69 protein-coding genes and 1 tRNA gene (2 of these 70 running past the window's edge) are annotated in these 53,644 nt (G+C 68.3%); 18 read left to right on the top strand and 52 right to left on the bottom strand.

Translation table 11 applies throughout. From position 1 onward, the window contains the following. From K2R93_12665 to K2R93_12655, 3 genes are all read left to right on the top strand, one after another. Positions 1-907, top strand: partial view of a hypothetical protein gene (locus tag K2R93_12665; protein MBY0490686.1) — the 3' portion only. It extends 467 nt beyond the left edge of the window; only the last 907 of its 1,374 coding nucleotides appear in the window; its start codon lies beyond the left edge, outside the window; it ends in the stop codon at positions 905-907. A gap of 81 nt (positions 908-988) precedes the next feature. Continuing rightward, positions 989-1,408, top strand: a complete 420-nt coding sequence (locus K2R93_12660; protein MBY0490685.1) for a hypothetical protein — start codon at positions 989-991, stop codon at positions 1,406-1,408. Next, entirely contained in the window at positions 1,405-1,938 is a 534-nt protein-coding gene (locus K2R93_12655) for a hypothetical protein (GenBank protein ID MBY0490684.1), read from the top strand. Before K2R93_12660 ends, K2R93_12655 begins: the two co-directional genes overlap by 4 nt. A 26-nt stretch (positions 1,939-1,964) precedes the next feature. On the opposite strand, the gene K2R93_12650 is transcribed toward K2R93_12655, so the two are convergent. Together K2R93_12650 and K2R93_12645 are read right to left on the bottom strand one after the other, a co-directional pair. Beyond that, positions 1,965-3,329 (bottom strand): MATE family efflux transporter, encoded by a 1,365-nt coding sequence (locus K2R93_12650; GenBank protein MBY0490683.1) that lies wholly within the window; start codon positions 3,327-3,329, stop codon positions 1,965-1,967. Between the two features lie 290 nt (positions 3,330-3,619). Next, positions 3,620-4,771: a DUF4097 domain-containing protein gene (locus K2R93_12645; GenBank protein ID MBY0490682.1), complete on the bottom strand. Its 1,152-nt coding sequence runs from the start codon at positions 4,769-4,771 to the stop codon at positions 3,620-3,622. A gap of 150 nt (positions 4,772-4,921) precedes the next feature. Here K2R93_12645 and K2R93_12640 point away from each other — a divergent pair, with 150 nt between their 5' ends. Further along, on the top strand, positions 4,922-6,169 hold the full coding sequence (locus K2R93_12640; protein ID MBY0490681.1) for a Zn-dependent exopeptidase M28: 1,248 nt from the start codon (positions 4,922-4,924) through the stop codon (positions 6,167-6,169). Here the strand turns inward: K2R93_12640 and K2R93_12635 are convergent. Then, the gene (locus K2R93_12635; protein MBY0490680.1) at positions 6,159-7,661 is read right to left on the bottom strand and encodes an amidase; all 1,503 of its coding nucleotides are present in this window, start codon (positions 7,659-7,661) and stop codon (positions 6,159-6,161) included. The genes K2R93_12640 and K2R93_12635 overlap by 11 nt on opposite strands. A gap of 42 nt (positions 7,662-7,703) precedes the next feature. Continuing rightward, positions 7,704-8,057, bottom strand: coding sequence for a DCC1-like thiol-disulfide oxidoreductase family protein (locus K2R93_12630; protein MBY0490679.1), 354 nt, complete (start codon positions 8,055-8,057; stop codon positions 7,704-7,706). A 173-nt stretch (positions 8,058-8,230) separates the two neighbouring features. Here K2R93_12630 and K2R93_12625 point away from each other — a divergent pair, with 173 nt between their 5' ends. Genes K2R93_12625 through K2R93_12615 form a run of 3 tightly spaced genes read left to right on the top strand, consistent with a single transcriptional unit; the run spans position 8,231 to position 13,750 of the window. Then, positions 8,231-9,814, top strand: coding sequence for a family 10 glycosylhydrolase (locus tag K2R93_12625; protein ID MBY0490678.1), 1,584 nt, complete (start codon positions 8,231-8,233; stop codon positions 9,812-9,814). After that, the gene (locus K2R93_12620) at positions 9,814-11,718 is read left to right on the top strand and encodes an ATP-binding cassette domain-containing protein (GenBank protein ID MBY0490677.1); all 1,905 of its coding nucleotides are present in this window, start codon (positions 9,814-9,816) and stop codon (positions 11,716-11,718) included. The genes K2R93_12625 and K2R93_12620 overlap by 1 nt, the downstream gene beginning before the upstream one ends. 37 nt (positions 11,719-11,755) lie before the next feature. Further along, positions 11,756-13,750: a DUF885 domain-containing protein gene (locus K2R93_12615; GenBank protein MBY0490676.1), complete on the top strand. Its 1,995-nt coding sequence runs from the start codon at positions 11,756-11,758 to the stop codon at positions 13,748-13,750. A 211-nt stretch (positions 13,751-13,961) separates the two neighbouring features. Here K2R93_12615 and K2R93_12610 read toward each other — a convergent pair whose 3' ends face one another. Then, positions 13,962-16,046, bottom strand: a complete 2,085-nt coding sequence (locus K2R93_12610; protein MBY0490675.1) for a prolyl oligopeptidase family serine peptidase — start codon at positions 16,044-16,046, stop codon at positions 13,962-13,964. Positions 16,047-16,345: 299 nt separating this feature from the next. Between K2R93_12610 and rplS the strand changes: the two genes are divergently transcribed. The 5 genes from rplS (at position 16,346) to K2R93_12585 (ending at position 19,355) form a co-directional block, all read left to right on the top strand. Then, entirely contained in the window at positions 16,346-16,708 is a 363-nt protein-coding gene (gene rplS, locus K2R93_12605) for a 50S ribosomal protein L19 (protein MBY0490674.1), read from the top strand. Between the two features lie 34 nt (positions 16,709-16,742). Beyond that, complete coding sequence (locus K2R93_12600) at positions 16,743-17,414, top strand: ribonuclease HII (GenBank protein ID MBY0490673.1); 672 nt, start codon at positions 16,743-16,745, stop codon at positions 17,412-17,414. Then, positions 17,411-18,247, top strand: coding sequence for an SDR family oxidoreductase (locus K2R93_12595; protein MBY0490672.1), 837 nt, complete (start codon positions 17,411-17,413; stop codon positions 18,245-18,247). Before K2R93_12600 ends, K2R93_12595 begins: the two co-directional genes overlap by 4 nt. 277 nt (positions 18,248-18,524) lie before the next feature. Then, positions 18,525-19,151, top strand: coding sequence for an OmpA family protein (locus K2R93_12590; GenBank protein MBY0490671.1), 627 nt, complete (start codon positions 18,525-18,527; stop codon positions 19,149-19,151). A 131-nt stretch (positions 19,152-19,282) separates the two neighbouring features. Further along, positions 19,283-19,355: transfer RNA gene (locus K2R93_12585), tRNA-Lys, on the top strand. A gap of 45 nt (positions 19,356-19,400) precedes the next feature. Here K2R93_12585 and K2R93_12580 read toward each other — a convergent pair. From K2R93_12580 to K2R93_12540, 9 genes are all read right to left on the bottom strand, one after another. Next, complete coding sequence (locus tag K2R93_12580) at positions 19,401-20,462, bottom strand: tyrosine-type recombinase/integrase (GenBank protein ID MBY0490670.1); 1,062 nt, start codon at positions 20,460-20,462, stop codon at positions 19,401-19,403. Between the two features lie 274 nt (positions 20,463-20,736). Then, on the bottom strand, positions 20,737-20,943 hold the full coding sequence (locus K2R93_12575; protein ID MBY0490669.1) for a hypothetical protein: 207 nt from the start codon (positions 20,941-20,943) through the stop codon (positions 20,737-20,739). After that, the gene (locus K2R93_12570; GenBank protein MBY0490668.1) at positions 20,940-21,965 is read right to left on the bottom strand and encodes a hypothetical protein; all 1,026 of its coding nucleotides are present in this window, start codon (positions 21,963-21,965) and stop codon (positions 20,940-20,942) included. The genes K2R93_12575 and K2R93_12570 overlap by 4 nt, the downstream gene beginning before the upstream one ends. A gap of 2 nt (positions 21,966-21,967) precedes the next feature. Further along, entirely contained in the window at positions 21,968-22,459 is a 492-nt protein-coding gene (locus K2R93_12565; GenBank protein MBY0490667.1) for a DUF669 domain-containing protein, read from the bottom strand. Between the two features lie 2 nt (positions 22,460-22,461). After that, positions 22,462-23,265: an ATP-binding protein gene (locus tag K2R93_12560; protein MBY0490666.1), complete on the bottom strand. Its 804-nt coding sequence runs from the start codon at positions 23,263-23,265 to the stop codon at positions 22,462-22,464. Continuing rightward, the gene (locus K2R93_12555; protein MBY0490665.1) at positions 23,265-23,774 is read right to left on the bottom strand and encodes a siphovirus Gp157 family protein; all 510 of its coding nucleotides are present in this window, start codon (positions 23,772-23,774) and stop codon (positions 23,265-23,267) included. Before K2R93_12555 ends, K2R93_12560 begins: the two co-directional genes overlap by 1 nt. Further along, on the bottom strand, positions 23,771-24,169 hold the full coding sequence (locus tag K2R93_12550) for a hypothetical protein (protein ID MBY0490664.1): 399 nt from the start codon (positions 24,167-24,169) through the stop codon (positions 23,771-23,773). The genes K2R93_12555 and K2R93_12550 overlap by 4 nt, the downstream gene beginning before the upstream one ends. Positions 24,170-24,325: 156 nt before the next feature. Next, positions 24,326-24,613 (bottom strand): hypothetical protein, encoded by a 288-nt coding sequence (locus K2R93_12545; GenBank protein MBY0490663.1) that lies wholly within the window; start codon positions 24,611-24,613, stop codon positions 24,326-24,328. A gap of 109 nt (positions 24,614-24,722) precedes the next feature. After that, positions 24,723-24,887 (bottom strand): hypothetical protein, encoded by a 165-nt coding sequence (locus K2R93_12540; protein MBY0490662.1) that lies wholly within the window; start codon positions 24,885-24,887, stop codon positions 24,723-24,725. Positions 24,888-25,037: 150 nt separating this feature from the next. Between K2R93_12540 and K2R93_12535 the strand changes: the two genes are divergently transcribed. The 5 genes from K2R93_12535 (at position 25,038) to K2R93_12515 (ending at position 27,338) form a co-directional block, all read left to right on the top strand. Then, a complete protein-coding gene (locus K2R93_12535) occupies positions 25,038-25,592 on the top strand; it encodes a hypothetical protein (GenBank protein MBY0490661.1) in 555 nt (184 codons plus the stop codon). A 351-nt stretch (positions 25,593-25,943) separates the two neighbouring features. After that, positions 25,944-26,447 carry a hypothetical protein gene (locus K2R93_12530; GenBank protein MBY0490660.1) on the top strand — a complete coding sequence of 168 codons (504 nt, stop codon included), beginning with the start codon at positions 25,944-25,946 and terminating at the stop codon, positions 26,445-26,447. Positions 26,448-26,512: 65 nt separating this feature from the next. After that, complete coding sequence (locus K2R93_12525) at positions 26,513-26,755, top strand: hypothetical protein (GenBank protein MBY0490659.1); 243 nt, start codon at positions 26,513-26,515, stop codon at positions 26,753-26,755. Then, positions 26,752-27,111, top strand: coding sequence for a hypothetical protein (locus K2R93_12520; protein ID MBY0490658.1), 360 nt, complete (start codon positions 26,752-26,754; stop codon positions 27,109-27,111). Before K2R93_12525 ends, K2R93_12520 begins: the two co-directional genes overlap by 4 nt. Beyond that, positions 27,108-27,338 (top strand): hypothetical protein, encoded by a 231-nt coding sequence (locus tag K2R93_12515; protein MBY0490657.1) that lies wholly within the window; start codon positions 27,108-27,110, stop codon positions 27,336-27,338. Before K2R93_12520 ends, K2R93_12515 begins: the two co-directional genes overlap by 4 nt. Here the strand turns inward: K2R93_12515 and K2R93_12510 are convergent. Further along, the gene (locus K2R93_12510; protein MBY0490656.1) at positions 27,301-27,612 is read right to left on the bottom strand and encodes a hypothetical protein; all 312 of its coding nucleotides are present in this window, start codon (positions 27,610-27,612) and stop codon (positions 27,301-27,303) included. The two genes, K2R93_12515 and K2R93_12510, sit on opposite strands and share 38 nt — an antisense overlap. 32 nt (positions 27,613-27,644) lie before the next feature. On the opposite strand from K2R93_12510, the gene K2R93_12505 reads away from it, so the two are divergent. Continuing rightward, entirely contained in the window at positions 27,645-27,947 is a 303-nt protein-coding gene (locus tag K2R93_12505) for a hypothetical protein (GenBank protein MBY0490655.1), read from the top strand. 133 nt (positions 27,948-28,080) lie between these two features. Here K2R93_12505 and K2R93_12500 read toward each other — a convergent pair whose 3' ends face one another. The 37 genes from K2R93_12500 to K2R93_12320 all read right to left on the bottom strand — a co-directional run. After that, positions 28,081-28,278: a hypothetical protein gene (locus tag K2R93_12500; protein ID MBY0490654.1), complete on the bottom strand. Its 198-nt coding sequence runs from the start codon at positions 28,276-28,278 to the stop codon at positions 28,081-28,083. Between the two features lie 53 nt (positions 28,279-28,331). Continuing rightward, entirely contained in the window at positions 28,332-28,637 is a 306-nt protein-coding gene (locus K2R93_12495) for a hypothetical protein (protein MBY0490653.1), read from the bottom strand. After that, entirely contained in the window at positions 28,634-29,020 is a 387-nt protein-coding gene (locus K2R93_12490; GenBank protein MBY0490652.1) for a hypothetical protein, read from the bottom strand. Before K2R93_12490 ends, K2R93_12495 begins: the two co-directional genes overlap by 4 nt. A gap of 2 nt (positions 29,021-29,022) precedes the next feature. Continuing rightward, positions 29,023-30,474 carry a hypothetical protein gene (locus K2R93_12485; GenBank protein MBY0490651.1) on the bottom strand — a complete coding sequence of 484 codons (1,452 nt, stop codon included), beginning with the start codon at positions 30,472-30,474 and terminating at the stop codon, positions 29,023-29,025. A 1-nt stretch (position 30,475) separates the two neighbouring features. Beyond that, on the bottom strand, positions 30,476-31,078 hold the full coding sequence (locus K2R93_12480; GenBank protein ID MBY0490650.1) for a hypothetical protein: 603 nt from the start codon (positions 31,076-31,078) through the stop codon (positions 30,476-30,478). 12 nt (positions 31,079-31,090) lie between these two features. After that, positions 31,091-31,639 (bottom strand): hypothetical protein, encoded by a 549-nt coding sequence (locus K2R93_12475; protein ID MBY0490649.1) that lies wholly within the window; start codon positions 31,637-31,639, stop codon positions 31,091-31,093. A 24-nt stretch (positions 31,640-31,663) separates the two neighbouring features. Next, positions 31,664-32,557 carry a hypothetical protein gene (locus K2R93_12470; protein ID MBY0490648.1) on the bottom strand — a complete coding sequence of 298 codons (894 nt, stop codon included), beginning with the start codon at positions 32,555-32,557 and terminating at the stop codon, positions 31,664-31,666. Next, positions 32,554-33,441: a hypothetical protein gene (locus tag K2R93_12465; GenBank protein MBY0490647.1), complete on the bottom strand. Its 888-nt coding sequence runs from the start codon at positions 33,439-33,441 to the stop codon at positions 32,554-32,556. The genes K2R93_12470 and K2R93_12465 overlap by 4 nt, the downstream gene beginning before the upstream one ends. Before the next feature lies 1 nt (position 33,442). Then, on the bottom strand, positions 33,443-33,946 hold the full coding sequence (locus K2R93_12460; protein MBY0490646.1) for a hypothetical protein: 504 nt from the start codon (positions 33,944-33,946) through the stop codon (positions 33,443-33,445). Then, positions 33,946-34,389 (bottom strand): hypothetical protein, encoded by a 444-nt coding sequence (locus K2R93_12455; protein MBY0490645.1) that lies wholly within the window; start codon positions 34,387-34,389, stop codon positions 33,946-33,948. Before K2R93_12455 ends, K2R93_12460 begins: the two co-directional genes overlap by 1 nt. A gap of 9 nt (positions 34,390-34,398) precedes the next feature. After that, entirely contained in the window at positions 34,399-34,830 is a 432-nt protein-coding gene (locus K2R93_12450) for a hypothetical protein (protein ID MBY0490644.1), read from the bottom strand. Between the two features lie 3 nt (positions 34,831-34,833). Then, the gene (locus K2R93_12445) at positions 34,834-35,328 is read right to left on the bottom strand and encodes a hypothetical protein (GenBank protein MBY0490643.1); all 495 of its coding nucleotides are present in this window, start codon (positions 35,326-35,328) and stop codon (positions 34,834-34,836) included. Further along, positions 35,325-35,627 (bottom strand): hypothetical protein, encoded by a 303-nt coding sequence (locus tag K2R93_12440; protein MBY0490642.1) that lies wholly within the window; start codon positions 35,625-35,627, stop codon positions 35,325-35,327. The genes K2R93_12445 and K2R93_12440 overlap by 4 nt, the downstream gene beginning before the upstream one ends. Beyond that, positions 35,624-35,809, bottom strand: coding sequence for a hypothetical protein (locus K2R93_12435; protein MBY0490641.1), 186 nt, complete (start codon positions 35,807-35,809; stop codon positions 35,624-35,626). Before K2R93_12435 ends, K2R93_12440 begins: the two co-directional genes overlap by 4 nt. Next, entirely contained in the window at positions 35,806-36,534 is a 729-nt protein-coding gene (locus tag K2R93_12430) for a sigma-70 family RNA polymerase sigma factor (protein ID MBY0490640.1), read from the bottom strand. Before K2R93_12430 ends, K2R93_12435 begins: the two co-directional genes overlap by 4 nt. 1 nt (position 36,535) lies before the next feature. Then, complete coding sequence (locus tag K2R93_12425) at positions 36,536-37,363, bottom strand: hypothetical protein (GenBank protein ID MBY0490639.1); 828 nt, start codon at positions 37,361-37,363, stop codon at positions 36,536-36,538. Beyond that, a complete protein-coding gene (locus tag K2R93_12420) occupies positions 37,360-37,881 on the bottom strand; it encodes a hypothetical protein (protein ID MBY0490638.1) in 522 nt (173 codons plus the stop codon). Before K2R93_12420 ends, K2R93_12425 begins: the two co-directional genes overlap by 4 nt. Continuing rightward, positions 37,878-38,396 (bottom strand): M15 family metallopeptidase, encoded by a 519-nt coding sequence (locus K2R93_12415; GenBank protein ID MBY0490637.1) that lies wholly within the window; start codon positions 38,394-38,396, stop codon positions 37,878-37,880. The genes K2R93_12420 and K2R93_12415 overlap by 4 nt, the downstream gene beginning before the upstream one ends. Before the next feature lies 1 nt (position 38,397). Next, on the bottom strand, positions 38,398-38,643 hold the full coding sequence (locus tag K2R93_12410; GenBank protein ID MBY0490636.1) for a hypothetical protein: 246 nt from the start codon (positions 38,641-38,643) through the stop codon (positions 38,398-38,400). Between the two features lie 3 nt (positions 38,644-38,646). Next, positions 38,647-38,895 carry a hypothetical protein gene (locus K2R93_12405; GenBank protein MBY0490635.1) on the bottom strand — a complete coding sequence of 83 codons (249 nt, stop codon included), beginning with the start codon at positions 38,893-38,895 and terminating at the stop codon, positions 38,647-38,649. A 93-nt stretch (positions 38,896-38,988) separates the two neighbouring features. Then, entirely contained in the window at positions 38,989-39,342 is a 354-nt protein-coding gene (locus tag K2R93_12400; protein MBY0490634.1) for a hypothetical protein, read from the bottom strand. Further along, a complete protein-coding gene (locus K2R93_12395; protein MBY0490633.1) occupies positions 39,339-39,821 on the bottom strand; it encodes a hypothetical protein in 483 nt (160 codons plus the stop codon). The genes K2R93_12400 and K2R93_12395 overlap by 4 nt, the downstream gene beginning before the upstream one ends. Next, positions 39,821-40,579: a hypothetical protein gene (locus K2R93_12390; GenBank protein ID MBY0490632.1), complete on the bottom strand. Its 759-nt coding sequence runs from the start codon at positions 40,577-40,579 to the stop codon at positions 39,821-39,823. Before K2R93_12390 ends, K2R93_12395 begins: the two co-directional genes overlap by 1 nt. A gap of 9 nt (positions 40,580-40,588) precedes the next feature. Then, positions 40,589-41,395 carry a hypothetical protein gene (locus K2R93_12385; GenBank protein MBY0490631.1) on the bottom strand — a complete coding sequence of 269 codons (807 nt, stop codon included), beginning with the start codon at positions 41,393-41,395 and terminating at the stop codon, positions 40,589-40,591. Position 41,396: 1 nt separating this feature from the next. Beyond that, positions 41,397-43,655 (bottom strand): phage tail protein, encoded by a 2,259-nt coding sequence (locus K2R93_12380; GenBank protein MBY0490630.1) that lies wholly within the window; start codon positions 43,653-43,655, stop codon positions 41,397-41,399. Position 43,656: 1 nt separating this feature from the next. Continuing rightward, on the bottom strand, positions 43,657-47,406 hold the full coding sequence (locus K2R93_12375) for a hypothetical protein (protein MBY0490629.1): 3,750 nt from the start codon (positions 47,404-47,406) through the stop codon (positions 43,657-43,659). Then, positions 47,406-47,732, bottom strand: a complete 327-nt coding sequence (locus K2R93_12370) for a hypothetical protein (GenBank protein ID MBY0490628.1) — start codon at positions 47,730-47,732, stop codon at positions 47,406-47,408. The genes K2R93_12375 and K2R93_12370 overlap by 1 nt, the downstream gene beginning before the upstream one ends. A gap of 8 nt (positions 47,733-47,740) precedes the next feature. Beyond that, positions 47,741-48,241 (bottom strand): hypothetical protein, encoded by a 501-nt coding sequence (locus K2R93_12365; GenBank protein MBY0490627.1) that lies wholly within the window; start codon positions 48,239-48,241, stop codon positions 47,741-47,743. 66 nt (positions 48,242-48,307) lie between these two features. Continuing rightward, on the bottom strand, positions 48,308-49,240 hold the full coding sequence (locus tag K2R93_12360) for a hypothetical protein (protein ID MBY0490626.1): 933 nt from the start codon (positions 49,238-49,240) through the stop codon (positions 48,308-48,310). 23 nt (positions 49,241-49,263) lie between these two features. Beyond that, positions 49,264-49,692 (bottom strand): hypothetical protein, encoded by a 429-nt coding sequence (locus K2R93_12355; GenBank protein ID MBY0490625.1) that lies wholly within the window; start codon positions 49,690-49,692, stop codon positions 49,264-49,266. Beyond that, complete coding sequence (locus K2R93_12350) at positions 49,692-50,186, bottom strand: hypothetical protein (GenBank protein MBY0490624.1); 495 nt, start codon at positions 50,184-50,186, stop codon at positions 49,692-49,694. The genes K2R93_12355 and K2R93_12350 overlap by 1 nt, the downstream gene beginning before the upstream one ends. Next, complete coding sequence (locus tag K2R93_12345) at positions 50,183-50,551, bottom strand: hypothetical protein (protein MBY0490623.1); 369 nt, start codon at positions 50,549-50,551, stop codon at positions 50,183-50,185. Before K2R93_12345 ends, K2R93_12350 begins: the two co-directional genes overlap by 4 nt. Further along, positions 50,551-51,045 carry a hypothetical protein gene (locus tag K2R93_12340; protein MBY0490622.1) on the bottom strand — a complete coding sequence of 165 codons (495 nt, stop codon included), beginning with the start codon at positions 51,043-51,045 and terminating at the stop codon, positions 50,551-50,553. The genes K2R93_12345 and K2R93_12340 overlap by 1 nt, the downstream gene beginning before the upstream one ends. Before the next feature lie 6 nt (positions 51,046-51,051). After that, positions 51,052-51,225: a hypothetical protein gene (locus tag K2R93_12335; protein MBY0490621.1), complete on the bottom strand. Its 174-nt coding sequence runs from the start codon at positions 51,223-51,225 to the stop codon at positions 51,052-51,054. A gap of 100 nt (positions 51,226-51,325) precedes the next feature. Then, on the bottom strand, positions 51,326-52,486 hold the full coding sequence (locus K2R93_12330) for a hypothetical protein (GenBank protein MBY0490620.1): 1,161 nt from the start codon (positions 52,484-52,486) through the stop codon (positions 51,326-51,328). 162 nt (positions 52,487-52,648) lie between these two features. Next, entirely contained in the window at positions 52,649-53,380 is a 732-nt protein-coding gene (locus K2R93_12325; GenBank protein ID MBY0490619.1) for a hypothetical protein, read from the bottom strand. Between the two features lie 119 nt (positions 53,381-53,499). Further along, on the bottom strand, positions 53,500-53,644 hold the 3' portion of the coding sequence (locus K2R93_12320; GenBank protein MBY0490618.1) for a hypothetical protein. The gene runs 59 nt beyond the window's last position; 145 of the gene's 204 nt are visible here — the last part of the coding sequence; its start codon lies off the right edge, out of view; the stop codon is at positions 53,500-53,502.

Raw genomic sequence — 53,644 nt, 5'->3', positions numbered from 1 at the left:
CAATGCCCCCGGCGCCGATGGCCGTCGCGCGTTCGATGGCGTGCTGCTCACCAGCGGCGTCTTGGGAGGGGCGACGTACTCCTACGACTTCCGCATGGATCTGCGGGTCGTGTACCAGGCGGTGTGCGGCGATCATCCGCGCGCCGATGAGCCCGCGTATCCGCTGTGGATGGGGCTTCCGCCGGGCGCTACGCTCACGCGCGCACAACTCGCCGATCGCGTGGATGCGTGCACCGGAGTACGGCAGCCGGCCGGCGCGCGCACGCCGCAACAGGCTGAGCGTCTCGCCACGATTCTAACGGCGGTGAAGGTGCCGGAGCGCACGCTCATCGCGCATCTCAACTGGGGCACCTGGCACTTTCAGGACATCGTACAGAAGCGCACGAACGGCGCCAATCCGTTTTCTACCGTCGGCGTCACATATCCGGGCACGGTGAAGGGCGCGGCGCTCAACACGCAGGTCGCCCGCTATACGGCCGACAGCTCGGCGGTCGCCCGTCTGGCCGCCGACGCCGATCCGCGCGGCACGCTCGAGGTGCCCACGCTCACGATGCACGCAATCGATGACCCGACGGCGTTCGTGGAACTTGAGGACACCTTCCGCAACACGGTGACGCGCGCTGGTCGCAGCACCTGGCTGCTTCAGCTCTTCACCAGCGACGCGGAGCACAGTTATCTGACGGACGCCGCGTACGTGACCGCGCTGATGGCGCTCGAGCGCTGGCTGGATACCGGCCGGCGCCCCGCTGCGAGCGAGGTGGCCGCGTCCTGCCCGCAGGTGGCCGCGGCCTTCCAGCCCGCGACCGGCTGTCGCTTCCAACCAGCGTTTCAGCCCCGCCCGCTCACGGATCGGGTGCCGGAACGCCGCAAACCGCTCGCGGCGGCCTCGCCAGGCCGCACGCGATGATTGCATGCGAGCTCTGGTGTAGTGCGTGAACGCAGTGCATAGTCGGGGCACTCCCCTGCCGTTCCCACCCGCCAGCTCTCCATGGGCCGCAGCCTGTTCGCCATTGCGACGGGGTTCGTCCTCATCGCCGCACTTACGCTGGGCACCGATCTCGCCCTGCACGTGGCCGTGCCGTCGCTCTACGACGCCAACGGCGGCACGCAGAGCGCGCCCGTGCTGCTGCTCATGATGGCCTATGTCGCGCTGTACGCGATCGGCGGCTGCTATCTGTGCGCGCGGCTCGCGCCATCGCATCCACGGGTGCACACGACCATGCTGGGCGTGCTGGGGCTGATCGCCACCACATGGGCCGGCATGCACCAGTGGGACCTGCGCCCGTCGTGGTTCCACGTCCTGTCGATCGTGCTCGTCATGGTCTACGCGACAATCGGCGGCCAGCTGCGCGTGATGGAACTCGAGCAGCGCCCGGCGCGGCGGCTGAGCGCAGCCCGCGCCGCATGAGCCCGCGCATCGTGCAACTGGCTGGCCGGGCGGTGCTCGCCGCGGCGCTAGCGGGGAGCCTTGCCGACTGCGGTCGGCCGGCCGCCAACGCGACCGAAGCGGTCACGCAGTTCTACGCCGTGCTCGACGCGGCAGGGGTGCACCGCGTTCCCGATGCGGCGCAGCTGACGGCCCTCACGCCTTACCTCGCCGATTCCCTCGCGCACGCGCTCGATCGTGCACGTGCCATGAGAGAATCGGCCGAGACGAGCGCGCCCGGCGAGAAGCCGCCCTTTGCCGACGGGGACATCTTCAGCAGCCTGTTCGAGGGCCGCACGGCGTCGGTGGTGAAGGACTCCGTCGCCCGAGGTGATACGACGTTGGTCGTGGTGCAATTCACCAACGACACGCAGAAGCCGCCGGTGGAGTGGAAGGACACCGTGGTCGTGGTGAACCAGGGTGGGCGCTTCCGCCTGGCCGATATCCGCTACGGTACCGCGTGGGAGTTCGGGTTCCGCGGCCGCTTGCTCGACCTGCTGACCACACCGTAACCGCGTCACCGCGCCTCGCGGTGCGATCACACCGCGGTGCCTTGCCACCGTCCGCGACGGAACGCCACCGCGCTCACGCCGGCGAGCAGGGAGTACGCGCACAGCACGCTCACGAACACGCCCTGCGGCCCCAGCGTGGTGTAGTGCGCCAGGGCCCATGCCAGCGGCAACTCGAAGATCCAGAAGACGGCGATGTTGATGCGGGTCGGAGTGCGCGTATCGCCCGCGCCGTTGAACGCCTGCGTGAGCACCATGCCGAAGGCGTACAGCGGGAAGCCGAACGCCATCAACCGAAGCCCGGGCACCGCCACATCATGCACGGCCGTGTCATGCGTAAACAGCGCCACGATGGGCGTCGTGGCCACCACGAAGAGCACCCCCACCGCGCCCAGAAACGCCACGTTGTAGCGGGCCGCCGTCCACACGGCGGCCTTGGCGCGTTCCGGATTGCGTGCGCCGAGCGCCTGACCGACCATCGTGGCGGCCGCGTTCCCCAGCCCCCACGCCGGCAGCAGGCAGAACATCACCATGCGCACCGCAATCGTGTAGCCGGCCATCGCTGCGCTCCCGAAGCCTGCCATCAGCCGGATGAGCACCATCCAGCTCAAGCTCCCCACGAGCACCTGAAAGGTCGCATTCACGGAGAGCCGCAGCAGCGTACGCATGGTGCTGAGCTCCACGACCAGATGCTCCCGCGCCACGCGCAGATGCCCCGCGCCGCGCGTCAGGATGCGCAGCGCGAAGAGCAGGCCGATGCCGCGGCCGATCGTGGTCGCCACCGCGGCGCCCGTCACGCCAAGCTCGGGGAACGGACCGAGGCCAAAGATCAGCATGGGCCCCAGCACGATGTTCAGGCCATTGGCGAGCCAGAGCACGCGCATCGACACGGCCGCATCACCGGCTCCGCGGAACGCCGAATTCACGACGAACAGCAGAAAGGCGGTCCCGCTCCCGCCGAGCATGACGCGGGTAAAGGTCGTGCCGGTGGCCAGGACGTCCGGCGCCGCGCCCATGAGCCGCAGGAGCTGTGGCGCGAAGAGGGCGCCCGTGAGCCCCAGCACAGCCGAGGCGATGGCGCCCAAAATGAGTGCCTGCGCCGCGGCCCGCGCCGCCGCCGCGGGATCCTTCTCGCCCACACGTCGCGCGACCATGGCGCTGCCGCCAATGGCCAGCCCCATCGCCAGGGTGTACACCACGATCATCATCGACTCGGTGAGCCCCACCGTGGCGACGGCGCTCGCCCCAAGCCGGCTCACGAAGAACACATCCGACAGCGCGAAGAGGCTCTCCATGAGCATCTCCAGCACCATCGGGATCGCCAGCAGCACGATGGCCCGGCTGATGGACCCGCTCGTGTAGTCGTGGGGCGTCCCGCGCAGCGCGTCGCGCACATCGTGCTACCACGGACGTGGCGCCACGGTGGTGTCCTGCAAGGCTTCGGTCATCCCGCTCATATCCGCTCTCACGAAAAAAGAAGCGCCCCACCGATGCTCGAAGCAGGGTGGGGCACTGATTGCGCGGCGCGACGGGAGGTCGCTACCAGCTCACGGAGCCTGCTTCGAAAGTCTTGGACTGTGAGACCGGCAGCAGAATCATCGAAGCACCAGAATCGCGAGGTCGCGTGGCGACGTGACAGCGGGATGGGCGATCCGTTGCGGATCGTCCGACAACCGAAAGTGCGTCAGGAGCCGGCGCGGCGCAAGCGGACGCCACCAGATCCGGTCTCGATGCGCAAGCGACCGCGACCGTCGCCGATCGTCCCACGCAGTGTGTTCCGCTCGACGCGCGTCGTGCGTACCGCAAAGTCGGTGGAGATGCCGCCGCTCCCGGTTTCGACGTCGACACTGCCGTCGTAGTTGCTCGGCAGCGCCACCGTGACTCGACCCGATCCCGACTCGATGCTCACGTTCCGCGGAGACGAGCGCAGGCTGAGATCCACGCCGCCGCTGCCGGCGTCGACGCTGATGTCATCACCGCTGGCATCGGCCAGCCGTACGCTCCCCGATCCGACATCGACCGTGAGGCGGCCGCAGGCGACGCCCGTGCCGGTGATGCCCCCCGAGCCCGTGTCGATGCGGCAGTCGTCGCTGCGCACGCCATCGAGCGCCACGCCACCCGAACCCACGTCAACGCTCAGCCGCGGGCCGCGCGCGTCGCGCACGTCCACGCCACCCGAGCCGGTATCGATGATCAGCACCCCACGCGTGCGATCGGTGACGACGCGCGCCGACGCCACATCGAGATGCAACTCGGCGTCTACATCGCTCGCGCGCAGTTCACCCACCAGCAGATTGGCGTCGAGCACCTGCCCATCGGGCACCAGCACGCGAATGTCCGCCCACGCTTCGAGGCCACTGCCGCTGCTCGTCACCTTCACGCGGCGACGCCCCGTCCATCCCCGTTCGCCGCCCCACGTTCCATCGTCGTTGATGGAGCTCGACGTGTTGCTGGTGCCCCAGTTTCGCCCCCAGCGACGGTCGCGTCCGCGATCATCGTCGCGGTTGCTCCCGCTGCCGCGATTCCAGTCCCGATACACGATGTCGTCATCCGGGTAGATCACGCGCAACGTGGGCTTGCCGCGCACGGTGCCCGTCTCGATGCGCAGCTTGCTCGCGTCGCGCCCGCGGCGGGTGATCTCGAACTCTACCTCGCGGCCACTACCATGCGCGATCTGGACGGTGCCGGCGATGTTGTAGAACGCCACCTCGCGGCCGCTCACGGTACGACGTTCGGTCTGCGCATGGAGCGCATGCCAGGCGGGGAGCGCCGACAGCGCCAGCGCGGCCAGCGAGCGGCGGCCGGACAGCGAGCGGGACAAAGGAACAAGGATCATGATGGATCCGGAAAAGGGTCGTTGGACAGGACGGCCCCCGGGACCGCAGGTTTCAGGGTCCGTGTGCCGCCAACGCTTCGACGGTGGTAGCCGTCTGCAGGGTTTGAAGGGTCTCGTTGCCTTCGTCCCACCCGCCTCTCCCATCTGCCCATGTCCCGCCGATCGCTGCTCGCCGTGGCGTTGCTCGCCACCCCCTCCCTGGGGTTCGCGCAGGGGAACGTCCTGCGCAACACCCCGGCCCCCATCGACTCCGCCGACCCGGTGGCGCTGATGGTGTCGCGCCTCGACCTCGAGAAGTACAAGGCCACGATCAAGGGGCTCACCGCCTTTGGCGACCGCCGGCAGGGCACCAAGCGCAATCGCGACGCCGTGGACTGGATCGAGGCGCAGCTCAAGAGCTACGGCTGCACCAACACCGAGCGCATCACCTACGAGTACAAGGCGCCGACCCCGCAGCCGCGCCCTGCGGGGGGAGCGGCACCGGCCGCGCCGGCCGCCAATACGGGCGTCAATCGTCCGGTGAACAACACCGCCGCCGGTGGTGGGCGGGCGCGCGGCGTGCGCACGCGCACCGGTGTGAACAGCGACTCGCTCCGCCAGCCCGATGCCCGCCTGCGCGCCCTCAACGCCGAGCCGAGCGTGGACGGCGAACGGCAGGAGGTCTACTGCACCAAGATCGGCACCACGCACCCCGAGGAGATGTACATCGTGGGTGGCCACATGGACGGCATCGGCTGGGGCGAGGCCGCCAACGACGACGCATCGGGCTCGGCCATCGTGATGGAGCTCGCGCGCATCTTCAGTGATCCGGCCGTGCAGACCGAGCGCTCCATCCGCTTCGTGCTCTGGAACAACGAAGAGAGTGGCCTCAATGGCGCGCGCGCCTATGTCGATCAGCGCGCCAAGCTGCAGGGCGTCGAGCAGCCCAAGGGCTCGGGCAAGTATCCCGAACCCAAGTGGCTCGGCATGATCCAGCACGACATGATGATGTTCGACCATGGCATGCCCAACCCCGATGGCACCATGCGCGCCGAGCAGCGCCCCGAGGCCGATGTGAACATCGAGTTCCAGTCAAACTCCAAGATGGCCAAGCAGAGTGCGGAGCTGGCGTGGTTCTTCCACACGTCCAACGAGAAGTACGCGACCGACTATCCGGCGCAGGTCGGTCCGCACATGACCAACACCGACTCCGGGCCGTTCCAGGATCTCATCCCGGCCATCAGCCTGCGTGAGAACGAGCGCGGCACACAGGTCGGCAGCGGCTGGGACCCGCACTGGCACCAGCCGACCGACCTGTTCAAGACGTTCACCGATGCCGACTTCCGCCTCGGGCTCAACGCGGCGCAGACCACGTTGGGTGCGGTGGGCAAGCTCGCGGGCGCGACGCTCAAGAAGTGACGCAGGCGGGAACGCGCGCGGCCCACGGTCGCGCGCGTTCCAATTGCCCCGCCACGCGAAACAGCGTGGCCTCGTCGCCAAACGGCGCGACGATCTGCGTCCCGATCGGCAGCCCCTGCGCGTTCCAGTAGAGCGGCACACTCATCGCCGGCTGCCCGGTCACGTTGAAGAGCGGCGTGTAGGGAATGAAGCCGAACACTTTCTTGGCCGTCTCATCGAGCAGCCCTGCGGCCTTGAGGACGCCACCCAGACCAAGCTTGCCGAACAGCGTGAGCGCCGCGCGCTCCGCGCTCGACGGCTGCAGCGCGCCGATGGGGAAGGGTGGTGCGCCCAGCGTGGGCGTGACGAGCAGATCGTAGCGCTGGTGAAAGGCGCCCATGGTGCGCCCCGCCTCCTGCAACTGGCGCGCGGCGACCGCGTAATCGCTGGCGCCATACGCTTGGCCCACGAGCCCAAGGGCCCACGTCGCGGCTTCCACATCATCGCTCCGAGGCGCGCGCTTGAGCTGTTGCCCCATCCACTCGATATCGGCGCGACACTCGCCCGCGACCACCGTGAGAAAGGCGCGCGACAGGCGATGGCCATCGATCTGTGGCTCGGCGCGCTCCACATGATGACCGAGTGACGCGAGCAGCGCCGCCGCATCGTCGAGTGCGGCAACACAGTCGGGATGCACCGTCTCGCCAAAGAACGGCGTGGTGGTCACCGCAATGCGCAGGGCGCCAGGCTCGCGGCTGACCTCATCAAAGAATGGCCCCTCCTGCGGCGGGCAGGCCACCGGCGTTCCCGCATCGGCACCCGCGGTGACATCCAGCATCGCCGCCGAGTCGCGCACGCTCACCGTGATGACATGCTCCTGCGCGAAGCCACGCCACGCATCGCCAATATCCGGCCCCGTGGGCATGCGCCCGCGAGTCGGCTTGATGCCGAAGACGCCGTTGCACGACGCCGGAATGCGAATCGAGCCGCCGCCGTCGCCGCCGTGGCCAATGGGTACGATGCGGGCGCCCACCGCGGCGCCTGAACCACCACTCGATCCACCGGTCGTGCGCGACACATCCCACGGATTGCGCGCCGCCCCGAGCGCTTCGCTTTCGGTGAAGGGCGTGAGCCCGAACTCCGGCGTGTTCGATTTACCGATGAACACCGCACCGGCCTTCCGATAGCGCGCCACAAGCTCGGTGTCATGATCGGGCACCACCTGCTGCAGGGGCCGCGTGCCGTGGCTGGTGGGCACGCCGGCAATGGTGGCCTGCAGGTCCTTGATCGCCATCGGCACACCAGCGAACGGCGACTGCCGGTTGACCCGCGCCGCCATGTCGCGCGCCAGATCATCGAGCGGCCGCACGATGGCGTTGAGCGCCGGATTGCGCGCCGCCACGCGGGCGAGCGCGGCTTCGGTGACCTCAGCGGCTGAGACCTCGCCGCGTCGCACGAGATCCGCGAGCGCGAGGCCGTCGAGGTGGTCGTATTCGGGGAAGGGAAGCGACATGCCTACAAGCTTCCCGGCCGACGAGGGATCGGCTAGGGCTCCCTACTCGAGAAAGCGCGCGCGCTCGCTGGCCGTGGGGATCAGGCAGGCCTCGCCGGCGAGGCGGTGCCGGTTCCGGGCAACGGCGTTGTAGACGGCATCGCGCAGCGGGCGCGGCACCCACCGGCCAATCGCGCCGAGCACCCCCCACCAGCCGCCCAGATGGCGCAGCACGGCCAGCCCGGCCGCGCTGCGTACCAGCGTGACGTCACGAGCTGGGTCATACCAGATCACCGAATCCACCCCGTTGAGCGACGGGTGCGCCAGACGCACCTGCTGGCCGAAGGTGCCCTGTAACGGGGCAAAGCGGAGGCCCGCTCGCCGCGTCGGTGCCTCTCGGGCGAGCACGAACTGCACGCTCCGGGCGCAGAACCCGCAGTCGCCATCGTACAGCAGGACGGGTGTAGTGCCAGGGGGTGCAGTCAGGTCTGCGGTCTCGACGATGCCCATATGGTCTCTGTAGCGTAGGCGGGTCGCGCCGCGGTGGCTAGACTTGGAGAGCGTCTTTCCAGTCCTCTGATCGCCTGCGTATGCGCTCCCGCCTTCGTCGTTTCCTCACGCTTGTCACGGTGGCCGCCGCCGGGCCGCTCACGGCGCAATCGGCGCCAGAGGCGCCCCCGGCCATCCCCCGCGAGTTCCGCGGCGCCTGGGTCGCCTCCGTCGCCAACATCGACTGGCCGTCCAAGCCCGGGCTCACGGCGTGGGAGCAGCAGGCCGAGCTCCTCGCCATGCTCGACCGGGCGCGGGTCATGCGCCTCAATGCCATTCTGCTGCAGATCCGCCCCGCGGCCGACGCACTCTACGACTCGCCGTACGAGCCGTGGTCGTCGTACCTCACCGGCGTGGAGGGGCGCGCGCCGGAGCCCTACTACGATCCGCTCACCTTTGCCGTGAAGGCGGCGCATGAGCGCGGCCTCGAGCTGCATGCGTGGTTCAATCCCTATCGCGCCCGGCACCCGAGCGCCAAGGGGCCGCACGCGCGCACCCATGTCACCGTGCAGCACCCGAGCTGGGTGCGCCGCTACGGCCAGTACGAGTGGATGGACCCGGGGGTCCCCGCCGTGCTCGCACACACGGTGAAGGTCATGCTCGATGTGGTGAAGCGCTACGACGTGGATGGCATCCATGTGGACGACTACTTCTACCCGTACCCGGAGTCGAAGGACAGCGTGGAGGTCCCGTTCCCCGACAGCGCGAGCTACGCGGCGTACCGGAAGCGTGGCGGCACGCTCGGCCTGTCCGACTGGCGGCGCCACAACGTCGATGAATTCGTGCGCCTGTTGTACGAAGGCACCAAGCGCGTGAAGCCGTGGGTGAAAGTGGGGATCAGCCCGTTCGGCATCTGGCGCCCGGGCTATCCGGCGAGCATCAAGGGGTTCGACTCGTACGAAAAGCTCGCCGGCGACTCCAAGAAGTGGATCAACGAAGGGTGGGTGGACTACTTCACGCCGCAACTCTACTGGCCCATCGCACAGACCGCGCAGAGCTATCCGGTGCTGCTCGATTGGTGGATCAGCGAGAACACCAAGGGGCGCCATATGTGGCCCGGGCATAACTCGTCGCGCGCCGCGCAGGGCGGTGCCGCGTGGGGCCCCGATGAGTTGAACAATCAGGTCCGCGCCACACGCGCCGCCGCCGCGAACCGCGCGGGTGTTGCCGCGACCGGCGACATTTTCTTCAGCATGCGATCGCTCATGCCGGTGGCCGGCCCCACGCGCAATCCCGTCGCCGTCGGTGTCGCCACGCAGCCGCCGGCACAGGCCGCCGCGCAGGCGATGGCCGACAAGCTCGTCACCGAGCTGTACCCTGAGGCCGCGCTCGTGCCCGCGTCGCCGTGGCTCGGCAATGCGGCACCGCCGGCGCCCACCGCGCGCGTGCGCCGCGACAGTGTGTCGGGCGAGGATGTCCTCACCGTCACGCCGGGCCCCACCGCGCGCTGGATCACCGTGCGCATCGCCCGCAACGGGACGTGGACGTCGCAGGTGCTGCCCGCCACCTTCCGCCGCCTCACTATCGGCAGTGCCGACGCCGCGCCGGCGGATCAGATCGTGGTCACCGTGGTGAACCGCACCGGCATCGAAAGCCGCCCGGTGACCATCCGGGGCGTGAAGTAGTGGCGCTCGTCTCGCTGCAGGATGTGACGGTGGCCTTTGGTGGCCCGCCGGTGCTCGATCATGCCGACTTCGCCATCGCCAGCGGCGAACGCGTCTGCGTGCTGGGGCGCAACGGCGCCGGCAAGACGACGTTCATGCAGGTGCTCGAGGGCACCCTCACGCCCGACAGCGGCCTTGTGGTGCGCCAGGGCGGCATCCGCATGGCGCGCCTCGAGCAGGATGTCCCGCGCACCCTCACCGGCTCCATGTTCGATGTCGCGGCCACGGGCCTCGGCGCACAGGGTGCGCTCCTCACCGCGTATCATGCCGCGTCGGTGCGGGTGAGTACCGATCACTCTGACAGCGCGCTCAAGGAACTCGATCGCCTGCATCGCCAGATCGACGCTGCCGACGCCTGGCAGCTCCACCTGCGCGTGGAGACGGTGCTGCAGCATCTAAACCTCGATCCCGATGCGCGCATCGAGCAGGCCAGCGGTGGGCGCACACGCCAGGCGCTCCTCGCGCGCGCTCTCGTGGCTGCACCGGATGTGCTGCTCCTCGACGAGCCCACCAACCACCTCGACATCGATGCCATCGAGTGGATGGAGCAGTACCTCATCGACGCCGGGATCTCATTGGTGTTCGTGACCCACGATCGCGCGTTCCTGCGCCGCGTGGCCACGCGCATCGTAGAGCTCGACCGCGGCCGCCTGCAGGACTTCGGTCCGACCTATGAGACGTACCTCGAGCGCAAGGAGCAGATGCTCCACGCCGAGGAGAAGGGATGGGAAGAGTTCGACCGCAAGCTGGCGCAGGAAGAGATCTGGGTGGGCACCAGCATCACCGCGCGCCGCACGCGCAACGAAGGGCGCCTGCGCGCATTGCAGGACATGCGAAAGGAGCGCGCCGAACGGCGCACGCGCCAGGGCACGACCCGCGCGACGGTGCAGGAGGCCGATCGCTCCGGGCGTTTGGTGCTTGAAGCGCAGGGGCTCACCTTTGGGCACGGCGACAAGCCCATCGTGCGCGACTTCAGTACCACCATCATGCGCGGCGACCGCGTGGGGCTCATCGGCCCGAACGGCACCGGCAAGACCACGCTGCTCAAACTCCTGCTTGGCGAACTCGAGCCGCAGGCGGGGAGTATCCGCCACGGGACCAATCTCGAGATCGCCTACTTCGACCAGCTGCGCGAACAGCTCGATCCCGAGCGCACCGTCTTCGATTCCACCGGCGACGGCAGCGAGTGGGTGCTGGTGGGCACCGAGCGCAAGCATGTGAATGGCTACCTGCGCGACTTCCTGTTCAGCAGCGAGCGGGCGCGGACGCCGGTGCGTGCGCTGAGCGGTGGGGAGCGCAATCGCCTGCTGCTGGCGCGGCTCTTTACGCGCCGCTTCAACGTGCTGGTGCTGGATGAGCCCACCAACGATCTCGATCTCGAAACGCTGGAGGTACTCGAGCAGCTGCTCGTAAACTTCAGCGGCACGCTGCTCATGGTCTCGCACGACCGCGCGTTCCTCGACGCCGTGGTCACCAGCACGCTGGCCTTTGAAGGGAAGGGGATCGTGCGCGAGTACGTGGGCGGCTACACCGACTGGCTGCGGCAGCGGCCCGAACCGGTGGCGCCCGCGCCCGTGAAGGCCCCCGCCAAAGCGGCCCCCGAGCCGGCCGCCCCTAGGCCCAAGAAGCGCAAGCTGACCTACAAGGAAACCAGGGAGCTCGAAGCGCTCCCCGACCAGATCGCGGCGGCCGAAGCGGCGCATGCCGCGCTCACCGCCCAACTCACCGATCCGGCGGTCCTGCGTGATGGGCTGCGCGTCATCGCCATCCAGAAGGACGTCGCCGCACGCGAAGCCGAGCTGGAACAGCTGATGGCCCGGTGGGAGGAGCTGGAAACGATTGCCGCGGAGGCGGCTGGGGGCTAAGGTTGCGCGTCCCCTTCCACCCGTGGAGAGCTGTGCCATGCGCGCTGGTGCGCCCCGTTTCCGTTCGCTGCTCACCGTCCTCGGCGGGCTTGCCCTCCCCGCCGCGGCCTCCGCCCAGATGGCCGGCATTCCGGCCTCCACACGGCAGACCTTCCCGAGCGATCCGGCGGCCAGCGTGCCGTCGCTCTCGAGCATCCTGAACAACACCACCAGCGAACTCGCCGAAGCGGTCTCCCGCTATTCGGCTGATGCCAGTTCGCTGGGGCGCCACTACGACACCCCCGATTCGCCGTCGCAGCGCGCGCGTCTCAAGGGGCTCTACACCATGTGGCGGAAGCGGCTCGCCGAAGCCGACTTCAGCAAGCTCTCGCAGGAAGGGAAGGTCGATTACGTCCTCCTCGACAACCACCTGCGCTATCAGCTCGAGCTCATGGACCGCGAAGACAAGCAGCGCGCCGAAACCGCGCCGCTCATGCCCTTCGCGGGTCGCCTGCTCAAGTTGCAGGAAGACCGCCGCGACCTGATCTCCATCAACAGCCAGGCGGCGGCGCACACACTGGCCGAGGTCACCAAGCAGGTCGACAGCCTGCGCGCGCTCATCGAAGTCCCGGCCCCCGGCGGCCGCGGCAATGGTAGCGGCAATGGCAACGGCGCCGCCGACAGTGCCTCGCGCGCGCCGCGCGCCCAGGCGCCCAAGGTGAACCGCACCGTCGCCAACCGCGCCGCCGACGATATCGACCAGCTGCGCACCACGCTGGGGCGCTGGTATCGCTTCTACAACGGCTTCGATCCGCTCTTTACCTGGTGGGCGCAGAACCCATACACGCGGCTCGATCAGTCGCTGCAGCGCTATGCGCAGGTCATTCGCCAGCGGCTCGTGGGCATTCAGGTGGCGGCCACTCCCGCGGCGGCGCCGGCCGGTGGTGCACCGCAGGGCGGCCGCGGTGGCGGCGACAGCGCCCCGCGCAACGCGGCCCAGGCCAATGAGCCCATCATCGGCGACCCGATCGGCGCCGACGGGCTCGCGATGGACCTCCGCCACGCGATGATCCCGTACACGCCCGAGGAGCTCATCGCACTGGCCGAGCGCGAGTACGCGTTCAGTGAGGCCGAAGCCAAGAAGGCCGCGAAGCAGATGGGCTTCGGTGACGACTGGAAGGCCGCGATGGAGAAGGTCAAACAGGCCTATGTCGAGCCGGGCAAGCAGCCGGATCTCATTCGCGATCTTGCGAATGAGGCCGAGGCGTTCTTCGACAAGCATGACTGGGTCACGATCCCCGCGCTCGCGCGGGAGGACTGGACCATGGAGATGCTCTCCCCCGAGCGGCAGCGGGTGAGCCCGTTCTTCCTCGGCGGCGATCAGATCCTCGTGTCGTATCCCACGAGCGACATGACCGACGAAGAGAAGATGATGAGCATGCGCGGCAACAACCCGCACTTCTCACGCGCCACGGTATTCCACGAGCTCAACCCCGGCCATCACCTGCAGGGCTTCATGTCGGCGCGCTACAACAGCCATCGCCGCCTGTTCTCGACGCCCTTCTGGAACGAAGGGCAGAGCCTCTATTGGGAAATGTTCCTCTGGGATCACGACTTTCACGTGCGCCCGGAAGACCGCCTCGGCGCGCTCGCGTGGCGCATGCATCGCAGCGCGCGCATCGTGTTCTCGCTCTCGTTCCACCTCGGCAAGATGACGCCCGAGCAGTGCATCGAGTATCTGGTGGACAAGGTGCCGTTCGAACGCGCGAATTCCGAAGCCGAAGTGCGCCGCTCCTTCAATGGCAGCTACTCGCCCATTTATCAGGCGGCGTATATGCTGGGCGGCCTGCAGCTGCGCGCGCTGCACAAGGAGCTGGTGGACTCGAAGAAGATGACCGACCGCCAGTTCCACGACGCGGTGTTGCAGGGCGGCCCGATGCCGATCGCGATGGTGCGCGCGCGCCTCGCCAAAACGCCGCTCACGCGCGACGGTGCGGCGCCGTGGAAGTTCATCGAGGAACTGCCGGCGCCTCGGCCGTTTCCGGTGCGCTGAGGCGGGCGCTTGTAGCGGCTGATGGCATGTAAACAGCTGGTGCTCGCTTCGCTCGCGAGCAACGGGGGGACGGGGGGATCCGAGCGAGGCCTGCGGGGGCGGTGCTGTTCAAAAGTTTTCTTTTTTGATTTTTGAATCGCGCGATGCCCCCATTCACCCGCACGGCTCCCCCCGTCTCCCCGTTGCTCGCGAGCGCAGCGAGCACCAGCTGTTAGCGATCTACCGGCCGCGAAAAAGCAGGCGTCACACCAAGCTCAGAAAAGACGAACGCATACACATCGGCCGTCTCCTCGATCTGCTTGGTCAGCGACGACGCCCCGTGGCCGGACTTGACCTCGACGCGGATCAGCACCGGGTTCTCCCCCGCGTGCGCCGCCTGCAGGCGCGCCGCGAACTTGAAGGAGTGCGCCGGGACCACGCGGTCGTCGTGATCGGCCGTGGTGATGAGCGTGCTCGGGTAGCGCACGCCGTCCCGCAGATTGTGGAGCGGTGAGTACGCGTACAGGTACCGGAACCCCTCCGGATCGTCGCTCGAGCCATAGTCGGCGATCCAGTTCCACCCGATCGTGAAGGTGTGGAAGCGGAGCATGTCCATCACGCCCACCGCCGGCAGCGCCACGCGCGCGAGCTCCGGGCGCTGGGTCATGATGGCGCCCACCAGCAGGCCGCCGTTCGAGCCGCCCTGAATGGCCAACTTCTCGGAGCGGGTGTAGCCGTTGGCGAAGAGCCACTCTGCCACCGCGATGAAGTCGTCGAAGACGTTCTGCTTCTTCTCCTTCATGCCGGCCTGGTGCCACGCTTCACCGTATTCGCCGCCGCCGCGCAGGTTGGCCTGCACGTACACGCCCCCCTGCTCGAGGAAGCCGATGCGGAGCGCGCTGAACTGCGGCGGCAGGACCACGTTGAACCCGCCGTAGCCGTAGAGCAGCGTCGGGTTGTTGCCATCGAGCACGAGCCCCTTCTTGCACACGATGAACGCCGGCACCTGGGTGCCGTCCTTGCTCGTCGCGAAGATCTGCCGCGTTTCGAATTGCGTCGGATCGAACGGCAGCGCCACGGCGCGATACACCGTGCTTTCGCCGGTCGCGATCGCGTACCGATAGACCGTGGCCGGCGCCGTGAAGCTCGTGAACGTGTAAAAGACGTGGGTGGCGTCGTGCTCTCCGCCAAAGCCCATGGCCGTCCCCAGTCCGGGGAGGGCCACATCGCGCTCCAACGTGCCGTCGTAGCGGTGCACGCGGACGCGCGTGGTCACGTCGTGCAGATAACTGGCAAAGATGCGCCCGCCCGCCAGCGACGCGCTTTCGAGCGGCTCCGGCAATTCCGGAATGACCGTGACCCACCGCGATTCCTCGGCGGCCGCCGGGTCGATCCGCACGATGCGCTGATTTGGCGCCCCACGGTTGGTGAGCACGAGCAGCGCGTCGCCATCGTTGTCGAGCACGCCCATCTGGTCATCGAAGTCGCGCCAGAGCGGCGTCCACGGCGCGTCGGGCACGCGCAGATCCTTCACCCAGAGCGCGTTGCCGTCTTTCCCCTGGCCGCGGTCGCTGATGGACAGCACCGCGTAGCGCTCATCTTCGGTGGTCCCCACGATGTGGAAGCGCTGGGTGTGCTCGGTGTCCTGATACACGAGCACATCCTCGGCCTGCGTCGTCCCGAGGCGGTGGTACCAGACCTGGTGGTCATCGTTCACCGCCGAGAACTCGCCCTCGTCAGGCCCCGGCTCGGGGTACCGGCTATAGAAGAAGCCGTCGCCGTGCCACGCGATCCCCGAGACCTTGACCCACTTCACCAGGTCCGGGAGCTCCTGCCGGGTGGCCAGGTCGATCACCTTGATCTCCTGCCAGTCCGAGCCGGCGTGACTCACCATGTAAGCGATGTACCGGGCCTGCCGGTCGAAGGTGAGCCCCTGGGCGCGGGTCGTGCCGTCGGCGGACAGGGAGTTCGGGTCGAGGAGCAGCTCCGGCTCGCCGGCCTCCCCCCGCTGGAGGTAGTAGACGGGCTGGTTCTGGAGCCCGTCGTTCTTGGCAAAAAGGAGCCAGGGGCCCTTCTGCTCCGGGGCGGACGACCGGGGGTAGTTCACCAGGGTGGTCAGCCGGTCCCGGAGCGCGTCCCGGAAGGGAATCGCCCCCAGCACCCCGAAGGTCACCCGGTTCTGGGCCTCGACCCAGGCGGCGGTCTCCTCGGATCGGTCGTCCTCGAGCCAGCGGTACGGGTCCGGGACGGGTGTCCCGTGGTAGTGGTCGATCGTCTCGTCCCGGCGGGTGGCCGGATAGGGCAGCGGTCCAGTCATGCTGGGATAGTACCGGGGAAGCCCACTGGCGTCCAAGTCCAAGACCCGTCTATATTTGAAAGCTCCCCCGGAAAACTGGGGGAGGGAACAGTCCTGAGGTCAGGCCGGCATTCGCCGGAACCCGCCTCGGTGGCGATGCCACGACGGTTCTGGTCGGGAGACTTCGCTCCCGGTCCCGCGTCGCAGGCCTCTCGCACCGATTCGACTGCCGGTTCGCGCGCATCACGTGCGCGCGGTGGCAGCAGTCGGCTCCGCAATTTTGAACCGGGCCACGCCACACCGGCCCCGGAGAGTGACCGATGCATCCGTTTATCGAGACCCAGAAGGAGTGGATGAAGGAAATCCCGCCGTTCCGCGCCGGTGACACGGTGCGCGTGAACGTGCGCGTCAAGGAAGGCGACAAGGAGCGCCTCCAGGCCTTCGAAGGGATCTGCATCGCCCGCCGTGGTGCCGGCATCAGCGAGACGTTCACCGTCCGCAAGGTGTCGAACGGTGTGGGTGTTGAGCGCATCTTCCCGGTGCACAGCCCGATGCTCGAGAGCATCACGGTCGTGCGTCGTGGTGCGGTGCGCCGTGCCAAGCTGTACTACCTGCGCGATGTGACGGGCAAGGCCGCCCGCATCAAGGAGCGCAAGGTCGTTCGCCCCTCGGGCGACAAGTAAGACACCGCCGGACCCGCCGAAAGGCGCGCCGAACGTGGCTCGCTGGAGCCCGATCGAGCGAACGCTGCGCGAGCAGCACGGTCCGTGGCTGGTCGGCGTGGATGAAGTCGGACGGGGCCCGCTTGCGGGCCCCGTCGTCGCTTGTGCCGTGGTCATGCCGCCCGACAAGCGCGCTATCGCCGGGGTCAACGACTCCAAGCAGCTCGATCACGCCACCCGCGTGGAACTCGCCGCGCGCATCCGCGAACACGCCCTCGCCATCAGCGTCGGCGCCGCCAGCGCCCGCGAAGTCGATCGCATCAACATCTACCACGCCACCGTCCTCGCCATGCGGCGGGCGCTGGCGCGCATCCCGACCCGGCTCGGCGGCGTTCCGCATCACGTCCTGGTGGACGGCAAGCCGCTGCGCACCCTGGGCCATGTGCACACGGCGGTGGTGAAGGGCGACGCCAAGTGCTACGCCATCGCCTGCGCCTCCATCATCGCCAAGGTCACCCGTGACCGGCTCATGACGGCACTCGCCCAGCGATACGAGGGCTATGGCTGGGAGCGCAACAGCGCCTATGGCACCCCCGAGCATCGCCGGGCCCTCGCGGAACGCGGGCTCACGCCGCATCATCGGCGAAGCTTCTGTCTCGACGCGCAGGTCGATCTGCTCGCGGCGATCGAGGCGCTCGACCCGCCCACCTCTGTGGAGTCCGCATGACTGATCCGCTTGCCGTCTTTCGCCCCGGCCTCCTCGACGGCCAGGTCGCCCTCGTCACCGGCGGCGGTACCGGCATCGGCCTGGGCATCTCCGAGCTGCTCGCCGAGCTCGGCGCGCACGTCGTGATCGCGAGCCGCAAGCCCGATCACCTCGAGGCGGCGCTCGCCGCCATCACGGCGCGCGGTCACCAGGCGAGTGCCGTGCAACTCGACGTGCGCGATCAGGAGAAGGTGAAGACCGCCATCGATGCCATCGCCGCCGAGCGCGGGCGCATCGATCTGCTCGTCAACAATGCCGCGGGTAACTTCTACGCGCCCAGCGCGACGCTGTCGCCGAACGCCTGGAAGGCCGTGCTCGAGATCGATCTCTACGGCACCTTCTACTGCTCGCAGGCGGTGTACCCGCATATGGCGAAGCAGGGGGGCGGGCGCATCGTGAGCACCAGCATGACGCTGCACTATCGCGGCTGGCCACTCATGGCGCACGCCACCGCCGCCAAGGCCGGGGTGGATGCGCTGACGCGCACGCTGGCCGTGGAGTGGGCCCCGCAGCGGATTCGCGTGAATGCCATCGCCCCGGGCCCGATTCCCACCGAGGGCGTGAAGAAGGCGTTCACGCCGCCGGCCGACAGTGGCGTCCCCGACGTGTTCGCGGCTGCCGAGCAGAAGATGGCCGAGTACGCCGCGAAGGGCATCCCGCTCGGCCGGTGGGGCACACCCCGCGACATCGCCAACATGGTGGCGTTTCTCGCCTCGCCCGCGGGCGATTGGATCACCGGATCGATCTTCGTGGTCGACGGCGGTGAGTGGCTCGCGAAGGCCCCAACGGGCTGACGCAGCCGAATGGCTGAGCGGCGGGCGCGCGAGTCGGGACGAATCCGGTGATTGCGCGCACGACCCAATGCAATTGCCATCAAGACGCGTGATGACAGTCACTTCGCCAACGACTTCGGTGCGATGACTTTCCTGCCGTGGTTCGCGATGTGCACGGTATGATGCCGGCAGCGCGATGCGAGCCAGGCGAGCGATCCGAACGGAGTCGGATGCTTCGCTCCTCATCACGACCATGACAGCGAGGGCAGGACACATGCGACAGGCACGGTTTGTGGCCATGACGCTTTTGGCAGCGAGCACGCTCAGCGCGTGTGCCACCAAGGGGTTCGTTCGCAAGGGGCTCGATGAACAGCGCGTCGCGTTGGACGCCGAGCGTTCGCAGCGGGCGCAGGGCGACAGTGCGTTGCGGGGGGACGTGAACGGGCTGCGCACGGATCTGAACGCGCTGCGCAATGATCTCGCGACGCTGCGCAATGAGTTCGGCGCGAAGATCACGGCCATGGAAGGCCAGGTCTCGTTCGCGATGCCGGTGCACTTCCAGTTCGACGATGCCGCGGTGCGCAATCAGGATCAGGCGGCGCTCGAGAAGTTCGCCAAGGTCGCACAGACGCATTACAAGGGCTCCACGATCACGATTGAAGGCTTTGCCGATCCCGCGGGCTCGCAGGCCTACAATCTCCGCCTCTCGCGTGAGCGCGCGGATGCGGTGCGCGACTTCCTCGTGAGCAAGGGGATGGACGGCGCGGTGCTGCGTACAGTGGGCTATGGCAAGACGCGTCTCGTACGCCCGAATGCGGCGCGTGATGCCGACGGCGCGGAGCTCAACCGCCGCGTGACGTTCGTGGTCGAGACGCCGGCCGGCGCGACGGCGGCGACGGTGGCCGCGATCAGCGGTCAGCAGTAATCGCGACGCAGTCCACGCCCGCACGGGCGGCCACGGGGGACATCGCCAACATCACGGCGGTGTCCCCCGTTGACCGTCTGCGCCGATCGGGTGATCCTTCTCCCAGCGTGGCCGGGCAGGAGACGGCCGCCGACCGGGTAGCTCAGTCGGTAGAGCAGCGGACTTTTAATCCGTAGGTCGTGGGTTCGATCCCCACCCCGGTCATTGGTCGGTCGTGTCCCGCGTGGACACGGTCTGGCACACAGGGCATCAGTCCTCCGAAAGATTGAGGGCGCCGGCGAGGCCTTTGGCCACCGACGCCAGGTTGCCCGACTTGGTGTAGCGGCGCGTCGTCGCGGCCTGCGTGTGCCGCAACGAGACCTGCACAAACGCCTCCGGGACGCCTTCCGCGACCGCCCACTGGCCGTGCGCATGGCGCAGGTCGTGGAGGCGCAGCGTGCGCGGCAGCTCGGCCGCGACGACGGCGTCCTTGAACAGCTTGACGAACTGGCGATAGCGCACCGGCGACGGCACGCCGAACTCGACCCAGTGCCAGAGCGACGGGTCGATCGACACGCGGCCGGCCGCGGCTTTGGTCTTCGTGCCGGGCACGGCGATTTCGTGCGTCGCGGGCAGGAGATGCGTCTCGTCACAGGCGAGATACTCGCCCATGCGCATCCCGCTCAGCACGAGCGTCATGAGCGGCGCGCGCAGGTCTTCGCGCGCGTGTTCGAGGATCGTGAGAAACTGCGCCGGCGTGAGATCGGTGACGCGCTCCGCTTCCTGCTGCGTCGGGATGCGCTCGAGGATGGCATGGCGCATCGGGTGCCACTTGCCGCCGAGCACGAGGCTCAGAAACCGCGACACGAAGCGCCGCAGGTGCATCCAGTCGGACGGGCCGCCCGGCCACACCTCGAGGAGCGCCTCCCAGTCGATCGTCTGCAGATCCCGCACGCGCAGCGACTCCGCGCCTTCCAGGCGCGCGCGGAGCTGCTGACTGCTGAGCGTATACCGCAATCGCGTCGCGTCCGCCCGCCCCATGCGCGGGAGCGTGGCCTCGACGAGATCCCAGAGCGGCTGCGAGAGCACGAGCTGCGCCTTCAACCCGGCGCCGGCCAGCCCGTACTCGCGCGCGTGCGCTTCCACGACTTCGATCGGCAGCGTGCCCGCCTGCAGCGCGAGCAGCACCTCGAGCTGCGCGTCGGCGATCAGCTGGTCCACCAACCGCTCCCGCCGCGCGATCACCTTCGGATCGCGCGACTGGGCGTTGATGTAGAGCATCTCGATGCCGAAGCGCGCCAGGCGCCGGCGAATGCGATGGGCGCGCGTCATGCCACCCGCCGGCGAGTCACGGTGGTGCAGAACTCATCAAAGTCGCGCACCGTTCCGCGTTCGGCGTGATTGCGCGGATTCATCCACGTGCCGGTATGCGGCCAAAAATCGTAAGCTGTCTGGCCCACGGTGACGCGCCAGTGGGCGCCATGATTCATGACGATTACCTGGTACGGCCACGCCCGTCGCTGTGCATCACAGCGAGCGTACCGAGCGCGTGCCTGTTGTTGGCGCTCCGACCGAAGCGCGTGCCAGATCTCTGCACTGTCGCCCATCATGCCACCCGCCGGCGCTGCGCGAAGAACGCCTCGACGTCGTCCTCGTAGAACTTCACGACGCCCCGCGCGATGTCCACGCGGGGGCGCACGTGTTCGCACACCCACCGCGTGGAGAGCATGGGGGTGCCATCCTCCCGGAGCAGATACCGCCGCTGCACTTCTTCCGGCGTGATCAGCTTGCCGCGCGGCGGGCTGCCCTTCATGCGGCCGCCCGCTGCGCGCCGTGCGCCTGGACGGCCTCGCGCACCAACACTTCTGGCGTCGCCCCGCGCGCGGCGAGGCCCGCTTCGAACGCCCGCTCCGCCGTCTCGCGCAGCACCGGCAGCACCGCGGCCGCCGCGTGTTCCGCGATGCCGCCCACGAGGCGCTCGAAGTCCGCCAGCTCGGCCAGGCGCCGCTCGACGACTTCGTCGTACGTCTCGCCTTCCCCGACCTCGACGTGGTTCTTGAGCGCCTTCACGACGGCCGTGCGCACGGTTGTCCCGACCACCCGCGTCACCGCGGCGAGCGGCGACTCGCCGGCGTTGAACGGCAGCACCGTCTGCGGTTGCAGCTGGGCGAGCAGGGCGTCCTTGATGTGCCGCGCCTCGCGCTGCAGCGCCTTCGCCTCCGCGTGGCGTCCCAGCTCGGTCAGCTTCTTTGCTTCCTTGTCGAGGTCCTCGGCGCGCCCGCTCAACGCGAGCGCCACCGACGCCACCTCGTCGCCCGACGTGAACGCGAGCTCGGTGATCTTCTTCGGGGCCGGCGTGTCTTCCGCCACCAGGGCGAGCTGCCCGCCTGCGTCGGCCGGCCCCGGCGCCTCCGCCGAATCGTCGCCGACGACGCCGTCCTTCGCCCAGTTCCGGATCGCCGCCACCGACGCGACGTCGTCCCGGAGCCGCACGGGCGTCTCGAACACCGACACCCCGGCGGCCAGGCACGCCGGCGGCACGAGCTCCGCGGCCGGCACGATCGGCTGGATGCGCTTCCCGTCGCGGACGTGCTCGGTCAGCCAAGAGATGCGCCGCGCGAACGCGACGACCGCGGCGCGCTCCGACTCCGACAGCGCCGCGAGCACGGCATCGATCACCTCGTGCGACTCGCGGCCCTCGACGCTCGTGAGCAGATCGGCGCGATCGAGCAGCGCGGCGGCACTGTCGCTCGCGTCGAAGTCCGCCGGCATCGCCATCGGGACCGCCGGCGCCGGGGCGGCCTTCGCCGCCCCCTTCTTCGTCTTCGTGGCCATGGTCAGCCCGCCTTCTTCATCCAGGGGGCCGTCCCGGGCGCCGCCGGGGCAGGCGTCGCCGCCGCGATCGGCTTCGCACTCGGCGTGGCCGCGACGAGACCGTCGAACTTCTTGTAGCCCTTGATCTCATTCATCGGGCCCCGCTCGCCCTGCTTCACCACCACGCGCGCCAGCACGGGGATGTTGTGGAGCTGCGCCGAGTCCGTCACCTTGAGCACCCCGGTCGCGTGGCAGATCGCCGAGAGCGTACGCTGCGCGATCTCGACCGCCTGCGTGTTCGGGTTCTGCAGGTTGAGGCGATCCCAGAGCTTCCGCCCCTTCATCGGGCCGTCGCACACGACGTGCGTGAGCTCGAGGAAGGCGCCGTCGCCCTTCTTCGTCTTCCTCCACTCCGACGCCTCGATGAGCACCGGGTAGTCGCCGTCCGGGAGGACGTCCATCGGGGTGGTTGGCTCCACCGTGGTCGCGTCGAATTCACCGCCAAACTGGGCCATCGTTACTCCTGCGTTGCGAGAGAAGGTGCGGCCTCGATCACCGGGGCCGGCGTGTAGCGCTCCGCCAGGAGCGCGAGGAACTGCGCCGCATCGAGCGGCATGACGGGCGGCATCTGGAACCGGTTCTTGGCTTCCCACGCGGGCCGCTCTTCGAGCGCGAGGAGGCGCTGTCCCGTCGACACGCCACGCACCGCCTTCTTGTTGAAGCCGAGATCGGTCGCGGTCGTGACGGTCTGCCAGTGCGCGAACCCGACGATGTCGGCCCACTCCTGCACGAGCGCCGAGGCGCGCTTGTGCAGCTTGATGCTGTAGCGGTCGTACGGTTCGACCGTCGGCGACTGGAACCGCGTCACCGCGGCGTGCGCGGTGCACACGATCGACATGCCGCGCTCCGCCTGGAGCGCATCGAGGCCGGTGAGCACTTCGGACCAAACCTTCTCGGCCTCGATGTAGCCCTTGCCGTAGTCCCACGACTCGATCGAGTCCTTGTTGTGCCGCTGCGCCGTCTCCTGCCACACGATCGGCTCCAGCCAGTCGAGCGAATCGAGCAGCAGCGTCTGCCGATCGTGCTCGCCCTGGTAAAGCGCGCCGATCGCCGTCATGAAGTCGTGGTACGTCTCCACGACTTTCGGGAAGCGCCGGATGCGGAGCGAACCGACGCCCGCTTCGGTCATCAGCAGGATCGCGTTCGGAAAGCCCGCGCCGAACGTGGTCTTGCCAACACCATGAGCCCCGTAAATCACGACCTTCGGCGGGGCAGGGACGATGTCCTCGACCACCGCGTCGAGCGAAAATGCCGGGTCCATCAGCGGATCCTCAGGTGATACGTGGGCGGGGCCAGCTCGACGCCCGGGATGGCGACGCCGGCCTCCAACGCCGACAGCAAGCCCTTCTTGTCCGGTTCGCGCACTTCGGGGATCACGCGCACGTACTCCGGCGGGAGCGCATCCGGCAGCACCGACACCGCGACGCTGTCCGGGTTCTTCTGCACCGCGAGCGTGAAGAGCGTCCCCTCGAGCTTCTTGCGGTCCGCCAGGAGCAGCGCCGTCACGGCGTACTCCTTCATCCACTTTACGCGCGACTCGAGGCGCTTCCGCCGGGCGGCGAGGCGCTCCTCTTCGATCTTGATCACCTCGACGCGCTGCTCGAGATCGCGCACGTAGCTGCCGAAGCCGTCCGCCTTGGCGACGAGCGCTTCCATGAGCGGCGTGTGCAGCGCTTCGTGCTCCGCACTCCACTCGCCGTCGTCCATCCCGACGAGATCGTCCAGGGCGCGCGCTTCGTCGCAGAGATCGTACAGAGAGAGCCCGGTCATGCGGCAATCCCCCAGTGCTGCACGTCCGGCGTGGCGGTCAAGGACTCCAGCAGCTTCGGGGCCTCGATGTCGAGCCACCACCGCACGTCCTCGAGCGAGGCGCACGTGTCGCTGGCGACGATGCGCTGCCAGCAGGCGCGCTCCGCGGCGGACGCGCGGTCGAGCAGGGCCGTGCGCGCCGCGTCCTGCGTGTGGCGATCGATGTCGGCGAGCGGCGCGCTGCGCCACGTCCACTGCACCCACGCGAGCGCTTCGATCACGCTCCCGAACCGCTGCAGCGCGACGTCGGCGAGCAACGTGCCCGCACGCCGGCCGCTCTCCACGAGCTGGTCGACAAGGTCCGGTCGATCATACGGCGAGTGGAACTGCGCGCCGTACGGATAGGCGAGCTTCATGCGACCCGCCGGCGCTGTACAACGCCCGCCCACACCAATCGGCGGGCTGGCTGCTTCGTTGTGGTCATACTATGTTGCTCCTGGGCGCTTGACGCCCGCTTCGTTGTGGTCACGACGCCCGCGCTCTCACCCGCGGGCGTTCGTGTTTGCGAGACCTCAGGCGCTGCGGTTGTTCGTGACATCCGCCACCGCCTCCGCCGTGAACGCGCCCAGGTGTTGCGCGATGCGCTCGCCGCTCATGCCCTTCTCGTGGCAGTACGCCACGAAGTCAGCGAGAAATCGCGCCATGCCGGCGCCGCGATCGCGCCGCGCGTAATCGTCGAGGCGCCGCAGCTCCCCGCGGACGCCGTACTGCCGCAACTCGCCGCGCACATGCACGGCGCACTCCTGCCACCGGGCGCTGACGCGCGCGACGGTGGACTGCGTTCGGTTCGTGGCACTCATACTCCCCTCGTTGTGGTTGACGCGCGGAACCCCGCGCCCTGCGTGTGCCCCGGCTCTCACCCCGGTCCTACCATTCCCGCATGTCGTTCACGGGAATGCCCCACCAACTTCAGGCGGCCTTCGGGACCGCCACGAACACCGTGTCGCCGACCACCTTCGTCTTGTGCTCACCCTTGGCGACGCGATGGATGAGCGTGGTGCGCGGCACCTTCAGGCGGCGGGCAGCTTCCGCCATCCGCACCCACTCGATCCGCGTTTCCTTGCGCTTGGTCATATCCGTCGGTTTGTTAGTGCTGAAGGCCCGTGCGTCGTGGTCGGATCGCCGTCTCGGCGCCGTCACGGTGACGACACTGAGGATACAGTAGGCCACAATCGGCATTTCCGCAAGGCATTCATAGCCGATTGTTTCCCGTGAAACAGACCGATGGATCTGGAACAGGCGATCGCGCTGGTATTGGCCGAGGCGAAGCGGACGGGGAACAACGCCGTCGCGCGTCGTCTCGAGGTGGCGAACGGCACCGTCAGCAAATGGAAGGGCGGAAAGCGCCCAGAGGGCGAGGTTCGCGGTCGCGTCTTTGCCTTCGCGGAGGAGCTCGCGCGCCGTTTCGAGTCGGCGGGGCTTGGTGGTGATGTGCGCATCGGCGTCCGCGTCAGCGGTGCGCTCGATCCGGTGCCGCCGAGGGTCGCCCCTCCCGTCGACCCCGTTGAAGCGGTGGTCCAAGAGGGGCAGCGGGAGCTCTCGCGATGGGCGAAGGACTTCGCCGCGCGGCTACTCCGAGCCAGCGCGACACGCGTCGAATCGATGCCGGACGACGTCCTTCAGGAGCGCGAGGACGCGATCCGCGACGTGCAGGAGCAGCTCGGTCCCGGCGTGCCTCGCGTGGTGCCGGGGGCCTCGGCCCCGACGCCGCCTGGACAGCGCGGCCCGGCGCGGAAGTCAGCCGCCGGCGGTACTCGCGGCGACGACTGGCAGCAGTAGCGCGTCCTGCAACGTGAGCGGAACGATGACGTCATCTTCCAGCAGACAGAGCAACGCTCCGTAGATTACACCATCAGGAACGAAGGCTTTTCGACGAATGCGCTTGGGGCCGCGACCCGGGGCCCGAACGGTCAGCGTCGCGCTGGGATGGCCCGGCCAGAAGACCAACAGATCCCCGGCGCTTGCAGCGACGGGGTGCAGCATTGGAGAGCAGACGCGGAACACCGCAGTGGGACGATCGAGCATTGCAATTCGGGCTTCGGGTTCCCGAACAATATCCGAAGCAGGTACGACAGTCGCCACTGTGGCGCGAATGCCACTGTGGATTGGTGTGGAAACGTTCAACGAGAAATGCTGGGGACGATCCGTATGCGGAAAGTGTTGATGTGCTGTGTCGTACTCACGCTGGTGGGGGCGTGCCAGCAGACGAAGGCGTACACCCCCGACCTCGCGCCCATTCCGGTGCGGCTCGAATCGTTAAGCGGAGCGGCGGTATCCGCGAGTGACTTCCGCGTCGAGAAGTCCAACGGCGAGTCGATGCGACTCCGGCTCGAGGAGCAGCTTCGTCAAGCCATTCCGAACGCGCGCGCAGCCGGCGATAGCACGCCGCCCAGCGTGTCCGTCGACGTGATCGAGCAGCGCGCCTACTTCACGAAAGGCAAGTGGCACGGCGTGACGCGGTTGCGCGCAGTGGTGCGCACCAAGGATGGGCGGCGCCTTGGCCCGTTCGACGGAGTTGGTGAATCCGAGCGATTCAACAGTGTTGGGTATACGACCGCGAAGCGCGTCGGTCAGGACAGCTATAACGCGGCGATCGCCGACCTCTTGTCGAAGTTGCGCTCGGAACTTCGGTAAAGCGTTCAGCGCAACCGAGGCTTGTAGAACCAAGATGACGCTGCGAATGCAGCGGGAGGCATTGGATGGCGGACGAATCGACTGACGTGCCCGCTTGGCGATTCTGGGCCGTTCTTCTCGGAGCCGTTGCGCTCGTCGGTGGAGGCTACTGGTACAGCCAGCGACCGACCTACGAACAGCTGGTGAGTGCTGAGAAGTTGGCGGAGATGGATCTCAAATACTGCGGCACGGCGCCATGGCCAGATTGCACCATTGCGCGTGCCCGATACGAGAAGGCGCACCAGCGCGTGCTGGACGCGACGCCATGACCCCTCCTCAGCTCCAACGCCTCGCGCCCATCCTCGCGTCCTACCCCGTCGGCACCGCGCTCCCGCTGGAGTGGGTGCAGGCGGGGGCGTGGCTCGCCGTGCGACGGGCCTACACCACGCACGAGCCGGCGTTGCTCATCGTAGGGGAGGTCGGCGACTGGAGCGTGCTTCCAGGTGACGTCCTTGCGCGTGTGCTCACGGAGGAGGCGCAGCGCCGCTCCGTCCTCCTCAGCCTTCGCATCGAAGACGGTATCGTCACCCGCGATGCGGCGCTGGAGACGTACAACGCGGTGGGGTTCCCGGCGGAGTGGAAGCCGATCGACCCTACATCCCCTTTGCCTGGAGGTGCCTCATGACGCACGGTCACTTCAAGATGCTCGCCAGCGTGAGCGAAATGCGCCCGATGGCGAACGGCGATCGCTTTGCCGCGAAGGCCACGCGGGTGGTGCGACACACCGCGCGGGGGGCGGAGGATGTGCCGGTTTTCTTCGGCGAGTGCTGGGGGCCGACGCGCGAGGCGGCGCTCGCCGAGCTCAATGCGCAGTTCAGCCAGTGGGCGGACGCGCAGCCAAATAGTACCTGAGCGCGTCCTCGCACCATCGCCAGCGATCTTCCCAGCCGGCGAGATAAGGCTGCGAGTAAGCCCGGATCTCGACCTTCCGCGACTCATTCTGGTAGCGGGGATCGCACCACGCGCCCGCCGCCTCACTCCAGACCTGCAGGAGCACGTACCCGTGGTAGACCAGCTGCTGCCGCGCCTCGAGTGCTGCCGTCATCAGGGCAGCGGGATCGGCCGCCTCAAACTCGACGCTTCCCAGCGCCGGCGGGGCCATAAGGCGAAAGCGGTGCGGAGCCATGCCCCGAATGTACGGCGGGGTCTGACAGTCCGATGAGCTTCAACACCAAAGGGCCCTCCCTCGTGGCCCGTCCTGAGCGTCGCAACGGCCGGAAGGTCTACCGGGTCGAGAACGTCGGCGATCGGGCCGCAACGGGGATCGTGGCGCGGCTGCGGGCGGGGGACGCCGACGTGAGCGCGTGGCTGCAGCAGGGCAGGGTGCCGGCCGAGCTGGCGCCGGGCGCCGCGTTCCTGCTGGGGTTGGGGCCAGACTTTCAGGACGCCGCGGTGCTCACGCTCACCTGGCGAGGCCCGGACGGGGACGAGCGGCGGTGGCATGGGCCGGTGAGTGTCTAGCCGGCGAACACGTCGGCGCCGAGGTGTACAGAAATCGGCGAAATCTCGACATGACCCTTTCACCCCATGGGTGAAGCGGGCCGATTAAGAAAACCGCGCGTATTACAGATCGCGGGCCGATTACGAAAGCAGCCTACCGGTTCAGCCACGCGAGAACCGCTGCCCGCAGCGCCTCCGCCGGCGCTTCCGGCTCGTCGGGCTCATCGAGCGGGAGGCCGTAGTCCATGAGCTCACTCGCGATCCCGTGAAGCTGCTTGAGGAGAGCGTCGAGCTCTTCGCGTGACGGATGTTTGAGGCGCTGTAGCTGTGCAACGAGATCTTGTTCGGCCATGCACGGAGGATACCTCGCCGGCCACCCGGTCGCTACCACGCCGCGTGTCCAGCCTACGCGATGAGCAGCTGCAGCTCTCCGAGCGCCACCAGCTGCCCGCAGTAGCGCACCACAAGCCAGACGCGCCCGCCGCGCGGGAAGAGGGCGCGGAGATCCCGGCTGTAGAGCTTGAGCGGCGGCACCACGCCGTCGGCGACCACGAGCGTGCGCATCAGCGTGCCGTGCAGGAACGGCCCCCCGCGCGCCGTCGAGATCCCCGCGTCGAGGTAGCACTTCCGGAGCGGCGCGTCGACGGCGAGCGGCAGCGCAACCGTCTCGCCCTCGACCACGAGCGTCTGGGTATCGAGGATCGCGTTCACGTCTGCGACGCCGGGCGCTTGGTCCGCCAGATCACGCCCGTAACTTCGTGGTAGCCCGCCGAGGCGGACTGCCAGTGCACGTAGACCGTCGTGCCGTCCGGCTGGGCGCCCAGGTAGGTGCGCTTGTTGGCCCCGCTGAACGTGGCCTCGTAGGCACCGGTCGAGAGCACCTCGACCATCGTGGCGACCAGCGCGGCGTTCACGGCGGCGGCCTCGCTCGCGGCGGTGTCGCTGAGCGCGATGTAGGCCTTGAGGTCCGTGAGGCCGGTGATCGCGACCTGCTCCTCGATGCCGGTGGTCGGGTTGAGGCGCCAGCGCATGGGATGCGCCGTGGTGTGGCTGTTGTTGTCGGGGTAGAGCTCCCCGTCGATCTGGTTGGCCATGGTCAGGGTACCGGGTCGTCGGACTGATAGGCGAGCGCGACCTCGACGGCATCGCGCAGCGTGAGGTCGGGCGTGATGCTGTCGCGCTCGGTGAGGGTCGTGTCGACGAGCGCGCGATAGGTGAGCGCCGAGGCGACGGCGTGGCGGAGCGTGAGCGTCGCCACGACGAGCCCGGGGACCAGCAGCACCCGCAGCGTCCCATCGGCGAGCACGCGGACGGTGATCGCGCCGGCGACGGGCTTGAGGACGGTTGCTGCGCCCACCGCCGTGAGCGCGACGGTGACGTCGCCGGCGACGGGTTTCGCGACCGCTACCGTGCCGCTCGCCACGACCGCCACGGTGGCCGCGCCCGCCACCGGCTTGCTGACCGCGATATCGCCGCTCGCGACCAGGGCGAGCGCCACGTTGCCCGCGACCGGCTTCGCCACCGCGATCGCGGCCGCGGCGGTGAGGGCGACGGTGGCCGCGGCACTGATCGGCTTCGCCACCGAGACATCGCCGTTCGCCGTCACCGCGACGGTGCAGTTCCCCGCGAAGCCGACCGGCGTGAGCAGCCCCGTGCTCGTGACGGCCACCGTGCAGTCGCCGGCCACTGGCTTGGCGACGGCGACGGAGCCTGCAGCCGTGACCGCGACCGTCGCGTCACCAGCGACTGGCTTGGCCACCGCCGCGCTGCCTGCCGTCGTCACCGCCACCGCGACATCACCAGCCACCGGCTTCGCGACGGCGGCCGCGCCGGTGGTGGTCACCGCCACCGCGCACGCGCCCGCGATCGGGTTCGGGATGATCGCGCTGCCGGTCGTCGTCACCGCGACCGTGCAATCGCCCGCGACCGGCTTGGCGACGGCGATCGAGCCGGTGCACGTGACGGCCGTGGTGACACCACCCGCGACCGGCTTCGCGACCGCGATGTCACCCGTTGCCGTCGCGGCCACGACGGCATCGCCGGCGACGGGCTTGGCCACCGCGATCGCCGCACTCGTGATGAGGGCAACCGCGACCGCGCCGGAGACGGGCTTCGCGACACTGATCGAGCCCGCCGCGGTAACCACGACCGTGGCGCTGCCGGCCACCGTGGCGCCGCCGACCGGCGTGAAGAGCGCCGTGACCGACAGCGTCGCCGAAACGACGTTGGTGTTTGTGCCGAGAATGTCGAGCGCGAGGGCATCGACGTCGACTGAGATGGCGGGGCCCGAGGGGACGAGCGTCTGCGCGATCGTCAGCGCGCTGGCGTTACTGATGCGCGACCGCTCGTCAGCGGTCAACGCAAAGGCAAACGTCTGCGACGACGACGTGAGCTGCGATTCAAAGACCCAGCGCTGCGCGACGAGGGTGGCGCCCTGCCACAGATTGACACAGAGGCCCGTGAACTGCGCGGGGACCCCGGCGAGTTGGACGACCCGCGCATCCGACTGGGCGGGGACGCCACGCAGGACGACCGTCGTCGTGGCCACGCTACGCGGGGTCGGGGCTCAGGGTCTGTGCACTGACGCCCGCCAGATCCGAGACGCCGCTGCGATACGCCACCACGAGGTAATCGGAGTTCTGCGGCACTTCGAGCGCCAGCACCCCCGCGCCGTTACTGATCCCTTCGGCAACCACGGCGGGACGCCCGACGGCGAGCTGCCCGACATCGAGTGCCAGGCACCGCACGCTGGCCACCGCGACGGCGTTGGTGTCGCTCGTTTGCAGGTTGAGCAGCCAGCGCGACGACGACTGCGGGACCTGCCCCACAAGCGGCATATCCCCGTCAAGTACGTTGAGCGACGTCCCATCGGGGCACACGATGTTGAAATGCAGCAGCGCCGGATTCGCCAGCGGATCGTAGAGCACGTCCGCTGGGGTGTACGCCATGTCCTCGTGCATCGGCGCGTACAGGTTATCCGACAGCAACGCCGGCACGACCACCGCCAGCGCATCCGGGGTGAGCGGAGTCGCCAGCGGCGTCGCGAACATCGGCGCCTGTATCGACAGCACTGACAGGATGCCGTCCCGCATCTCGTCCCCCTGCACGAGCAGCGGCGTCGGGTCAGGCAGGGCCGGCACGAGACATGGCATCGCGGTCAGCCCTTACAGCAGCTGTTCCAGCATGAAATCGTGCAGCGTCAGCGAGCCCGTGGCGACCGTCTGCGTGAAGAAGAAGTCGAGCGTCAGCGCGGACTGCGAATTGAAGCCCGTGCCCACCGCCGGGGCGATGTTGTACGGCACCATCTGCCCACCGGGGCCGGGGCCGGTTGCGGGCGCGGCGGTGTTGATCGAGGCCGGCGAGAGCCAAAAGCCCTGCCCAATGAGGTTGGCACTCGTCCCCGAGCCGACCGCACGGCACGTGAGCAGGACATCGAGCACCCACGGCACGTTCGTCTGCGCCACGATGTTGAGCGGCATCGCCTGCGTATCGAACGCCACGACGCCGCCGAGGCGCAAGTCGAAGCGCGCCGTGCCCGGCGTCGTCACGGCGCACGAGATACGGCCACTCGCGCGCAGCCGCCACTTGCGGCCAACCTGAAAGTACCCGGCCGGCAACGTCGTCGGCACGTACGTCGGCACGCACGACGCGGCAGCGGCCGCGGTGAGCGTTGGACCGTCACTGTAAGCAGAGGCGATGACTTGGCTTGGCATGGTCGGAAGAGTGAGAGGAAAGGGTTAGCCCAGCGTAAACAGCGCGCGCGCCCCGTTGGTGTTGGCGCGCAGTTTCAGCGAATCGGTCGCCGCCACGCGCGGCGCATAGGTCGCGGGGAGGCCGAGCAGGTTCGGACGTTTGGAAAACGCGCAAGCTTCACGCACGAGCGCGCTTAGTTCGGCGTCAGAGAGTACGCGCGTCCAAAGGCCAACAAAGAGCGTTGGAATAAGCGAGCCGAGATCCGCGTCCGGAGTCGAAGTTCCGCACAGTCGGTGCGGATATGCGCCAGAGAAATTTGCGGTTCCTGAAACTCCGACCGTCGACGAAATCGTTCCGCGCTTCCAGACACGCCCGCTCGCATCGTGCGCCTGCACAGTGAGCGCAACGCCGGAGACCCACCTGGACGCAACCACGAGCGGCCCGGCCGGGGCGTTTCCGGTGCCGTAGCCAACCTCAGCGTATGCGTTCGTGTAGTACGTGCCGCCGACGCGCACATGGGCAGCGAGCTGATAGTCGCCACCGTAGCCGCAGTACGACCCGGCGAAATACTCGTTGAGTCCCGCCGCGACAGTCTGGTACCCGACATAGTCGACCGTGCTCGCATCGGTCGAACGCCACGATTGCCCGACATAATTCGGCGGTTCCCATGCGTACCCGATGAGCTGGGTATATGCCGTCGTGTCGATCTGCGGAAGCGTGACGCCAGGCGTATTAACCAGCGCTTTCGATGAGGCGATCACGCGCCGCCCGCGCGCGATCGCGCTCTCTACTTCGCCGATGTAGGTCGATTGCGTGTTAATCGGCCTGACGGGTCGCGAGCCGACGAACGTATGCGCGTGTCGATAGCCCCCGAGCGCGAAGAGCTTCGCGCTCTCTATTGTGCGTGCTACCTGCTGCGACCACCCGGCACCGATCATACCGCCGCCCACCCGCTGACGCTTAGATCGAACTTCGGCACCAGTCGTCGCGAGGGAACCATTACTGACACGTCCGTTCCGCCGTTGCGGAGCTGCTGGATGTCGCGCGTCGCTATCGCCATTTGCGCGTCAGTAAACGCGTAGTTCCAGAACCCACAGAACCCGTAATCGTTGTTGCCGCCTGAGTTGTACGGCGCACCATAGGACGTATGCCCCGCCCACGCCCAGTTCGTGCAGTTGCCGACACTGTTGGAATAGGTGGCCGTTAGTTCCGCGACCTTTGTTCCGTCGATCCATATGGAGCGATGAAATCCACGGCTCAGAAACCCAAAGGTGTGCCAGCGCATAGTAGGGTACAGCGTTTGGTTTGCTGCCCAGTTAAACTGCACGCGCTGGGTAAGATCGCCCATATCCCAGTCTACCCAGTTCCCCTCAGGAACGTGCGCTGAGCAGCGATTTGCAAACGACTCCACCGTTCCAAAAGCACTTCCGGGATTGGTACTCAGGATGAAATCGGTATCGCGCTTGAAATGCTCAACGATGATGGTTGCGTTATATGCGGACGGAAACCACGGAACAAAACTGTGGTCTGGAAACGTGTACAAAAGGTTTGAGTTATTGCCGTCCGAGAAGAATGCACGCCAAGCAATGCGGCTTTGGTTTTGAAGCGCTTGTGCGTTAACGCCGGTCGTCGGAGCGATGCGCTTAAAGCGCCCGAACTGTTGGAGCGCAGAGTAGGCAGCTTGCCCGCTTGAGTTCTGAAACGTTCGCCGTGCGATAATCCCATGAATTGCGCTATCGAGCAGCCACGGGACGTTTAACCCCACCTTTGACGGTGTGATTACAGACGGACCGTTTGCAGTGAACGGCGAGCGATACAGCACGTTACGCGAGGTTCGCCGGGTTGAACGCGTCCGCGCCGATGATCGCCAGCATTCGCGGCTGTGTCAGCAAGGGCGCCCCGTCGTACGTGACCGTCGTCAGGAAGGCGACGCCCCGCTGAATCCGCGGGTCGGCCCGATCGCAGACCTTATCCTTGCAGTCGGACAGGTCTTCGCGCACGCGCTTCAGCAGCGCCCGCGTCGTCAGGTCAGGGTGTGCGATCTCGGCAAGATCGATCCGCAGCCGTTCGGTATCGGTGAACCGCGCCTTGAAGTCGAGAACCGACATCGTCGTCACGACGCGCGGCGCCGCGTTTTCGTCGACGCGATCAACGTATGCCTTCGCGACGGAGTCCCAGGCTTTCAGGTTGCGATCGGGAACGGCGTCGAGGTCGGCGATCACGTGCAACGTCTCGCCCTCGCGCAACCCAGCCGCAACGACGTCGTTCTGCACGGTCGACTCGCGCACGACATCGCCGGCAGCCGTCAGGATCTGATAGAGCGGCATCAGACGATCCCCGGGTTGTAGAAAAGCCCGCGCAGCACGTTGCCGCTGCTGGCGGCCGTCTGGCCGGCGCTGGAGCGAATGACCAGCTTGCCGCCCTTGGGCGGGATCACGACGCCCGGCAGGATCTTGCGCTGCGCGGACGTCGTGTTGTCGAGCACGAACGACCCGACGCCCCCGTTCGCCGGTGGGCGCGAGGCGCTGCTGTCTTCGTAGTTCGTGCCGTCGATCGTGCGGCGCCAGTAGACGTCGATCGTCTTGTCCGCCGTCGGCGCCGTGCCGAAGGAGATCTGTAGCTCCAGATCGACCAGGATATCGCGGTCGGTGTCGTTGGCGACGTCGACCTCGACGGCGGCCGCGTCGGCAATCGCGTTGAGCGACGTCGTCGCGAGCGTGACGAGGGCGCCACCGGACCGCCCGGAATCGACCAGCGTTTGGCGTGCCATGCGTGCCCCTTACTGCGCCGTGAGGGTGAACTGGCCTGCCGCCGCCGTGGGCGCCGCATCCCCGTTGTTGATCGTGCGCGAGCTGGTAAGCGTGCCGTAGTACCACGGCGTCGTCCCCGAGCACCACGCGAAGTTCGTGAGCGTCTGCGGACCCGAGCCCGCCGCCGTGCCCCACGTGAGCGCGTTGTTGTTCGAGGTCTGTCCCCCGGTACCGCTCGACGCCGTCGTGCTGCCGGCGCTCTGCGTGCCCGCGAAGTTCGCGAGCGACGCCGCCTGCGTCACGGCCGCGTAGTTGGTGTAGCTCGCCTCGGTGCCGCCGCCGGTTTCGCCAGGCGCCGCGGTGTAGAGCCGGATCGACCAGGTCGCCGGCTTGGTCGACGTCTGGCCGCGAATGTACGTGTCGATGAAGTCATTCTCGGCCACATCGGTCATCTGAGACATCGCTTAGCCCTCCGCGGCAAGAGAAATGGGATCGCGCTCAAGGATCGTGAACGCTTCGGCCGGCCACTTCTTGCCGTCGAGGAGCTCCATGGCGCGCTGGCGATCGGCGTCGGTGAAGGCGAGCGGCCAGCCCGCGTGCTGCGGATCGGTCGAGCACTGCGCTTCACGGCCCTCGGCCTTCGCCGCCTCGACTTCGGCGGCATCGTACGCGCGCTCCTCCTCGCCGTAGCGCATGATGAGGAGCGCCGTGAACCAGTCGGCCACGTAGTTCCACATCTGCACGTACGGGCCGAAGCGGCGAGACATCGCGATGCCCCACTGGACCATGTCCGGCGTGATGGTCATCGCGGCGAGGTGCGCGGCGTAGCGCGCCGCACGCGCCTGCAGGACCACGTCGATGTAGTGGCCATGGTCGATCTCGGGGAACTGCGCGCGCACGCGATCCGCGCGCGCCGCGATATGGGCGGCGAGGATGGGATCCATCGGGGCAGTGCTCATCCGTGGGCTCGGGGTTTGGGTCGGGGGTGCACCGCCGGGGCGGTGGTATCGTGCACGTCGCACCGGAGCCCGTTCTGGGCACAGTGCGAGCGAAGGGCAGGGAGCAGGAGCTCGTGCCACAGGTGAGAGCCGCACCGCGCGCGGTAGTGCTGGAGGACGTGCCCCGCCTTGTCGGCGTAGCAGATCGCGAGGTGCACGCGGGTGCCCTGATGCCAGTAGGCGTTGACGTCGATGAACGTCACCTCCGACGGCAGCGGCCAGGCGTGTTCGAGGTTGGAAAGCGTCCCCGCGTCGCTCATGCGGGTTCCTCGGTGCCAGCCGCACGGACCGCCCGCCACGGGTCGCTCTCCCACTCCTCGACCGGGAGCATCGCGTAGCCCCGCACGGTGTCGCGCGGCACGGGGCTCTGCGAGCCGCGCTCGACGAACTGCACCGAGACGAGGCGCGGCGTGGGCTGGGTGACGCGGAAGACGAGGCTCACGGCAGCACCTCGACGTGCGCGGCGACGGGCCGCAGGATCTCGCCGATGGTCGCCGCATTGCTCTGCCGATCCGCCCGCAGCTCGTGCACGTGTTCGCGCCAGGAGCGCACGCGTGGCCGCCCTCGCGCCCGCATGGGCAGGCCCTTCGCGGTGAGGCGCGGCATCGGCTCGTCGTCGTACAGCGACCGCAGGAACTTGACGCCGCGGTGCGTGCGCATCTTGCACGTGCCCACCGTGATTCCGAGGATCTGCGCGATATCCTCGTGCGACCGGTTCTTCAGGTAGTGCAGATAGACACAGCGCCGCTGATCGGCCGGGAGGCGCCGCATGGCGTTCCGCAGCCGGGTGACGCGCAGGGCCGCATCGAGACGGCCGCCGACGTCCTCCGCGCCATCGTCCGCGACCTCGCACGCCTCAAGGTCCACCCGATGGGGGCTATGGTCCTTCGACTTGAGGTGATCGAGGGCGCGGTTCCGGGCGACCTTGCACGCCCACGTCTTCGGGTTATCCGGGACCACGTCCTGCAGCCACGCCCGCATCAGCACGTGCGCCACCACATCATCGACCTCGTCACCCGACAGGCCGATCCCGGACGGAATGCCGAGGTGCGCCCACGCCTGCAACACCGGCGACAGGCGCGCCCAGTCCGCCATCTTCCACGCGAGGCGCATGGAACCGATGGGGGTCTCGAGCAGCGCCCGCAGGTTCGCCGGCATGGTGACCATGTCAGCGCGTCCCGACGTCGCGGAAGGGATCGGCCGACAGCGGCGTGACCGGACGCCAGCCGCCCGATGCCGAGCGTACCTGATACTTGCCCGTCGCTGGGTTCAGGACGGGTCGGTTGTTTGGGTCGCCGGACTCCTTACAGCCGCAGGACGCGGCGTAGATCCACACGGAGTCATGCCACGCGCCGAACGGCGGCCGCATCTCCATGACGGCCGTGATGTTCCGAATCTCCCAGTGCGTCGTATCGTCGGCGGGTCGTACGCCACCGGGCTTCATGAAATGCCGGTTGATCGCGAGGATCGAATCGCCTTCGAACACGAGCGCGGAGTCGCGCGGCATAAACATTCCGCTGGAGCTATACACTTCCATGCGGGCCGAGTCGGCGAACGCCACGTGGCCGGTGTCGACCTTTACCGAGTCGACGCCTGGGGGCGGGGCATCCACGTTGATCAGCGTCACGCCTACTGTCTTTGTGGGGCCCTGCTTGCCGCGCCGCGTTGTCGTAATCGCGAAGGTGATGCGCGTCGAGTCGCCGTAGGGCGGGAGGCCCATGCGCACGGTATCGGCCGTGCCGGTGACGGTCGCGGTGCGCACGGTCTTGCCGCCGTTCGTCCAGGCCACCGCGTAGCCATCGGCGCAGCCCTTCGCGTCGCAGGCGGGCTGCCACTTGGCGATCACGCGCGCCGAGTCGGCCGCGAGGCGCTCGGTCGTCAGGACGAGATCGTCGGGGATCGCATCAGGCGAGCCGGAGGCCTTCGCGCACGTGGCGAACGCAGACAGGCACGCGGTGGCGATCAGAATGAGCGGGACGGCGATGCGAAGTCTCACCGGTAGGCTCTCCACTGGATGAAGTTGGTCGCGAGCGAGGTCGCGCAGACGATCCGCTCGGCGGTGCGCCAGCGGTCGCGGGCCTGCTGGGTGCCTTCGAGCACGGCGATGCGCGCCTCGGCCTGCGTGGCCCGTCGCGTAAGCGCGGCCGCCGTGGACGCGCAGTCGTTCAGCACGGCCACGCACTGGCGCCGCGAGCTGTCGAGCGTCGTGATCACCGAGTCAGCGAAGCGCAGGAGCGGCACGGTGTCCACCCGACCGGGCAGCGTATCCACGCGCCCCGGCAGCGTGTCCACCCGTCGCCGCCACCGCGTGACGATCGAGTCGATGCGCGCCGTGTCGTGCACGACCGTCGCCACGTTCGTGGCCAGCGCGAGGCGGAGCGAGTCCGTCTCATGCTGCGCCGAGCGCAGGGCGCGGTCCGTCCGCGTGCTGTGCTGCTGCCAGCCGAGCGCGAAGGCGGCGCCCAGGGCGAGCAGCGCGATGATGGCGAGGGCGAGCACCGCGCGTGCGGTCACAGCGCCCCCACTTCCTTCCACACGGCCGGCATCCCGCCCTCGGCGAGCAGGCGCGCGGCGCGCGGCGAGGGCGAGCGACGCATCGGCGGACCGAACTGCACGTGCGGGCGATCGACGAAGCGCTCATCGTCGCTCGAGCCATTGCCGTTCCAGTCGCCGCCCCACGTGAGGCCCCGGATGCGGCAGGCCGCCCCGAGCGCCGTCCAGAAGGCGGGTGCCGCGTCCCAGCGCTTCGAGGCGCTGATGATGTCCGCCGCGAGGCCGAAGCCGTGCCACGTCTCGTCGCAGTCCGACGAGTGCGTCACCACGCCGCGCCCGTCGTCGTAGTCGCGACCGAAGCCGAAGAGGAACCGCTGCCGCTCTGACGTCCGCAGCGTCTCGACGACCATCGGATCGAAGCCTGCACGCTGCAGGTCATCGATCACGAGGTCGAGGCGCATCCGAAAGCCCGGTGCCAGGACCTGCAGGTCGCGGCAGACGGGGATCTCAGCGGGCGGGAGCGGGAGACGGCCCACGTTACGGCGTGCCCTGGAAGATGTCCGGGATGCCGTCGTTGTTTGCGTCCGTCAGCGACTTGGCGAAGGCCTGCATGATCGCGAGCACGAAGCCGATCGCGCCGTGAATGAGCAGCGCCTTCGCCTTCCAGATCGCGAGCGGCCCGTCGGGCGTGGGCGCGGCGATGATCGTCGAGAGCGCGGCGACCGCCGCGTTCAACACCTGGGACACCAGCAACCACAGGGCCCACACTTTGGACAGCTGCACAGATCACCCCCCGGTGGTCGTGAGTTTCGTAAGCATCGTCGTGATGGTGTCGAGCTGTCCCTTCAGCGCGCTGAAGCGAGCGTCGAGCTCCTCACGGGTAATGCGTGTGCTGTTCGCCTCTTCGAGCGACTCCAAGCGACGGACGGTGTCCGCTTCGTGGCGTTCGACCCGTTCGTTCAGGCGTCCGGCGGAGTAGATGGCGCCCCCGGCAAGGGCAACGGCGCTGAGCATCGCGGCGAAGTCGAGCGTCATATGCCGCAAGGTGCGGTATCGCTCCAGACCAGCCCACCCAACAGCGCCCATGTTGTGGGGATGGGGTCCCCACATCCGCGCCGGGCGTCGCGCTCAGCCGGCCGGCGAGCGCAACCAGCCGTTCACGCGCACGGCGGTCACGATCGCCCAGCGTCGCGCGTGCGCGATCTGCAGCGCGCGGAGTCGCGCATCCAGACGTGCGGTGGCCTCGCGATACGGGTGCCCCGCCGCGAGATCGGCGTCATGCAGGAGATACGCGATGAGCACCGACGCGCTGAACGGATGGCCCACGACCGGCCACGCGATCGCGGGGATCGTGCCGCCGTCCGACACGAAGTCCGCGGGGATGCGCATCGGGTACGGCCCGCTCCACGTGATCGCCTCGAGCACGCGCACATTGCGCCCGCCGATGAACTCGACGCGGATTGGCGTGGCGAGCGGCGTCACAGCGGCGCGAGGATGACGGCGCGCGCGTCGGCCGCCTGCTGGCTGGTGAGCAGCGGTGGCGACTGGGTGAGGCCCATGCCGAGCAGCGCGTCCGTGAGCTGCACCGTGCGGGGATCCGCCGGATCGATGCCGCGCGCCGTGCGGAAGCGGGTGAGCACCTTCCGCGCGTAGGCGCCGCCGGCGGAGTCCTTGGCCTCCAGGGCGAAGAGGAGGTCCATGCACGGGCCTGCACCGGACAGCTCCCACCGGTCCATGAACTGCTGCTGCGAGAGCAGCTCGGTGCGCCTGGGCAGGGAGAAGTTGGCGAGCGCCGGATCCCACGCGTACGGCGCCGGCGGGACGTCCGCCCACTCCGGGAGTACCGTGGTGATCGACTGTGGCGGGTAGCTGCCGCCGAGCTGCGCGAGCAGATCCTCGGTGGTTGGAGAGACGCCCAGCAGCGCCCGCGTGGAGGCGTGGAAGCAGACGGCGAGGGGCATCAGCGCACCGTCTGGAGGCTGGTGAAGTCGATCGCGGTCGGCAGCATCTTGAGCCGGCGGAACGCCATCTGGCCGACGGTGCCCGTGCCGTTGCTGTTCACATAGATGTTCGTGCTGGCCGGCCACGCGGCCGCCAGTCCGCCCGACGGCGCGCCCGACGCTCCTGACGTCGTCTGCCCGACGCCGAGCTTGGTCTGCCAGAGCTGGACGACGCCGCTGCTGTCGAGCGACCAGTAGAGCTGGATCCGGTCGCCGGCGGAGGTGCCGCTCCCCATGCTCGCCGAGACGGACGCCGACCCGTTGTTGTGCGTGATGCGGTAGACCCCGCCCGACGCATCGATGACGAGCGAAGCCCCCGACACCGCCGCGTTCGAGATGCTGAAGCGGAAGCCGCAGGCGGTGGTCTCGACGAACTCGGCCAGCCCGCAGAGCTGCGTCGGCAGGAACTGCGCGGCGAACGGCAGCACATCGCTGCCGCCCATGAGCAGCATTGCGGTGTCGCGCGTGCCTGGGTTCAGGAACGGCCGAACCTCGAAGGCGAGCTGGTGATACTGCGCGGTGTAGGTCGTCGCGTTGATGTCGATCGGCGAGGCCGTGGCCGCCCGCGTCAGGAGCCCGGTGTGCCCGCTCTCGGCGATGATCGCCCCGGTCGACGGATCCCACTCGATCGACTGCACCGCGAGGTGGAACAGGCAGCGCGAGACGGATTCGAGCGGCGAGGCGGGGATCGGGACGCCAAACGGCGCGTACAGGGACATGGCGTGGCCTCAGAGCGCCCAGGCGCGGCGATAGACGTAGGACGCGGCGCCCGAATCGATCGCGAGCGTCGGGTAGATGCTGCTCGTGCGGAAGCTGTCGGCCGGCTCCAGCGTGAACCACGCGCCCGCCGTCTTCCAGTGATAGACCGAGGCGCGCGTCCCGCCGGAGGTGCACTTGATGATCGTGCGCCGGAGGAGGTTCACCTCGAGCCAGTCGTTCGCGCCGAGCGATTCCGCCGGCGAGCTCGGGGGCGTGAGGGTGAGCGACCCGTACGCGATCCCGTTGAACGAGCGATAGGTGAGGGTGCGCGAGCTGCCGGCGGACAGCGCCCCGGTGATGAACACGACGCCAGGGGAGGGCAGCGTGCCCATGGGGATCGGCTTCGGCGCACTGCCGAAGCTGATCACCGACGGCTCCTCGTCGTACGACGCGGGATCCCACGCCACGAAGCGGATCGTCACCGTGAACGAGGGCACGATGAGGATGGCCCGCTCGGTGATGCCGGTGGCCACAATGCTCGTCGCGACGGCCCGGATGAGCCGCGTGGGGTGATCGTCGAACGACAACAGCAGGAGCCCGGCGAGGGCATCCTGCACGGTCGCCATTTTGGCCTCGCGCTCGCTCAGCCCCGCCGCGTCGATGCGGAACGTGCATTCGATCTGGCGCGGCGACGCCGTCGCAAAGCCGGCGGGGACGCTGCCGAGCACCTGCGGCAGGGCGGTGAGGCTGCGATTCATCATCGGCCCCTCCATCCACCCGGAGAGGCTCACGAGCTTGAGCCCGAGGTTCGTGTCCGTCTGTCCGTTGATCTTCATGTCACACCCGTTCGGCGAGGTAGCGCACCAGCGAGGGCGGGCGCGAGTCGAGCGTTACCCGCGTGTTCTGCGGGTCGAGGAGATCGAAGGTCACGGCCACGACGCGCACGCTGATGCCGAGGTCGTCGAGCGTGAGCGTCCCGCCAAGCGTGATCGATTCGGCAGCGGGGACGTAGCCGACCACCGTGGCGAGCTCCCGCAGGGTGACGGTGAGCGAGCGCACGCTCAGCACGCGGGCCACGAGTTCCCGATTGGCGCGCTGCCAGAGCAGGTTGCCCTTGGCGCTGTCGCTGATCGGCCCCGGGTTGGTCGAGGACGCGAGCCAGACCGTGGCCCAGCGCAGATAGGTCGTTACGCCGTTGCCCGTCGATGCCGCGGGGAAGCAGCGCAGCATGATCTGGGTGTCGGCGCTGATCGTGGTGCTACAGGCCAGCGAGTAATGGGCGGTCGAGTTTGCCGGCAACGTTGTGCTCGCGATCGCGTAGCCGGTCGCGGTGTTCACACCGTTCTTGTGAATGACAATGCCCGGCAGCTTGCGCGTATAGATCAGCGACGGGTCGTCTGTGGGCGATCCACCGCTGTCGAGGTTGGATACCGAGGCACTGTTCGAGATGCACGTGAAGGCCGCCGCAGCATAGACCGCTGACAAACCCGCTACGTATTTCACCTTGTAGATCAAGGCCTCCGCGTGCAGGAGATTGGCATCCAGCTGTCCGGAAGGCGTGCCCATGCCGAATCCAGATCCGCCAAAGCCAGCGGAGCCGATGGTGCTGAACTCACCAAAGCGCAGCAGGTCATTGGTGGTCCCGTCATTCGGAAAGGCCGTGGGGCGCGTCAGGATGGTGGACCACAGGCTGCACGCGAGGGTGCCCGATGCCAGGGAAGCCGCGTCGATCAAGACCGTCCCGGTGCCACTCCCATTCATCTGCGCTGCCGCGCGCACCCGGGCCTGCGTCGCGCCGAGCACCAAGTAGTCGTCGCGATAGAAGATGAAGTTGGCCGGGGCCCCCGTGATCGTGATCGAGTTCCACGTCACGCCACTGTCCGGCGTTCCGAGGCGCGTCGCACTGCACGAGAGCGTCGTCGGGTTGGTGCGTGGATACCGCTGCAGCCACGCCGAGCTACGTGCGGTCCAGAAGGTTGGCGTCTGAATGTCAGTCCACGCGGAGAAGACGCCGTCACGGACAAGGTTTCGCTCGCCGCGCCCCGTGAAGTCGCCGACCTTGGCATTGCGGACCGTGAGCGCTGGATTGGTGAGCTCGAGCAGACGCGTGGCGCTGCTGTCCTTCACGAACTGGACGAGATCGCCAGCCGTGAGGCCGGTGGTCGCGCTGAGGAGCACCGCGTTGTCGCTCGCGCGACTGTCCTGCACCTGAAGGACCGTGGCGTCCTTGAGGAGCAGGTACGCGCCCTGCGAGGTCGAGCCAGTGCCGAACTGGCTATCGAACGCGATCGGCCCAGCGCCGCCGTCCGGATCCGTGAGCGGCACCCAATACGGGGCACTCCCGGGGATGGTGCCAAGCTTCCACGCATTCTCGCCCAGGGTGGCACGCTTGCCATCCACGGTGTCACCGAGCGGCATCACGGCCGAGACCTGCCCGTCGTCCTCCTCAGTCTCCGCCAGCTCCACGAGATTCCGCGACGTCGCCACGCCGATGATCGGCGCGGTGCTGCCGATGGCCGTGAGGAAGTCAATGGCGTACTGCGTGTCCGAGACGCGGCGTACGCGCGTCTCTATGCCGGTCAGGGTCTCCACCTGGCGCAGCCAAGAGAGCGGGGAATAGCCCGTGGTGCTTGCCGGGATGATGACCGGCGCGGTGTAGCTCACCGTGCCCAGGATGAACCAGCTGTAGCCTTTGGCCGCGAGGAAGGGCTGCACGATATCGGTCCACCAGCCCGTGATCGTGCGCGAGCCCGCGATATCGATCGAGGTCACGCCGCCCACGGTTTGCGTAATCGGCCCGACCCGTCCGAGTTCATCGCGCGGCGAGATGCCGATCAGCGTGCGCATTCCGTCCCCGAGCGTCCGCTTGCGGGAGCGAATGCGATGCTCCCGGAGACGGCCGACGGCATCGGTGGCACGAATGACCATGCCGCGCGTGACGACGCGGAGGACACTGTCCGGGCCCGAGAGCTGGCACTCGTCCGAGCCGTCGATCGCCTCGGTCATCGTGCACGACGCGAGTGGGTAGAGGGCGCCCAAGCGGACGCCCCCGGCCTGCGGGTAGTTCGACCAGTACTCCAGCTCGGCGAGGGCCATGTTACGTCAGCGCCGTGGTGCCGAGCCGGCGGTTCTCGACCCCGATCTTCCGCCCGCTATACTCGTCGAGCACGGGCACGAGCTGGGTGGCGAGGTTGTTTGCCAGCTCCTGTGGGGTCTGCGCAACGAGCGGTGTGCCCGTGATCGTGATCTGCACCGTGACGCCGCCCCCGTTCGCGCCCCCCACCTTGCCGTCGATGCTGCGCAGGACGGTGAGCTGCGAGAGCGCGACGTCGATCAGGCGGAGCGAGGTGGACTCGCTGGTCGCGTTGAAGGCGAGGTCGTTCGAGTACCGCACCGACGGGTCGAGCGGCCCGCCCGCCGCACTGCTGCCCGCCGGGGTCGCAGCGTTCATCGTGTCCGCGACGAGCTTGTTGTACTTGGCGTTGTAGATGTCGTCGATCTTCTGCTGCGTAACCGGGTCGTTCGCGAGCCCGTTGGCAGCCGCGTTCTTCCGCATCGTCTCGCGCCAGTCGTTCAGCTCCTTCACCGACGCCTCGAACGTCTTACCCGTGGCCTGTAGCCACTGCGTCTCAAGGTCGGAGCTGAAGTTGGCCAAGTCCTGCGCGGCCTTGGTCGCCTTGTCCATGTTTTCGGCGAGCGCCTGCATGGCCGCGGCCTGATCCTGCAACGCGTAGAGCTCCTCGAGGCGCGCGCGCATCGCGTCGTCGGTCGCGCCGGCCAGCTCCTTGGCGCGGTCGATCTCGACCTGCTTGGCCTCGAGCTCCTTGGCGAGCTCGGGATTCACCACCTTGAGGGCGTCGATCTTCCGCCGGTCGATGTCGGCGATCTTGTCGGCATACGCCTGGGCGGCCGCCGCGGCCTCCGCCGTGGCAATCGCCTGCGCTTCCAGCCCCTGCACGTACAGGATCTGCGCCCGCACCGCCTCGTCGGTGATGTTCGCCAGCTCGTTGCGGTTGGCGATGTCGCGCCGCAGCTGGGCCGCCTCTTTGTCGCGCCCCTGCGCCACCAGCGCCCGCACGGCGAGGTCGTCCTGCACCTGCTGCTTGGCCTTCTCGGCCGCCGCGTCGAAGTCCTGCAGGGCCTTGGTAAACTCGTCGCCGAGGAGCGTCTTGAGCTGCTCGAACATCTCGGCCGTGATCGTGCCGGCCGCAACCAGTTCCTGCGCCTGCGCGAGCGCCGAGTTGTTGGCGATCGTCTGGCGCGTGATGAACGCCCCGCGATCGTCGCCGTTCAGGGTCTGCCGGCGGGCCGTGAGGTCGAGCCCGAAGGCCTCGCGCTGCCGCTTCTTCTCGGCCTCGGCGGCCTGACGCGCCGCATCAGCGGCCGCCTGCTCGGCCGCCTGCACCTCGCGCAGCTTCTCGACGTAGGCGGAATCCTTGCCGTACTGGTCGATGGCCGCGTTGAGCTCCTTCTGCGCGGCGATCTGCTCGCGGATCCGGTCCGCTTCACCGCTGCGACCCTGCGCGGCCGCAAGACGCGCGTCGAGGTCGAGGTTCGCCAGGCGGAGCGCTTCGGCATACTGCGCCTTGAGGATCTCGATGCGCTGCGCTTCGAGGGTGTTCAGCTCGGCGAGGACCTTGTTCCGCTCGGCCTCGTTCTTCTTGCCAGAGTACGCGGCCTCGGTCGCCTTGCGCAGGTCGTCAAACTGCGAGCGGGCCTGTGCGATGGCAGCCGAGAGCGAATCGCCGGCGAAGGTGGCACGGATCCCCTCGAGCGACTTCTGCAGCTGCTGCTGCGCGATCGCCATCTGCGCGGCCGCCTGCTTCCCGGAGTTGGCCGCCCCGAGGAGCCCACCAATGCCGCCCACGATCCCACCGATGATGGCGCCAACCGCCGTGCCGATGACCGGGATGACCGAGCCCGCCGCGGCGCCGGTCAGTGCGCCCGTGGCTGCGCCCGCCAGCGCGCCGCCGGTCTTGCTCGTCGTCATCGACCCGACGGCGTAGCCGCCACCGAACGCCCCCACCACGCCACCGGCGGCCGTCGCGACCTGCTCACCGCCCGAGAGGCTCTGGTTGTTCTTCCGCATCTCGTCGGCGCGCTTCTGGGCCTTCATCAGCCCTTCGACCGCCACCGTGATGGCGCCCAGCATCTTCACCGCATCGCTCCCCGTGCCGTTGAGCACGCCGGACATTTTCCGCAGCGTCGTCGTGACCTCGCTCAGCGCGTCGTTCCACGCGCGCGTGTCCTTCGTCTTGTCGGGGATCTTGAACGGATCGGAGCCGTCCCAGCTCGAGAGCGCATCGCGCCGCTTCTTCGCCTCGGCCAGCGCCTGGGAGAGCTCGTACCACTCCTTGACCTGCGACCGGATGCGCGCCTCGACCTCGGGATCAAGGGTGTCATCCTTCGGCAGCTTGGCGCGCGCTTCCGCGACCGCCTTCTCCTCGGCCCGTGCTTCGGCGAGGGCGTCGTAGGCGTTCGCGTTGCCCTGCAGCTGCTCGATCTGCTCGCGCGTGACATCGATGTCGCGCTGGCGCCCAACGATGGACTCGGCGATGCTCGCGTAGGCCTTGTCGCGCTGCTCCTGGGTGCGCTTGACCGCATCACGCTGCTTCGCCTCCGACTCGTCGACGACCCGCTGCACGTCGGCAAAGATCGCGGTGACCTTGGCGCCCCACTTCTCCTCCTCTGACGCCGCCTTCGCAGCCGCCTTGCCCTGCGCATCGTAGACGGACTTGATCGTCTGGATGTCCGACACGAGGCGCGCGCGGGCCGCAGGATCACCGCCGATCGAGACATTCTGCCGCAGGTCCTCCTGCAGGTTCTTCAGGCGATCCCGCAGCTGCTGCTGCTCGCTGACGGTGGCCGCGTTGTTGCGGACGAGCGTCGCCAGCTGCTCAGTCGTCGCGCGCGAGTAGTCCGCGTTCGCTTCACCGAGGACGCGGTTGATCTCGCGCTGGTTCGTCGCGATACGATCCTGCAGGTCCTTGATCTTCGCGGCGGTGGTCGCGAGGGCCGCCGCCTGCTGGTCGGCCCCGCTCACGCCGGTCTTCGCACCGGTGGCGGAGCCGACGTTGCGTAGCTCGTTGAGGTTCCGCTGGGCGTCGGCCAGCTCGCGCGTCGCCTTGGCCTGCTCGCGCAACAACGTGCGCGTCTGCTCTGGGAGGTCGCCGGTGGCGCCTTGCCGCTGCTTCTTGCGTAGCTCGTCGGAGGCCTTGATGGCCTCCTGCGTCGCCTTCGTCGCCTCACGCGCGCCGGCGGTGATCGCGTCATATCCAGCGGCGATCGCGGCGATGCCGGCAATCACGCCCACGGTCGCGGCATTCCCTAGTGCGAAGCTAGCAAGCGTTGACGCGAGGGTGTTCGCTGGTCCGAGAGTACCCGTCAGCGACGTCGCGAGCGATGTAACGCTGCCGCGCAACATCATCGCCTGATGATGCCCTAACCCCAAATCTTCGGCGGCTTTCTGCATAGATGCCGCCATTTTGTACGCTTGCACTTCGGCAAGTGCGATTGCCCGCGCTTTCTTTTCTTCCGCCTCGGCGACCTTGGCCGCTGCCGCAGCCTGCTGCTCGGCCGCCTGCTGGGCGATGGCCGCATGCTCGCGCTGCACGTTCGTCAGCCGGCGCTGCTCGTTGGCCAGCCGGTTGGCTTCGGCCTGCGCCTTCTGCTGCGCCCGAACCTGCTCTTCGAAGCTCTGCGTGACCGTGTTGCTCGCCGACGCGACCGCGGCCGCCGTGCTCTTCGCCGCGGTGCCGACGGCCGCAAGCTCCTGCCGGATTTCGCCGGCGCCCTTCTTGGCGCCACCGCTGTCAATGACGACCCCGAGCTGTGCGAGACTGGCCATCAGGCCTCCAGCGGGGGAACGTCCGTGGGCTCAGGCGCCATCGCTCGGGCATACTCGTCGAGGTAGACCTCGTCGATGATGCGCACGAGCTGCACGTCGAGCGGGGTGAGCGGCGTGCCGGTGAGGCGACGGAAGGCGTCGAGTTCGGTATAGCTGATCGGCGTCACGCCCTGCGCGGACATCGGGCGGGCCCGGTGCAGGGCATCAAACGTGTGCCAGGCGGTGAGGCCGACCGGCGGCATCGGCGGTCCGACGAGCTCGCGCGCGGCCGCGGGATCCACCGCCGCGGCGCGCTCGAGATGTTCTCGGACCGTGAGCCCCTGCACGCGACGGTTCAGGCCGAGGCGATGGGCAGCGACGGCGCGGACGGCGTCGCCGACGCGGCGAAAAAACGCGCGCGGTCCGTCACGAAGGTCAGCGCTTGCGCACGGATCGGCGGGCATTGCTCGTACAGCGCGCGGACGGTTGCCGACGTGCACGGCACCGGCGCCCCCTCGTCATCCTCGAAGCCCCGCCAGCCGACCGTGAGCGCGACGAGCAGGTCGAGCTCGGCGGCTTCCTGCTCCGCGACATCCTCGGCCGTCACCTCGGGCGCCACCTCGGTCTTGTCCGTCTTCTGGCTGAACGCCGACGCGTAGAGGCGCGACTGCATGAGGGCCGCGCGCGCCTGCTGGTGGCGCTTCGCGACCGCCGAATCGGTGCCGAGGAGAATGAGGTTCGCTTGCACGCCGTCGGCGCCGAGCAGCGGCTGCTCGGGGGCCAGCGGGTCCATGAGCGGGCACTCGGCGCCCGCCTCGGCGCGGCGCGTGAACTGGAGCGTGCTGATCTTGGCCATGCCAATTCTCGTGAGAGAGGGAAACCGGCGGGCGCCGTGCGACGCCCACCGGGGACAACCGCCGCCTTACGGCGTGCGCGTGATCTTGCAGGTCGTGTTCGTGGCGTCGTAGCGCGCCTGCCACTGGAACGACTGGATGCAGGCCTGCCCACGGCCCACCGGCGCGATGCCGCCGTCGGTGAACTTCACCTGGTTCCAGAGGTAGGCGTCCTTCAGGTTCGACGCGCCGCCGAGCGTGGCCGCGAGCGAGGTGGCCGTGTCGCCGAGGTACTTGTCGAGGAGCGCCGACGCGCCCGTGGTCGGCACGTACAGCGAGGCCGAGCCCTTCGCGACGAACGTCGACGGGTCGAGCCCCGAGAGCGAGAGGCTGCCGAGCTGCGGCTGCGCGATGCCCGGGCGGCTGAACTCGAAGTTGAACTGCGTGACGCCCACGCCCTTGAGGTCGAGGGAGCCGCCTTCCTGCAGCAGCTGGATCGAGGCGATCGGGCTGAGGATCGCGTTCGTGCCGGCCGCCGTGGCCGCGCCGGTGCCGGCCGTGGCGCCCGCGTACGCCGTCGGCACGACGCCGATACGGCCCGTGATCTTGAACGTGATCTTCGAGCCCTGCTGCAGCGACACGGCGATCGACTCCACGAGGCAGCCCTTGCCGGGCAGGAACTTCGTGGCGTCGGTGTACTGATCCTCAATCGTGAACGAGGTCTTCGTCGAGCCGACCGAGAGTACGTTCGTCGTCCACGTGTTCGCGAAGATGCCTTCCAGCAGCGTGTGGAACGCGCCGTAGGAGTACTCGCCGTTGATTTCGAAGGTGCCGTCGGCGGAGACGCGGATCAGATCCGGGACTTCGTACAGCTGGATTTCTTCCGACTCGACGAACGAGCTCGCGACTTTGATCGCGGCGCTCGTCGTGCGCATGAGCTGCAGCGGGCTCGCCGGCGTGGTTCCGAAGGTCGTCTCCTTCAGCACGCCGACCTGATAGCCTCTGGCGGTTGCGTTGGGCATGGGCTGTTACTCCGGTGAGTTCGTCAGGGGTGGTCGAACGTGAGCGTGAGCGACACGGGCACGACCAGCCACGCGTCGAGGTCCTGCGCTGGCCCGATGCGGGATGCCAGCATCTCCACCGGGTAGGTCCCGGACACCTTGAGCGATGCCGCGCCGCACGCCGTCTTGAAGGCGTCGGAGATCGCGGCCGCGAGACTCATCGCATCGAAGGCGTCGATCCCGATGGGCTGGCGCACGTCCACGCGATACGTGGCGACGGTGCGCTGCCACGCGGTGGGGCCGCATTCGCGGTCGTTGGAGTCAAAGGCGACGAACCGATCCGCGACGTGCGGCGTGGTCGCGCCGGGGGTGACGGACGTGTTCTGCCAGGCGCGCGTCGCCGGCAGCCCGCTCACCGTGACGAGCACGGCCCGCAAGGCGACGATCAGCGCATCGCCCCAGTTGGTCGCCATCAGGCCCGCCCGTAGCCGACGCGGTCGGCGGCATCGTCCACGATCGCGCCGAAGCGCGCATGGACCGGTTCGATGAACACGGTCGAGCGCCCGGCGTTCGGGCCATACCGTCGCGTCTTCGGCTGGAACTCGAGGACCTGCGCGTACTCAACGACGGTGGTGATGTAGATCGCGTCGCCGAGCTGGGCGCGGCCGATCGGCGCCAGGTCGATTGTCTCGGGGAAGAGGACCCGCCCGGCGGGGTTCACCTTCCGCGAGATGAAGGGACGCTCGCCGCGCCCTTCCGCCGGCTCGTTCAGGGCCGCCACGAAGCTGGCCCGCGCCCAGCCGGTATCGATTGGCACGCCGGGCCCGTACTGGTTGCCGATTACGATCGCCTCGGCGGTCGTGTCGCCGGCTTCGCGCAGCACGAGCGTGGCGCCGTTCTCCACGGCGTCGCCGAAGCGCGAGAGATCGGCCTCGAAGTCGTAGACGAGCGCGAGCGGATCGCTCACAGCGCGAGCCCCACGAAGTAGCCGAGCGTCGCGCCCGTGGGGTTGTAGTCGTCGACCGCGACAACGCGGAATGTCGATCCTCCGAACTGGCACACGTGCCCGATCGCCGGCGCGAAGGTGAGCGCCCCGGCGGCGATGAAGAGGCCCTGCGAGGCTTGCGCCCAGCGGGAGTCGCCGCGCCGGCCAAACTTCCGCGGCGACCCGGCCACGGCATCGGCCGTCTGCGACACCGAGGAGCCGCTGGCGACCCCGGTGAGCGGGTTCGGCGCGGGCGCCGGCCGCGTGATCGTCACGGGCCCCGTCACACCGACGCCGGTCGCGGTGCGGACCGCGCGCGTGGTGAGGGCGACGAGATCGAGCGCCATTACGCGCGCACCACCATGGTGCCGGGCCGCAGAAACGGACAGATCAGGGCGCGCACATCGGGCGGCATCACGGCGCCGCTCGCGGGCGTGAGCTTGAGCCCACCGGGCAGCTGCAGCTCGGTGCCCGGCTCAAGGCCGGTCTTACTCCAGGGCGTGGCGCTTTGCTGCGACAGCCAGAAGGCGAGACGCGCCGTGGCCTGCTTGAGCCAGAGCGGGATGAGGTTCGACGCGACGGCGTAGCCATCGCGCGTCTCAAGCCACGCGCGGGGGAAGGCAAGCGCCTGCGTCGTCGTCGTCGCGACGCCGTCCCACGGCGCCCGCGACAGCCACGCGGTGGCCTCGGCCAAGCACTGCTCGGCGATCCCCTGCGTCACGCTCGTCCAGGCACTCGCGAACGGCGAGGCCTCAAGGATCGCCGTCGCGTCCGCATAGAGCAGGAACGTGTTGGCGTCCGCACGGCCGCTGCCGTCTTCGAGGACGAGCGCGAGCGCCACGGCGGCTTACTCGGCCGACGCGGCGCGGCCGCGCTTCGGGGCGTCGAACGGCTTCATCGTGGCCGCATCGAAGTCGGCCACGTTGATGACAATGAACCCGTCCTCGGTGTCCTCGGAGACGATCTTCATCGTCGGCGGCTGGGGCTGCGGGACCGAGAGCGGAACGAAGGTGTCGGACATAGTCGGGGCAGGGCGAGAGGAGGAGAAGTACGAACGGGTCGGGGGTCACGACGCCGGGCCACCGCAGTAGCACCGACGCCGGACCCCCTCCCCGGGCGAATCAGCCGGCGTAGCGCGTCGCGAGCTCCGGGCGCACGCAGGCGGCGCCGTAGAGCACGTCGAAGTCGAACAGCCACTGCTTGTTCTGGCGCACTACCTCGAGGCGGAGCGCGACACCCGAGACCGGGTCGACCACGCTCATCATCTCGGCGATGTTCTGCGACGCCGTCACCAGCGGGCGCGAGACGAAGCCGAACGCGTCGCGGTGGAACGCGAGGTTCACCACGTGCGTGGCCCGGAGCGTCATGGCTTCACCGCCCGACTTGGCGGTCTGCAGGGCCGGCGCGATGCTGACCGTCGTGTTGCCGACGGCGAGCGTGACGTCCGCGAGGACCACGTACGTCTGGTTATCACCCGCGAAGCTGATGATGTCGCCCGCCACGAGGTTGGACGCGTTGGTCGCCTTGGCGATCGAGACGGTGCCCGTGCGACCGGCGTCCGTGCTGCCCTGGTTGACCGTCTGCGCGCCGTTCACCGTCGCCGCGCCGGCCGAGAGGGCCGTCGACGTGTGCGTCGGGACCTGCTGGTCCATCGCGAAGTCGAAGCCGAGGCGACGACCGAGCGTGCCATCGATGATGGCCGAGGTCGTGCCCGACGAGTACTGCGCGTTGAAGGCCGCGAGGCCGAGCGCGTTGGCTTCGGCGTTCACGTCGAGGACGAAGCGGCGATCAGCGAGCGGGGCACGCTGCAGGTTGAGCTGCTTGCGGGCGCCGGTCGCGGCCGAGACGTCCGTGGCGAACGGCGTGGTGCCCGCCGTGCCCTGGTAGCCGTACACCTTCTTGTACTGCTGGAAGATGAACGCGTTGATGTCCTCGGCGAGCGCCTTCACCGCTTCGCCCGTCTGCTTCGACTTGAAGCCCGGCACGCTCACGATCTCTTCCATCTGCTTGTCGGTCAGATAGAAGCCCGAGCGGCGCCACTTGTTGAGCGGGATCTGCGCCTTCACCGGCTGCGAGTCGGCCGCCTGAATCGGCGCCGCGCTCGGGGACACGTCGGCCACCGACTGCGCCGAGGGGATCCAGAGGTTGACGACGTCGCCCTGATTCGCCGGCTCGTTCGAGTAGTCGGTGTTGACCAGACGCGGCATGACGCACGCATTGCGCAGCGTCTGCAGCCCCTGGGCGACGAGGATCGGGACAATGTCCGTGAGTGTGTTGGCCATCAGTCAGCTCCTGTTGAGTTCGCGCGCGCCCCGATCGCGGATATGCGATCGCGCTGCGCGCGCACCGAACGCCCCCACATGGGAGCGAATCAGCACGCGCTCAGCGCGACGCTGGTGTGCACGGTCCTGCTGTAGATCGCGCTCCGCGCGACCGGTCCTGCGTTACGACGCGACCTTGACCTGACCAGCCGCGATCTTGTCGAGGTTCGCGATGAACCCCGCGTTGTCGGTGATGGACACCGCGCCAGCCGTGCCGGTGGGCTTGCCACCGCTGTTGCCGCCACCCGCGCCACCGCCGGATCCGCCGGCCGGTTCGTAGAACTTCGGCGCTTCCGTCTTGAACGTGTCGGCGAAGAACTTCTCGACGGTGAGCCCCGTCGGATCGCCATCCTTGTCGAGCACCACCGGCTTGCCGGTCTTTTCGTCGTACGCGACGCGGCGGCCCTTCACGATGTCCAGCACGAAGGGCAGGTCCGTGGCGATGACGCCCGCCTTGCTCGCGGCATCGCGGATCGCGATCTCGAGTTCCCGGTCCTGATACTTCTGCTTGTACGGCGCCAGCTCAGCCAGGCGCTTCTCGTATTCGGCCTTCGTCTCGCCGATGCGCTTCTCAAGGATCTTGTCGAAGTCGCCGGCCTTGCGGGCCTGTTCGTCTTCGAGGCGCGTCATGTCTTCGCGGAACTTCTTGATCTGCTCCGGGCTCAGCCCGCCGAGCGACTGCTTCATCTGCTCAAACTCGTCCTGCAGGCGCTTCTTCTCGTCGAGGATGCGCTGCTGCGAGCTGCGGAGCCCTTCGGTGTCGGAGACGGCCCACTTGCCGTCCTTCGTTTCGATCGCGGACTCGCGCAGCGCTTCCGGGATCGCGTCCTTCGTGTCGAACATCTTCAGCGACATCAGTTCCCCTCAGGGGCGGATGGTTGATGCCGCAGAGTGCGTTGTCTTCGCCTGATGACGCCATCGCCACACGTCGCGATGTGGGGACAGTGTCCCCATAGCAAGCACGGCGCGTGTGGTCAGGCGTCGTCGTGCGTGATCACGAGCGCGGGTTCATCGCTCACCGGTCCGATGCCGTCGACCGTCAGGCCGTGCTCGCGCAGATCCTCCGCGGTCGGCTCGGGGAACGCGGTGGACAGCCACAGCGCAAAGCTGTCGTTCTCG

The sequence above is a fragment of the Gemmatimonadaceae bacterium genome, assembly GCA_019752115.1.
Taxonomy (GTDB): Bacteria; Gemmatimonadota; Gemmatimonadetes; order Gemmatimonadales; family Gemmatimonadaceae; genus Gemmatimonas.
The sequence above is the reverse complement of the archived record's forward strand: the minus strand, read 5'-3'. Positions and strand labels throughout refer to the sequence as shown.

What these genes read in the sequence shown, in the direction of transcription:
- K2R93_12660 (MBY0490685.1), top strand. Translation starts at nt 989, where the DNA reads ATGGGCCGCAGCCTGTTCGCCATTGCGACGGGGTTCGTCCTCATCGCC.
- K2R93_12655 (MBY0490684.1), top strand. Translation starts at nt 1,405, where the DNA reads ATGAGCCCGCGCATCGTGCAACTGGCTGGCCGGGCGGTGCTCGCCGCG.
- K2R93_12645 (MBY0490682.1), bottom strand. Translation starts at nt 4,771, where the DNA reads ATGATCCTTGTTCCTTTGTCCCGCTCGCTGTCCGGCCGCCGCTCGCTG.
- K2R93_12640 (MBY0490681.1), top strand. Translation starts at nt 4,922, where the DNA reads ATGTCCCGCCGATCGCTGCTCGCCGTGGCGTTGCTCGCCACCCCCTCC.
- K2R93_12635 (MBY0490680.1), bottom strand. Translation starts at nt 7,661, where the DNA reads ATGTCGCTTCCCTTCCCCGAATACGACCACCTCGACGGCCTCGCGCTC.
- K2R93_12625 (MBY0490678.1), top strand. Translation starts at nt 8,231, where the DNA reads ATGCGCTCCCGCCTTCGTCGTTTCCTCACGCTTGTCACGGTGGCCGCC.
- K2R93_12615 (MBY0490676.1), top strand. Translation starts at nt 11,756, where the DNA reads ATGCGCGCTGGTGCGCCCCGTTTCCGTTCGCTGCTCACCGTCCTCGGC.
- K2R93_12610 (MBY0490675.1), bottom strand. Translation starts at nt 16,046, where the DNA reads ATGACTGGACCGCTGCCCTATCCGGCCACCCGCCGGGACGAGACGATC.
- rplS (MBY0490674.1), top strand. Translation starts at nt 16,346, where the DNA reads ATGCATCCGTTTATCGAGACCCAGAAGGAGTGGATGAAGGAAATCCCG.
- K2R93_12595 (MBY0490672.1), top strand. Translation starts at nt 17,411, where the DNA reads ATGACTGATCCGCTTGCCGTCTTTCGCCCCGGCCTCCTCGACGGCCAG.
- K2R93_12590 (MBY0490671.1), top strand. Translation starts at nt 18,525, where the DNA reads ATGACGCTTTTGGCAGCGAGCACGCTCAGCGCGTGTGCCACCAAGGGG.
- K2R93_12580 (MBY0490670.1), bottom strand. Translation starts at nt 20,462, where the DNA reads ATGACGCGCGCCCATCGCATTCGCCGGCGCCTGGCGCGCTTCGGCATC.
- K2R93_12575 (MBY0490669.1), bottom strand. Translation starts at nt 20,943, where the DNA reads ATGAAGGGCAGCCCGCCGCGCGGCAAGCTGATCACGCCGGAAGAAGTG.
- K2R93_12570 (MBY0490668.1), bottom strand. Translation starts at nt 21,965, where the DNA reads ATGGCCACGAAGACGAAGAAGGGGGCGGCGAAGGCCGCCCCGGCGCCG.
- K2R93_12565 (MBY0490667.1), bottom strand. Translation starts at nt 22,459, where the DNA reads ATGGCCCAGTTTGGCGGTGAATTCGACGCGACCACGGTGGAGCCAACC.
- K2R93_12560 (MBY0490666.1), bottom strand. Translation starts at nt 23,265, where the DNA reads ATGGACCCGGCATTTTCGCTCGACGCGGTGGTCGAGGACATCGTCCCT.
- K2R93_12555 (MBY0490665.1), bottom strand. Translation starts at nt 23,774, where the DNA reads ATGACCGGGCTCTCTCTGTACGATCTCTGCGACGAAGCGCGCGCCCTG.
- K2R93_12550 (MBY0490664.1), bottom strand. Translation starts at nt 24,169, where the DNA reads ATGAAGCTCGCCTATCCGTACGGCGCGCAGTTCCACTCGCCGTATGAT.
- K2R93_12545 (MBY0490663.1), bottom strand. Translation starts at nt 24,613, where the DNA reads ATGAGTGCCACGAACCGAACGCAGTCCACCGTCGCGCGCGTCAGCGCC.
- K2R93_12540 (MBY0490662.1), bottom strand. Translation starts at nt 24,887, where the DNA reads ATGACCAAGCGCAAGGAAACGCGGATCGAGTGGGTGCGGATGGCGGAA.
- K2R93_12535 (MBY0490661.1), top strand. Translation starts at nt 25,038, where the DNA reads ATGGATCTGGAACAGGCGATCGCGCTGGTATTGGCCGAGGCGAAGCGG.
- K2R93_12530 (MBY0490660.1), top strand. Translation starts at nt 25,944, where the DNA reads ATGCTGGGGACGATCCGTATGCGGAAAGTGTTGATGTGCTGTGTCGTA.
- K2R93_12525 (MBY0490659.1), top strand. Translation starts at nt 26,513, where the DNA reads ATGGCGGACGAATCGACTGACGTGCCCGCTTGGCGATTCTGGGCCGTT.
- K2R93_12520 (MBY0490658.1), top strand. Translation starts at nt 26,752, where the DNA reads ATGACCCCTCCTCAGCTCCAACGCCTCGCGCCCATCCTCGCGTCCTAC.
- K2R93_12515 (MBY0490657.1), top strand. Translation starts at nt 27,108, where the DNA reads ATGACGCACGGTCACTTCAAGATGCTCGCCAGCGTGAGCGAAATGCGC.
- K2R93_12510 (MBY0490656.1), bottom strand. Translation starts at nt 27,612, where the DNA reads ATGGCTCCGCACCGCTTTCGCCTTATGGCCCCGCCGGCGCTGGGAAGC.
- K2R93_12505 (MBY0490655.1), top strand. Translation starts at nt 27,645, where the DNA reads ATGAGCTTCAACACCAAAGGGCCCTCCCTCGTGGCCCGTCCTGAGCGT.
- K2R93_12500 (MBY0490654.1), bottom strand. Translation starts at nt 28,278, where the DNA reads ATGGCCGAACAAGATCTCGTTGCACAGCTACAGCGCCTCAAACATCCG.
- K2R93_12490 (MBY0490652.1), bottom strand. Translation starts at nt 29,020, where the DNA reads ATGGCCAACCAGATCGACGGGGAGCTCTACCCCGACAACAACAGCCAC.
- K2R93_12480 (MBY0490650.1), bottom strand. Translation starts at nt 31,078, where the DNA reads ATGCCATGTCTCGTGCCGGCCCTGCCTGACCCGACGCCGCTGCTCGTG.
- K2R93_12475 (MBY0490649.1), bottom strand. Translation starts at nt 31,639, where the DNA reads ATGCCAAGCCAAGTCATCGCCTCTGCTTACAGTGACGGTCCAACGCTC.
- K2R93_12470 (MBY0490648.1), bottom strand. Translation starts at nt 32,557, where the DNA reads ATGATCGGTGCCGGGTGGTCGCAGCAGGTAGCACGCACAATAGAGAGC.
- K2R93_12460 (MBY0490646.1), bottom strand. Translation starts at nt 33,946, where the DNA reads ATGCCGCTCTATCAGATCCTGACGGCTGCCGGCGATGTCGTGCGCGAG.
- K2R93_12455 (MBY0490645.1), bottom strand. Translation starts at nt 34,389, where the DNA reads ATGGCACGCCAAACGCTGGTCGATTCCGGGCGGTCCGGTGGCGCCCTC.
- K2R93_12450 (MBY0490644.1), bottom strand. Translation starts at nt 34,830, where the DNA reads ATGTCTCAGATGACCGATGTGGCCGAGAATGACTTCATCGACACGTAC.
- K2R93_12445 (MBY0490643.1), bottom strand. Translation starts at nt 35,328, where the DNA reads ATGAGCACTGCCCCGATGGATCCCATCCTCGCCGCCCATATCGCGGCG.
- K2R93_12440 (MBY0490642.1), bottom strand. Translation starts at nt 35,627, where the DNA reads ATGAGCGACGCGGGGACGCTTTCCAACCTCGAACACGCCTGGCCGCTG.
- K2R93_12430 (MBY0490640.1), bottom strand. Translation starts at nt 36,534, where the DNA reads ATGGTCACCATGCCGGCGAACCTGCGGGCGCTGCTCGAGACCCCCATC.
- K2R93_12405 (MBY0490635.1), bottom strand. Translation starts at nt 38,895, where the DNA reads ATGACGCTCGACTTCGCCGCGATGCTCAGCGCCGTTGCCCTTGCCGGG.
- K2R93_12395 (MBY0490633.1), bottom strand. Translation starts at nt 39,821, where the DNA reads ATGCCCCTCGCCGTCTGCTTCCACGCCTCCACGCGGGCGCTGCTGGGC.
- K2R93_12390 (MBY0490632.1), bottom strand. Translation starts at nt 40,579, where the DNA reads ATGTCCCTGTACGCGCCGTTTGGCGTCCCGATCCCCGCCTCGCCGCTC.
- K2R93_12385 (MBY0490631.1), bottom strand. Translation starts at nt 41,395, where the DNA reads ATGAAGATCAACGGACAGACGGACACGAACCTCGGGCTCAAGCTCGTG.
- K2R93_12380 (MBY0490630.1), bottom strand. Translation starts at nt 43,655, where the DNA reads ATGGCCCTCGCCGAGCTGGAGTACTGGTCGAACTACCCGCAGGCCGGG.
- K2R93_12375 (MBY0490629.1), bottom strand. Translation starts at nt 47,406, where the DNA reads ATGGCCAGTCTCGCACAGCTCGGGGTCGTCATTGACAGCGGTGGCGCC.
- K2R93_12365 (MBY0490627.1), bottom strand. Translation starts at nt 48,241, where the DNA reads ATGGCCAAGATCAGCACGCTCCAGTTCACGCGCCGCGCCGAGGCGGGC.
- K2R93_12360 (MBY0490626.1), bottom strand. Translation starts at nt 49,240, where the DNA reads ATGCCCAACGCAACCGCCAGAGGCTATCAGGTCGGCGTGCTGAAGGAG.
- K2R93_12355 (MBY0490625.1), bottom strand. Translation starts at nt 49,692, where the DNA reads ATGGCGACCAACTGGGGCGATGCGCTGATCGTCGCCTTGCGGGCCGTG.
- K2R93_12345 (MBY0490623.1), bottom strand. Translation starts at nt 50,551, where the DNA reads ATGGCGCTCGATCTCGTCGCCCTCACCACGCGCGCGGTCCGCACCGCG.
- K2R93_12335 (MBY0490621.1), bottom strand. Translation starts at nt 51,225, where the DNA reads ATGTCCGACACCTTCGTTCCGCTCTCGGTCCCGCAGCCCCAGCCGCCG.
- K2R93_12330 (MBY0490620.1), bottom strand. Translation starts at nt 52,486, where the DNA reads ATGGCCAACACACTCACGGACATTGTCCCGATCCTCGTCGCCCAGGGG.
- K2R93_12325 (MBY0490619.1), bottom strand. Translation starts at nt 53,380, where the DNA reads ATGTCGCTGAAGATGTTCGACACGAAGGACGCGATCCCGGAAGCGCTG.